Raw genomic sequence first — 57671 nt, forward strand, 5'->3', positions numbered from 1 at the left:
AAACGTTCCTATGGAACGTAAAATAATAATAACATAATTTTTCTACCGACGAGATGTTCCTCTGGAACATAGAAATATTATACAAAAAACAAAGGCTGTCTCAACTTTTGAAACAGCCTTCCTTCTATTTTTTTTGGATTTTTACCAGCTGTATTTTAATATCAATCTGGCATTAAATGGTGTTCCTGCTGTAAAATGAATTTCTTCTACAGGATCCGTTTCATTTGCCAAACGGGATTCTGTTAAAAATTGCGTTTCTTTCCATTTTGTATTAAAAATATTGTCGATGTTTACCCCTATCGAAACTTTTTTAATTTGATAATTTACAGAGAAATCCGTTATGCAATATCCTTTTGCCACAACCGAATTATCTTCATTTGCCGGACGATCTCCCAAAAATCTTGTTCTTAAACTTCCCGAAAATCCTTTTAAATCTTTTACCGAAAATCCGTTCATTAAAGTATGAACCGGAGCAAGCGGTAAATAATCATTTCCTTTGGGTTCGTCGATTGCTCTTGCGTGTGTATACGTATAATCTGTATTCCAAAATAACCAGTTCGTTAATTGATATCTAAAACCAAAATCAAAGCCTTTACGTTCTGTTTTTCCGCTTGGTTCAACAACCGCTTCGTCGCCCACATACACAAATTCCTGCGCCAGATACAAATACCAAATTGCCGAGTTTACGATCATTCTTGGAAACGGTTTCCAGTTAATTCCTAAATCGGCGCCGTAAGTTTCAGGCAGAATTTTTTCTCCTTTTTGCGCTACCACTACGCGTGTATCATTGCTGTGAAATCCTTTTCCTAATTTTAAGAAATATTGTAATTTGTCATTTTGAGTATAAAGGAAATTCAGTTTTGGGCTTACAATCGCTTTTGTCTGTGTTTGATTTGTATAAGTTGAAGCTAATTGATCTTCATATCCAAACTTAAAATAATCCAAACGCAAACCTCCATTTATTAACCATTTTCCAGATGTAAAATCTAAACTACTATAAGAAAACAAATTCGTTTGGTTGACGCTTCCTAAACTCAAATATTCTAAAACCGTTTTTCGGTTTAAAGTATGCGATAATTCAACATCTTTATTGTTGTCATTTCGTAATCCTGCACCTAATTTAAAAAGCCATTTTTCACTTAACTTCTCATTATATTCCGACTGAAAACCTACAATAGTTCTGTTTTCTTTTTGTTTAATTTGGTCGCCGTTTACAGGATCGTTCAGGAAAAAAGTAAAATTCGAATACAACTCAAAATCATATTTACTTAAATATGCTGTGTTTTTAATATGCGTGTTTTCGTCAATTTTGGCATCATATTGCAGGTTGAAATTGGTTCTACTCGTATTTCCGCCTTCATTTGGATCAATTGCTCCATAATGCGAAATCGTTCCGTTATTTACGGCACGATCCGGAATTTGTCCGCTGGCATCCCATTGACTTTTAAAATGCGAAATCGAAATCGCCAGTTTGTCTCCGTTATTCATTTTAGCCGAATATTTTCCAAATAAATTAATTCGGTTAAAGTTTTGTGGCGCATCAAAATAACCATCGGTCATCATATATTCTCCCGCAAAATAGGCCGACTGATTTTCTTTATTCAGTAAATTGAACAAAGCCACCGTACGAAAAGTATCAAACTGTCCGCCTTCAAAAGAAAGTGAACTGTTTTGTAAAGCATTTTTAGTATTAAAACCAACATATCCCCCCGTTGTAAAATCGCCTTTATCAACAAAATAAGATCCTTTATCAAAATCGATATTATCTACCGTTTCCGGAATAACAAAATGAAGATCGGCGTATCCTTGTCCGTGCGCGTGCGAAACCATATTTACAGGCATTCCGTCAACCGAAACATTAATATCCGTTCCGTGATCGCAGTCAAAACCACGCAGGAAAATCTGTTCTGCTTTTCCTCCGCCCGCATGCTGGCCAATAAAAAGTCCCGGAACTTTTCGCAATAAATCCTGCGAATTGGATACAGGCTGAATTTCTAAATCTATTTTTGAAATTGTATTAAGATATTTCAGATTGTTGGTAATCGTAACTTCTTCCAGTAAAAAAGGTTTTTCTTCTAATTGAATCGATAGATTTTCATTTGATAAAAGCTTTATTTTCTGCGTAATAAATCCTTGTTTCGAAATTTGAAGACTGTCGTCGATTTTAGTTTCTTCTAATGTAAATTTTCCGTTTATATCTGTGTGTGCGTGTGTTTTAGAAATTAAATTCCGAATCAAAACATCAGATAATGGTTTTCCGTTTGCACCATTTACAGTTCCCGAAACTGTTTGTGATTTTGCCGAAAAAGAAAGGATAAAAACAGAGAAGAAAAATAAAAATCGCATCTAGTAAGTTTTGGTATTGGATCGCAAAAATAGTATTCTAGCTTTTGGAATGCAATTAATTTTTTAACACATAGTTACATAGCTTTTCTTTGTGTGTAAAGGCGTTTTACTTGTTTTTAATGCACATAGCTATGTGTGAAAAAACGAGTTTTTTTTAAATATCCTCTTTTCAAGAATTAAAAAAATCTATGTTTCTATGTGTTTAAATAAAAACTACTATAAACACAAAAATCCCATTACAAAATGGGATTTCTATAATTTCTAAAAATTACTCTTAATATTTAATAGCAATTTTACCAATAGTTTTTCCGGATTCTAAAAGCTGATGCGCTTTTTTAAGATTCTCTACAGAAAGTCCTTTATAAGTTTCTTTTAAAGTTGTTTTTAAAACGCCTTCGTCTAATAAATCGGCGATTTTATTTAAAATATGATGCTGTTCGATCATGTCTTCGGTTTGAAACATCGAACGTGTGTACATCAATTCCCAAGAAAAAGAAACACTTTTGCTTTTCAATTTATTTAAAACAACAGGTTCTGCACTTCCGGTAATCGAAGCAATATGTCCTTGTGGTTTAATTAATTCCGCCATAATATCCCAATAGGCATTGGTATCAACAAACTCTAAAATAAAATCTACGTGCTGAAAACCGGCTTCTCTAACCGAAGCAACTAAATCTTTATGATCAACCACAAAATCAGCGCCTTGCTGTTTGCACCATTTTATTGTTTCCGGACGTGAAGCTGTCGCAATAACGGTTAATCCTGCAATTTTCTTTGATAGCTGAATGGCGATAGAGCCAACGCCGCCGGCACCTCCAATAATTAAGATTGATTTTCCTTTGTCTTTCTCCGGATTGATTCTGATTCTGTCAAAAAGAATTTCCCAGGCTGTTAAACCCGTTAACGGAATAACGGCTGCTTCTGCATTGGTTAATGATGTTGGTTTATTGCCTACAATTCTTTCGTCAATAATTTGAAATTCGGCGTTACTTCCTTGTTTTGTCAAATCTCCGGCGTAATAAACGGGATCTCCAACTTCAAATAAGGTTACTTTTTCACCAACTGCCTGCACAATTCCTACGGCATCCCAGCCAATAATTTTCGGGTTTTCGAGAACGGTATCTTTTGCAGCGCTCTGGCGAATTTTAAAATCAACCGGATTTACAGAGATGGCATCAATTTTTACTAATAAATCGTGCGCGCCGGGTATTGGTTTTGCAGTTTCAAATTCGATAAAACTGTCTTTTTCTTCTATGGGTAATGATGATTTGAATCCTATTGCTTTCATCGTTTTTTTTATTTTGATTAAATTATACTAACAAAGATACGAGCAGTTTGAATCTTATAACTTGTATATTTTTATTTTATATTGGTACAAATTTGTTTAAACACATAGAAACATAGATTTTTTTATTTCTTGAAAAAGGGATATTAAAAAAACTCGTTTTTTCACGCATAGCTTTGTGTATTTCGATGGGAAGCTTTGTCAAAGTTTTAAACTTTGACAAAGCTCTACGCGCAAAGCTATGTGCATTGAAACAAGTGAAACGCCTTTACACACAAAGAAAAACTATGTTTCTATGTGTTTAAAAAACTTTAAATTTGCTAAATCAAACTTCTCAAAATGATTATTAGAAAAGCCAATATATCCGATTCAAAATACATTGCTCCTATTTTATTACTGGCAATGGAGGACATCATTTACAAATATATGGGCAAGAAGGATCATGACAGCGCACTCGAATTGGTTTCTTATTTTACTGCAAGAGAAGGCAATCAATATTCGTATGAAAATTGTTTTGTAGCCGAATCTGATAACGAAATTATTGGTGCCTTCAGCGTTTATAATGGTGCCGATTTACGTGAATTGCGCGCTCCTATTATTGAGTATGTTCATCTCAATTTTAATCCTGATTTTTATCTTGAAGAAGAAACACAGGCTGGTGAATATTATATTGATTCGGTGGGAATAAACCCGAAACATCAGGGAAAAGGAATTGGTTCTAAAATGCTTCAGTTTCTAATTGATGAATATGTACATAAAAATAAACTGACTTTGGGATTATTGGTTGATGAAGATAATCCGATGGCGAAAAGTCTTTATTTAAAACTTGGATTTAAGGTTGTGGACAAAAAAACTTTGGTTGGAAAAAAGCTCGATCATCTTCAAATAAGTCCGAATTAAATTTCGACTCTGCCAAAGAAAATTAGTATTTTTAAACCAAAACAAGCCGAAATGAACCACCAAATATTTGAATCTAATTATAAAAAACTGGGATTTTTAATTCTGAATCCCGAAACTGTTGAGGAAATTAATGGTGATGATTACAAAGCATATATTAAGGTATTGTATTTACCCGAAGGTTATGAAATCACAATTGACTTTAAACAATACAAAACTTCAAGTCCTTCCCTATTTTTTATAAACAGCAATCAATATTTACAGATTAATAAGGAAGGAAAAAAGCAAGGTTATTTTATGTATTATAACCGTGACTTTTATTGCGTACAGATTCATGATGCCGAAGTTGCCTGCGACGGTTTGTTGTTCAATAATATTTTTGAAATGCCTATGACGACTTTACCTGAAAAAGAGGTTTTGTTTGTGGAAGGTATTTACAATCAGATTCAGCAGGAATTTGACGCTCCCGATTCTTCGCAGGAAGAAATGATACGCACTTATTTAAAGCAGCTTATTATTAAAGCAACCCGAATCTGGAAAATACAGCAATTGGGTGTTTTGAACGATGAACCTTCAAAGGAAATGGATTTTTTTAGAGATTTCAGCCGATTGGTCGAAATTCATTTCAGAACCAAACATACCGTTGCCGATTATGCTGATATTTTGGGTCTTGCGCCCAAAACACTTTCGAATAAATTCAATCGCTTAGAACTTTCTCAGCCTAACGATATTATTAAAGACCGCATTATTCTGGAAGCTAAAAGGCTTTTAGGCTATTCTTCCTTAAGTGTAAAAGAGATTGCTTACCAGCTCGGATATGAAGATCCGGCTTATTTTAACCGCCTTTTTACCAATAAAGTTGGCGACACTCCATCTAATTTCAAGAAAAAATACCTTCAAGGGAAAAATGTACAATTAGAATAGACTTTTGTCTATTTTTAGAGCCTTATTACCGCCATATCTTTGTCCTATCAAATTATAAATAATTAAAAAGACAAATGATATGAAAACTATTAAAGTATTACAACAGGGTTTATTTATTGCAGCATTGTTAATCGTAAATACAATTGCTTCAGCACAGGAAAGACAATTTAAAGGGCAAAATGACCCTGAAATTTTTACAGAAGTTAGAGGCTTTTTAAATGCCTTAAATTCTGGTGACGGAAAACCTTTGGAACAATTATCTGTCACAGACGCTCGTAACGTATTAGTTGGTGCACAAAAATCCGTTGAAGTTGATTATTCTGGTATTGAAGAATCTGAGAGAGTAATTTCTCAAAACGGTTTGAAAGTAAAAATCCACATTACAAAACCTAAAGGCGCTAAAGCAAATGCTCCGGTATTTATCTTTATTCACGGCGGCGGATGGGTTTTAGGAGATTATCCAACTCATAGAAGACTGGTAAGAGATTTGGTTGTAGAAAGTGGTGCAGTTGCGGTTTTCCCAGATTATACTCCTTCTCCTGAAGCTCAATATCCGGTAGCGATTAATGAAATTTACGCTGCAACTCAATGGGTAGCCGAAAACGGAAAAGAAATTGGTGTAAACGGTAAAAATCTGGCTGTTGTGGGAAATAGCGTGGGTGGAAATATGACTGCTGCAATTACTTTAATGGCAAAAGATAAAAAAGGTCCTCATATTAAATTACAAGTTTTATTATGGCCTGTAACCGATGCTAATTTTGAAACTGAGTCTTATAATTTATATGCTAACGGACGTTTCTTAACTAAAAATATGATGAAATGGTTTTGGGATAATTATTTGCCAGACGCTTCAAAAAGAACAGAAAAATATGCTTCTCCATTGCAGGCAAGTTTAGCAGAATTGAAAGACTTACCTCCTGCTCTGGTTCAAACTGCTGAAAATGATGTTTTAAGAGATGAAGGTGAAGCTTATGCCAGAAAATTAAACGAGGCCGGAGTTCCTGTAACTTTAACAAGATACAATGGATTGATTCACGATTACGGACTTTTAAATCCTATTGCAAATGTTCCGGCGATTCAAACTGCAATTCAACAAGCTGCGGTTGTAATTAAAACTACATTGAAATAAGAATTCAGATATTTGAAAACAAAAAGGGATAGAATTAATTTTCTATCCCTTTTTTACTTTACTAATACTTAAAATAGAAGTCTATTTTAAAAAGAAGTTACTGATGATTACGTTCCAAGTTAATTTACAGAACTTCTAAAAATAAAAACAAAAAATCCTGAGGCAAATGTAGAATTTCATTCAGCAGTAAAAATCATTAGAAATGATGATTTCTCACTAAAAAGCCTTGAAAAAAAGCAATATCAATTGTGAATTCTACTTTTTAAACAATTTGAAGCTTAGAATATCGTTATAAAAATGATTTGCCAGCTTTTTTTAGTTGGAAAAGAATTCGTTTAATCCCCCAATTTGACAAATAAATAATACATAGAATGAAAAACATAACAATATTAGAAGCAGGTTTAGTTTTAAGGATAGTTTTAGGAATCACAATGTTATCAGCAGTTGCTGACCGATTTGGACTTTGGGGCGCGCCCGGTTCTAATGGTGTTGCGTGGGGAAACTGGGAAAATTTTGTTCTTTATACGCAGACTCTTAATTCTTTTGCGAGTAAATCTACTGCCGAAGTTTTGGGAGCAATTGCAACAGGCTTCGAAATTCTGTTTTCTATTTTATTAATTTTTGGTTTCAAAACCAGAATTGCTGCTTTGGGAACTGCTTTTTTAATGTTGGTTTTTGCCATTGCAATGGCGATTTCTGTTTCGGTAAAAGCGCCTTTTGATTATTCTGTTTTGACAAGTGCGGCGGCGGCTTTATTGCTTTCTACAATTGGTAAAACTGCTTTTGCGGCTGATAATAAAATATAATATTCAGTTGTTTTTTAAACACATAGAAACATAGATTTTTTATTGTTGGAAAAAGGAGATTAAAAAAAAATCGTTTTTTCACACATAGCTTTTCCTATTTTCGATGAGTAACTTTATCAAAGTTTAAAACTTTGACAAAGTTCTATGCGCGCAGCTATGTGTATTAATACAAGTGAAACGCCTTTTACACACAAAGAAAAACTATGTTCCTATGTGTTTAAAAACATAAAAAAACGAAAACGAGATAGAATAATCTACCTCGTTTTGCCCCACAAAATATTTAAAAACACCAATACCTACAAAAGTGTTTCTACATAGCTTGCAATTTGAGAATCGGTTTGAGAATTAAAAGAAGACTGCACTAATTGGACGGTTAAAAACAAGGTGTCATCTTTTAATTCCATTTTAACGTCATCATTATTTTCAGAATTTGTTAAATGAATGGTGCTCAGTTTTTCCTGCAGCGCTTCTTTGCCCATATCATCAGAACAGATTTTTTTTACGAAAGATTCTACGTCGTCAAAAACAATATCCAGTCTTGATAAAGGATATTGGTCGTAAGCGGTGAAAGTATTCCAGTCAATATCTACTTTAATATCATAACCCGCTCTTTCTTTTAGTTTTGCTTCAAAAGCCGGAAGTTTTTCTACTTTAATCGATTCTGCTAAACGTTTTTCTGCTAATCCCATATTTAATTTAATTGATTAATTACAGGTGCAAATTTATCTTCCGTATTTTTATCTGGCATCACTATTTATAGTGATTTTCATTTCTATTTTAGTACTGATTTATCCGAATCAATTTTGCCTTTATTGGTTATAATTTCAGTTAACATAGCCGATTCATATCCCATCATTTTAGCTCTTCTGGCTTCTTTTAAGGCTTTTTCGGGCTGTTTTAGTTTATAATACATTTCACCCAGATTACAGACAAAAATGGGTTCTTTCGGGTTTATTTCGATTGCTTTTTCAAAGTACGGCAGTGATTCTTCATAGCGCAGTTCTATATCTAAAATACATCCGTAATTATTGTAGATAAGAGCATTTACTGGAGGCTCGTGCTGTGTTTTTGTGAAATAATATTTTCTTTTCTTAAAGCTGGCTTCAAAACCTTTTGTATACCATAATATTCTGGTTTCAAGAAAATAAGCCGAAGAATATTGAGGATCTATAAGTAATATAGCATTGCATACTTTTTGTGCTTCCTCATAATTTTTGGCAAAAACAAAATCCCAGCCTTCTTTTAAAAGTGCTCTTTTGGTTTCGTCTTCTTTTTTCTCGAGATGTTCGTCGTCTATTTCTTTTTTTCGGTATTCATCAATTTCAATTTCCCAGCCTGTAAAAACTAATTTTTTATTATTTCCAATTACTGTAAAAACTAAATCTTTTGCGGCAGCATCTTTAAAATCAAGAGCAAACAAAACCTGATTTTGGGATCCGGCTGCCAGAACTTCTTCAATTTTCTGATTCAATTTCTGAATATCAATATGTACTCTCATCCAGGTTCGTAAATAAGAACCTCTGTGTACAAAAATGAGTTTTCTGGGTAAATGTCTTAAAGCGGGTTCTGCAATAGCTCCTTTTTCTATTTTATAATATTTAAAATAATTATCGTTTATTTCCAGATAATTTCGTTTGTCTAAACCTTCAAATTCTAAATTCCAGACTACAAGTTTATCTTTTAATTCAAAACGTTCCTGAATGTCATTGGAGTTTTTTATTCTTTCAATTAATTGAGAAAAATGTTCTTCGTTATCATAAAATCTATGACAACGTCGGTTTGCTATAATTTTTTCTTGTTTTTGTTCTTCGCTTATTTCAGTTTCGTTATTGGCTTCGAAGTCCAGTAAAACCGTGTCGTCATTGTATAATTTAAAGCCTCCGTTTTGGTAAATATGAAGATAGATTCGCTTAGATTTTTTACCTCGAATGTTTTTAGGTTCATCTAACGGATATTTCTCCTCTTCAAGTTCTAATTTATCCATAGGAAACGGAACATCTATTTTATAATACCGATCTTCAACAATAGAAAGCCATGACATTTGAAAACGATCTGCATCAAATGGAATATGAATTAAGCTTGAGAAAGCTGATTGGTTTAAATGATAATATTTTGATTGCGTTTCCATTTCTGAAAGTTCTTCTTCAGAATAAAAACAAATATTATTCTCCAGTTTTACATCTGAAATTACATGTTGTGAAGAATTGACAAATGCAACCGAATCGATATACATTAAAAGTTCGCGATCGTGATAAACGCTAAAAGTGGCTTTAAAATAAGTACTAGCCAGATTAACTTGTGCGTAATGATGTGAACCAAAATAATGTGTATAATAAACCAACGGCACACCCAGCAAAACTGCAAGCCATATTGAAAAATACAAGCCATTAAAAGTTCCTGTTTTTTGATACGTAACCAAAGCATAAACACCATAATCTACAAAAAGCAGCAATGCAGTTATCATAATTACGCCAAACACAAATTCTAAACTGATACTGGCGCTGGATTTTCCGTAATAAAAAAAGTAAAAATAACCGCACCAGGCGATGGCAGCATTAAAAAACACCGCAAATCCAAGTCCGAGGAAGTACAATAGAAAATAACTTATAAGCGCGGCAACAAACAATAATCCGACAGGAAAGAAAATTTCTCCGCTAAAATAAACGGGATCAACTCTTTTATACGAACGGTAATTTTTCATGATTTATTCTTCAATTTTAAAACCGCAAATGTAGAAGTTCGTTATAGTGGAGAAGTCATTATAAATGATGATTTTTTAGTTTACGGTTTCAGGTTTCAGGTTTCAGGTTTCAGGTTTCAGGTTTCAGGTTTCAGGTTTCAGGTTTCAGGTTTCAGGTTGGGAACTTTGTCAAAGTTTTAAACTTTGACAAAGTTTTTGAGCACCAGACTGAAAACTCATAACTCATAACTCAAAATTCATAACTAATAACTCAAAACATTTTTAAGGTATATTTAAGTTCCCGAACAAATATGTATTCGTAAATTAGCATCAAACAAAATTTATCTTAATGACAGTACTTACATTTACCCTGATAATGCTGCTTGGTGCTTTTTTAGCAGGTTTTATTGGTTCATTATCAGGCTTGGGCGGTGGCATAATTATTATTCCGCTTCTAACAATTATTCTTGGTGTTGATATTCATTATGCAATTGGAGCTGCTTTAGTTTCGGTAATTGCAACTTCTTCGGGTTCTGCGGCGGCTTATGTTAAGGAAGGAATTACCAATATGCGCCTCGGCATTTTTCTGGAAATTGCTACAACAATCGGAGCTGTTTGCGGTGCTTTACTTTCAACCATTGCTCCTACTTCATTTATTGCCGTTTTATTCGGACTTACCTTGATTTTTTCGGCTATAAATTCGCTTCGTAAAAAAGAAGAACACATTGTTTTAGAATCAAGTCCGCTGGCTAAAAGCTTAAAACTTCAGGGAACTTATCCCACGCACGACGGACAAGTGGTAAGCTACGGAACTAAAAATGTTATTGGCGGTTTCAGCATGATGGGAATTGCCGGAATGATGTCTGGTTTACTAGGGATTGGTTCTGGTGCTTTTAAAGTTATTGCGATGGATAATATTATGCGAATTCCGTTTAAGGTTTCTACCACAACCAGTAATTTTATGATGGGCGTTACGGCAATGGCGAGTTCTGTAATTTACATTCAAAAAGGATATATCGAACCCGGAATTTGTATGCCGGTTGTTATTGGTGTTTTGTTTGGCGCAATGGCCGGAGCAAAAATTTTGGTTAGAACAAATCCTAAAAAGCTTAGAATATTTTTTGCATGCTTGATTTTTGTATTGGCAGTTAATATGATTTATAATGGACTTAATGGAAAAATCTAAAGTTATGACGCACGAAAAATTTGGAGAAAAAGATTTTCAAACCATTATTGGAAACTTATTGCGCTACGGTGTTTGGATTTCACTTTCAGTAGCTTTTATTGGCGGAATCGTTTATTTAATGCACCACGGAAATGACATTGAAGATTATTCTGTTTTTAAAGAAAATGACCGAAATATATTTGAAGTAATTTCGTCGGTTGTAAATGGTGTAATTTCGGGAAGCGGTGAATTTTTGATCTTCTTCGGAATCATATTATTGTTTTTAACGCCTGTTTTCAGGGTTTTACTTTCTCTCTTCTCTTTTTTAATCGAGAAAGATTATTTATATGTAGTGATCACGCTGATTGTTATTCTGATTATTATAACCAGTATTTCATTTGGGTTCTCGCATTAGAATTTTAGATTGTAGATTTTAGAGTTCAGATTTTGGAATTTGGAATTTAAATATTGGAATTTGATATTGATATTGACATTGAAATTTAGAAAAATTTATGGAAATAGGAATCGATAGTTTTGCTTCGGCAATGTACGGCGACAACAATACTTTGAGCAGTGTTGACGCAATGGAACAACTGCTGCAGAGAATTGAATTTGCAGATCAGGTTGGATTGGATGTTTTTGGAATTGGAGAACATCATAAAAAAGAATTTCTGGATTCGGCAACAGCGGTAATTTTAAGTGCGGCTGCGGCTCGAACAAAAAATATTCGTTTGGCAAGTGCGGTAACAGTTTTAAGTGCTGCAGATCCTGTAAGGGTTTACCAAAGTTTTGCGACATTGGATTTAATTTCAAAAGGAAGAGCCGAAATAGTTGTGGGACGCGGATCTGCTATTGAAGCTTATCCTCTTTTTGGATATGATCTTAAAGATTATGATGCACTTTTTAAGGAAAAACTCGAATTACTTTTGCAGGTTAGAGATAATGAATTTATAACGTGGTATGGAAAATTTCGTCCGGAACTGAATAATCTTCCGGTTTACCCGAGGGCTTTACAGGAAAAAATGCCGATTTGGCTTGGCGTTGGCGGAACTCCGGAATCTTTTGTAAGAGCCGGAAGTTTGGGCTTACCTTTAATGGTTGCTGTTATTGGCGGACAAACGCATCGTTTTAAACCTTTAATTGATTTGTATCGTGAAGCCGGAAAAGCGGCAGGTTTTAAACCACACGAATTAAAAGTTGGATTGCATTCGCCAGGATATGTTTCGAATACAACTGAAAAAGCAATTGAAGAATATTATCCGGGTTATGCTGAATTGTGGACGAAATTAGGATATGAGAGAGGCTGGCCTCCGGTAACAAAAGGTAAATTTGATGGATTAATTGATGATTTAGGCGTTCTAATTGTGGGAAGTCCTGAAAGAGCTGCTGAGAAAATTTTACGTCACAGCGAAGCGCTTGGCGGTGTTGAAAGATTTACTTTCCAAATGGATAACGCGGGTTTAACGCATTCACAATTAATGAACGCCATAGAACTCATCGGAACAAAACTAATTCCTTTGATTAAGAAGGGATAGATTTTGGGCCACAGATGACACAGATTAAACGGATTTACGCTGGTATTTTTTAATCGAACGTATAAATAAAACTGTGAAAATCCGTTTAAGCCGTTCAATCCGTGGGCTTTTTTTTGCCACAGATTACACAGATTAAACGGATTTTTATTTTCTTGGAAGATTCAAAATCTTTGTCTCTTTGTCTCTTTGAACCTTTGAACCTTTGTAACTAAAAAATTTAAAACAATTTATAAGTAACTCCAATTCTGAAGTTAATTGGCTGTTCTGTCTGCCAGTAGTATGCATTTAGCCACTCGTAGTAAGAACCGCTGTAAAGATATTTATCTAAGATATTAAATACGTTTCCGGTAACTTTAAATTTACCTGTTTCATATGATAAACCTCCATCAAGTCTGAAATAGTTTGGAAGTTTTTCTAAACCTTCACTCCACGTATCTGTTTGACGTCCTGCAAGGAAAGAACCTCCAATAGAAGCACCAAAACCTTTAAGTGCGCCGCCTTGAACGGTATAATTTAACCATGCATTTGCAGTATGTTTTGCATAACCCGGAACAATAGAACCTGCTCTAATACTTGGCACATTAGAATCAAGAACAATAGATTCTGTAAAAGCATAGTTGGCAATAAGATTAAGACCGTCAAATAATTTTCCTCTTACATCAAATTCAACACCTTCTGCTCTCTTTTTTCCTAAAATAACCTTGAATACATCATTTGGTCCGTTAGTTGGGTCAGCAGTAAGTTCATTTTCTTTTATAATTCTGTATGCTGAAAGAGAGGTATTCCATGAACCGTCAAACCAATCTCTTTTAATACCAAACTCAATATTATTACCTGTAAGAGGTTTTATTGGATCTCCATTTTGCGTAATACCAGATTGAGGTGTAAAAGCCTGATCATACAATCCATAAACCGCTGTATTTGGATCTATAGAAAAACTAAGTCCTGCACGAGGTGTAATGTGGCTGTCTTCCTGAACTTCTCCCCAAGCTGACTGGCTAATCCAGGTGTATCTTGCTGCAAGAGTTAATCTTAGTTTATTTTCAAAAAAACCAACTTCATCCTGAACATAACCCGCAGCATATTCTGAACTCATAAGTCCGCCCGCTCTTTGGCTAAGAGGCGTTTCGTGATCAAAAGCTGGCAGTCCGTTTGCCGGCGTACCATAATTTGGATTATAAACATTAAATGGTTTATCAAGCGTATCAAGATCATGAGATTGTCCCCAATCTGCCATATAATCCTTACTTCCTAAATCTACTCCACCTAATACTTTATGAGTAATTGGTCCTGTATTAAATTTTCCGTTAACAAAAATCTGTCCTAAATACATATTGCTTTCTGCGTCCCAGATACCAACATTTCTAATGATATCTCCAGTTCCAATAGAAACATCCGGAATCTTATCTCCATCAGTATCAATATCAGCCGGACCCACTAAACTTGGCCAAGAACTGTAACCTTGCTGAATGTATTTAAAATAAGAAGTCTGAGCAGTAAGTTTCCAGTTATCATCAAATTTGTGTTCAAATGTCAGGTAACCGCTGTGATCCTGAATATTGGTATCAGGCAATCCCGGCTGCGTCATTGTAAATCCTACCGGAAGCGTTCCGTATCCGCCAGATGCAGGACCAAATACATAATAAGAACCCACTTCCGTCATATTTGCATATTGGAAATTATATTCTGCCGAGATTTTTGTTTTATCGTCAATTTGGTATGAAATAACCGGAGCAATTGCATAACGGTTGTTGTGTTCAAAAGCTCGGTGAGAACCTTTGTTCTGCGCAGCTCCGTTAAATCTATAAAGTAATTTTCCTTTTTTATCTAATTTTCCGTCAAGATCAAGACTTACTCTGTAAAAATCATAGCTTCCGCTAATGGCAGTAACTTCACCTTTGGTAATTCCCGTTGGTTTTTTAGTAACCACATTATAAAGTCCGCTTGGATCTCCGCTGGAAAGCATAAATCCCGCAGGGCCTTTTACAAATTCGATATGGTCAACAAAACTCATATCTTCAGTTAACGGTCCCCAGAAAGAAGAAACCACATTAAATCCGTTACGGAAAGCCTGAATCTGCGAGCCGCGCATTGTAATATTCGTATATAAATCTCCCCAATGCTCTAAACGTACCGCACCACTCACGTTACGAATAACACCGTCACTCATACTTGTAATTTGCTGATCTTTTAATGTTTGAGCACTTACAATTTGTACGTTTTGCGGAATTTCTAATACCGGAGTCTGAAGACGTAATGACAATGAAGGTTTGTCTTGTTTGTATTTATTTTTTGTAATAACAACTTCATCAAGATCTTCCTGACTTTCAGAAAGTGTAAAGTTTTTGGTAGTAGTCTGTTTTGCAGTTACTACAATTGTATTTTCAACGGCGTGAATTCCAACTGCACGAACACTAATAGTGTAAGAACCCGGCTTAACATTTTTAATTTCATATTGACCGTTGTCATTTGTAACAGCCGAATATCTTGTTCCTTTAAGAACTATTGAAACACCCGGCACTGGTTCGTTACCGCTTAAAGAAATTTTTCCGTTTACTTTTCCTAATTCCTGACTCATTGCATTTAGCGATGTCAAAAGAACCATCAAAAAACAAACTTTCTTAATGATATTTATACTCATTTTAGTACTATTTTAAGTTTTGTTTGGCAAAAGTAAACGGTAATGCTGGGGTTTCCAAATTATTTTTAATTATTCTAAATAAATATAAAATAATAAGACTGTTTAGTGATATTTTTACACTTATAACTTTATAAACTTTAGGAGAAAGCAAATAATTGAGGAAGTATACTTATCTTTAATCCGCAAAATAAATTTCCAGAACAACAAAAAACACAAATCAATGAATACCACAAAAACAGTTAGAAAAGTTGCTATTGTAGGTTACAATCGAATTCCGTTTGCAAGAGCCAATACCGCTTATGCAAATGTTGGAAATCAGGAAATGATGACCGCAGCCTTAAACGGGCTTATTGATAAATATAATTTAAAGGGACAATTGTTAGGCGAAGTTGTGGGAGGTGCCGTAATAAAGCATTCTTATGACATGAATATGATAAGAGAATGTGTTATGAAAACCGCTCTCGATCCCGCTACCCCAGCCTGCGATTTGCAGCAAGCCTGCGATACGGGAATTGAAAGTGCTGTTTATATTGCCAATAAAATTGCGCTTGGTCAAATAGAATCCGGAATTGCCGGTGGTGTAGACTCTATTAGTGATATGCCAATTGCGGTAAGTGAAAATTTGAGAAAAACATTGCTTAAAGCCAGACAGGCAAAATCATTGGGAGAAAAAATTAAGGCGTTTTTAAAATTACGTCCAAAAGATTTTTCTCCATTAGTTCCAAGAAATGAAGAAACACAAACCGGACTTTCGATGGGCGGACATACAGAGATTACGGCAAAATATTATAAAATTTCAAGAGAAGATCAGGACAACCTCGCGCTTAAAAGTCATTTGAATATGGCAAAAGCGTATGACGAAGGTTTTTTTGCTGATATGATTACGCCATTTAACGGACTTGACAGAGATAATAACCTGAGAAAAGACAGCACTATAGAAAAACTGGCCAAACTAAATCCTGCTTTTGATAAAGCAAACGGAACTTTAACCGCCGGAAATTCGACTCCTTTAACTGACGGTGCGTCCTGCATACTGTTAGCCAGCGAAGAATGGGCAAACGAACGCGGATTGCCAATCCTGGCGTATATTACTTTTGCAGAAATTGCGGCGATTGAATATGTCAAAAATCAGCAGAATCTTTTATTGGCGCCTTTATTTGCTGCCAGCAGAATGCTTGAAAAAGCCGAATTAAATTTACAGGATTTTGATTATTATGAAATTCATGAAGCTTTTGCAGCCCAGGTTTTAGCGACTTTAAAAATTTGGGAAAGCCCGGAATTGAGTGCCGAATTAGGTTTGAAGAAAACTCTTGGAGCAATCGACAGGGAAAAACTAAATGTAAAAGGAAGCAGTCTTGCAGCCGCGCATCCTTTTGCCGCAACAGGAGGAAGAATAATTGGCGTTATGGCAAAATTATTAAATGAAAAAGGTTCCGGTAGAGGGTTTATTTCTATCTGCGCTGCCGGAGGACAAGGCGTTACGATGATTATTGAAAAGTAAAAATATCTTCAAAAGGTATCTTTGTCAAAGTTTAAAACTTTGACAAAGATTTTAGAATCTAAACTTTACGACAAACCCGACAGGTTTTTAAAACCTGTCGGGTTTACTTGTAATTATAGAAAATAGTTTTTCAATTAAAAAGCAAATTCTTCAACAGAAGATAAAGCTTTTGGCAAAGCATTTTCTGCAAAGTCAGGAATTGCGGTTCCTTCCACACGGAAAGTCGTAACATCTGTCATTCCCAAAAAGCCTAATACAGTTCGAAGATATGATTCAGAGAAATCGTAGCTTTTGTATGGACCTTCAGAAAATATAGCTCCGGAAGCAATTGACAAGTATACTTTTTTATCGGTAACTAATCCTTTTGCCCCTTCTGGACTATAGCTGAAAGTTTTTCCTGCTCTGGCAACCTGATCGATCCATCCTTTTAAAACTGCCGGAATTCCGAAGTTATATAAAGGCACTCCAATCACAATTACATCAGATTCTAATAATGTTTTTATTGCGGCATCAGAATATTTCAATGCTTCTGTTTGTTCTGGCGTATGTGCTTCTGCAGGCGTATAAACGGCATTAATATGTGAACCTGTCAAATAAGGTAAAGGTGTCTGGGTAAGATCAAGTGTTTGTACTTCCGTTTCTGTTTGTGCTGACAATTTTTCAATAACAGCATTTGATAATTGATTACTAAACGAAGTATCTCCGTTTGTACTAGTAATTATGCGTAGAATTTTTTGGCTCATGATTTAAATTATTTGTTTTACGATACAAACTTATCTACATTTGCTATCTCTTTTATAGTACTATCCTCAAGGATAGCGCTATCCTTGAGGATAGTAATGTGATAAATATGGAAACAGAAGTAAAAGCAGTAGCAAAAACAAAAAGAAAAGACGATCAGGATTGCAGACCACAAGAATGTATGGCGGCTTTACTGCCTGTGAGAGATGCTTTAGAAGTTTTAAGTGGAAGATGGAAATTACCTATTTTAATTGCTTTGTCTAACAGACCAAAACGTTTCAAAGAAATCTCTAAAGACATCAACGGAATTACGGACAAAATGCTTTCTAAAGAATTAAAAGATCTTGAAATAAATAAACTTGTTACCAGAACAGTTTACGATACTTTTCCGCCAACGGTTGAATATTCACGCACCCAACACAGTCAATCTTTAGGAGATGTTATCATGGCTCTAAAAGATTGGGGAACTTTACACAGAAAAGAAATCATCGGCAAATAAGAAGATTTAGCCTAAAGTATTTTTGCCACAGATTAAAAAGATTATAATGATTAAAAAAAATACAAAATCTGCTTAATCTGCAACCCGAGCGACAGCGAACAGGCGAAGCAAATCTGCGTAAAAAAAACTTAGCGACTTAGTGCCTTTGTGGCATTACCACTAAATCGATATCGTAAAGAAATTTTAGTAAACTAAATAATTATACAGAAAAAGTTTAAATTTGGTTACCCAAACCACTAAAAATTCTGAATAATTATGAGAAAAAATCTACAATTTAACATTAAAAACAAATTGCTTAGTCATCTAATAATAGCTTTTGCTTTATTGATTTCTTCGCAATCCTATTCACAATACATCACGCAAAATGTTGCTCCTACTGCAGTTATCAAAGAAGGACTTTCGCTTGAACAATCTTCTGACGGAAGAATTTTTATAGCAGAACGCGGCGGTATTGTAAAAGTGTTTCAAAACAACACCGTTACAAATGTATTTACCGTTCCTACCGTAACCGATAACGAACAAGGGTTACTTGGATTAACGCTGCATCCTAACTTTGCAACAAACGGTTACATTTATGTTTTTTATTCTATACAACCAGCAGGAGAAACTGTGAGACATAGAATTGAAAGAATTAAAATTGACAATGCGAATCAGGTAGTTAGCAGACAGGAAATCTTACTTTTAGAACCAATTGGCGCCGGATTTCATAATGGAGGAGATTTAAAATTCTTCAACGGATTTCTGTATGTAACCGTTGGAGACAGCCAGCAAAATACCAATTCTCAGGATTTAGACACTTATAAAGGAAAAATTCTTCGTATTACAGAAGACGGACTACCAGCTCCGGGAAATCCATTTTATGGAAGCGGTTCTGTACAAAGACAAAGCATCTGGGTTTACGGATTTAGAAACCCGTGGAGACTGGTTGCAAATCCTACTGCCAATAAATTATTTGTTTTGGATGTTGGAACTTCATGGGAAGAAATTAATGAAATTAGCAATCCAACTATTCGCAATTATGCTTGGGGACATCCGCAGGGAGGTGATGGAATGCAAACTGAAACCGATTTATTTACAAATCCAATATTTACCTACGCAACCGGAAGTATTGGAAATGCTTTAACTAATGGGGTTTTGTATAATCCAACAATCTCACGTTATCCTAATTTACAGGGGAAATTCATTATTAAAGATTTTGTTCGAAATGCAATTCGCTGGTTTGATCCCAATGTTGCCAATCCCGTTTCAACTGAATTTTATTCGGCACCAGAACGTCAAGCACTTGGGATGATGTTAGGTAATGATGGATTCATTTATTACTGTGAATACGGAAATAACGGTTCTTTAATTAAATTAGACTATATAGCAACTGCTGCACCAACAATTGTAAATCATCCGGTTTCTCAAACTATAATGGAAACAGATCCGGTAACTTTTTCAGTTTCGGCAAGCGGAATAGGTTTAACCTATCAATGGCAGTTTAACAATGCTGATATTAACGGAGCAACCGGAGCAACTTATACAATTCCGAATGTAACAAATGCTAATGCAGGCGATTATAAAGTTATTGTAACCAATACAGCCGGAAATGTAACCAGTAATCCGGCAACATTAACTGTAAAACCATTCAGTAATAAACCAACGGTAACGATTGTTTCTCCGCTTCCATCGTTAAAATGGAATGCTGAAGATGTTGTTCATTTTGAAGCTACAGCAACAGATGTTGAAGATGGAACTTTACCTGCAAGTGCATTTTCGTGGAGTATTGATCTTTTTCACGAAGATATCCCTGGAGCCGGGCACTCGCATCCTGGTGCAAGTCCGCAAGGTGTAAAATCAGGAGACTTTACAGCTTCTAATCAAGGAGAAAAAACACCAAATGTGTGGTACAGATTTACTGTAAAAGTAACCGACAGCAATGGTTTAACCGCTACCACTTTTGTTGATATCAGACCTAATTTAGTTGATGTTACTGTGACAAGTTCGCCAGTTCCGCTTAACTTAGAATTCAATCAAAAACCAGTTACGGCGCCTTCTACAAAACAAGTTGTGGCAAATGCAGCGGCACAAACTTTAAATGCACCAACGCCTCAGTATATTGAAAATATTCGTTACGATTTTGACCATTGGAGTCAGGGCGGAGCGGCAAACCAAACTTTTAAAGCGCCGGCAACAGGAACGATTACTTATACGGCATTTTATACAGCAACTACGCTTCAAAATGCTCCATATCAGGGATTATTTGCTCAGATTCCGGGAATTATTGAAGCCGAAAATTATGATGTTGGTCCAGGTGCTTTTCTGGATAAAAACGGCGGCGGAGATAATGTATACAGAGCTGGTGACGGCGTAGGAACTGAAGCTTGTAACGAAGGCGGATTTAATCTTGCGTATGTAGCAAAAGATGAATGGCTGAAATATTCTGCAAGAGTAAGTACCAGCGGAAATTATACCATCAATTTAAGAGTATCTACACCTTATGCTAACCGAAAATTACATATTGAAGTAGACGGTGTAAATGTTACCGGAATTCTTAATATCCCAAATACAGGAGGTTTTCAGGCATGGCAGACAGTTGCTGTTCCTAATATTTCTTTAACGCAGGGTAATCATGTTATTACTTTATATTTTGATGAAAATGACACTAACGTAAACAAAATGGAATTTGTATTGTCTGGAATTACCAGCCCAGTAGCCGATTTTGAGTTTACACCACAAATGGGATGTGAAAATGAACCTGTTACTTTCACTTCTGTTTCTATTGGTACAATTGATAATTATTTATGGAATTTTGGAGCTGGCGCACAGCCTGCAACAGCAACCGGAGTTGGACCGCACACTGTAACTTATTCTACAGAAGGCGATAGTGAAGTTTCACTTACTGTAAGCAATTCTGAAGGAAGCAACACAAAAACAGTTACCTATATGGTTCACGACTGCCATCTTGGAGTTGAAAACCCAAATGCTGAACCAAATGCAATTGTAGTTTATCCAAATCCGTCAAAAGGAATATTTCATTTGTCAAAAGAACTGGAATGGACTGTGTTTTCTGCTGCGGGAAGTAAAATTAAACAAGGAAAAGGAAATGTAATTTCAATATCTGAACAAGCAACGGGAATTTATTTTATAAAAACTAATGCTTCGAGTAAAGCAATTCCAGTAAGTAAACAATAATTTATTTTATAAGTTTAGAAAATAAGCTAAAATAATAAACCCCAATAGATTTTATCATCTATTGGGGTTTTCAATTTATTGGGGTAAAAACTTTGCCGTTTTAAAAGATTAAACTTTATCTTTTTTATAAACTCTCTCTTGTCCGCTATGATAAATTCTTTTTATCGCTGTCAAAGATTTTTTCTCGAAAACAATTTTTATACGATATTCATCTGTTCCATCAACCAGAAATAAATCTTTTTCAATTGGAGTCAGTAAAAGCGTAACGATATTATTCCATCTGTAATATAAATTATCCCCTTCATATACTAGTTCCGATTTTCCATATTTGCCTTGATATGATTTTAAAATAGCACTGTCAACATGCAATGGCTTTTGTCTGTTTTTAATAACCGGAATAAACCAATCAAGATTGTTTAATGAATCTTTATTTTTTAATGACAGATTTTTCAAGGCTAATAAATGAGACGTACTTATTGCTTCTTCACTCTTACATGGAACATCAGGAATCACACCTTTTCCTTCAAAATCCAGATTGGTAACGGGATCTTTCACTTCGCCAAAAGGTATATTTACAGAAAAACCATTTGATATTCCTACACGGTTTATTGGATGTGCACCTCCAGCTGTTTTTTCGCCCACAATGGTTACACGTTTTAAATTTTGAAGCGAATAACTCATCCACTCAGCAGCCGAAAACGTAACAGAACTTGTTAGAATATAGATGTCTATATCGGCCAAACGTTTACCTGGAACAGACGGAAGCAGCCACATTTCTCTTTCTATTTTTTTTCTGTTTTTCTCGTAATAATAATATTTATAAAGCGGTAATTCTTTATTCGAATAGAAATAACTGCTAATAAACTGCCCCATTTCCATTGCTCCGCCATTATTTTTACGCAAGTCAATAATCAGCGCATCTGTATTATTTAAAAACTGCATAACAGAAGCTGCTGTTTCACTGCCAATTGCAGGATCTTCAAAATAATCAAATGCCAAATAACCAATATTTCCTTCTAAAATACGTGCTTGCTGAAATCCGAAATTCTTGTTTTTTGCCTCAATTAATTCGGCAGCTTTGATTTTTTCCTGTGCTTTTTTATCTTCATTTTTTTGCAGAGGATCTGACCATTCCGGATCATACATTACTCTAAAATGTAAATCTTTGCTAACCTCTAAAAGATCCATAGTCAATTTTAAAGCAAATTCATTTGGCGTTATACTGTTTTTATAAACTCCTGCATTATAATTCTCTTTCAATTTTTTCTGAATACTTTCAATCGCATTCGGTCTAATGTAAAATTCTTCGAGTTCTTTACCCAGCGAATCGATAACTTGTTTTTTATTTAACTCCGTAAAATCAGGTTCTTTTTGTGCATATACACCAATTGATAACAGCAGTAATATCAGATTTATAAGTTGTTTCATCTTTATTATTTTTTACAATTTGAAATTATTTTATGCAGTAATTTATCCAGTAATTCAATTTCGTCGAGTGATAATCCGTTCAGGGCAGTTTTTCGGTTTAGGTTAAAAACAGGCGTTAGCAAAACAATAGTTTCCCTGCCTTTTTCAGTAATTACAAGCTTTGATTTTCTTTTATCAATTTCATTTGCTTCTCTTATCAAATAATCTTTTTTGACCATTAATTCGATAATTCTGGTAACGGAAGCATTATCCTTAAAAATTAATCTGGCTATTTCTATTTGAGAAATTTTTTCATTTTCATTTAAGATAATTAATACCAAACATTGATCAACCGTAATGTCACTTACTACTTTCTCTATGTTTTTTTGGCAAACTTTCCTGTATTCTTTTATAGCCTGTTCTATGGTATAAAGAACTGTTCCTGTTGGATTTTTCTGCTTCATTTTAAGCCATTTACATTTAAATTTATTTGATATATCAAATATATACAATTATTTGATATATCAAATAAAATATTTTATACAACAAGCAGTCAGATTTTGATTCTCAGGAAATAACAATTTTCTATTTATTTGAATCAAAAGAGTTTTCTCAAGAAGAATACTTTCCATTTTTGCGGGTTATATTTGTAGTTAACTATACCAATACAATACCACGCAATTATGAGAAAAAGTCTAATGCTGCTTTTAGTAGTAATTCCATTCATTAGCAGTAAAATAACCGCCCAAAGCAAAAGCCAAAAACCCAATATTGTTATTATCAATATGGATGATATGGGTTACGGAGATACGGAACCTTACGGAATGACGGGAATCCCAACTCCGCACTTTAATCAGGTAGCGAAAGAAGGAATGCGTTTGACTAATTTTAACTCGGCTCAAGCTATTTGTACGGCATCGAGAGCGGCATTATTGACAGGATGTTACCCAAACCGAATTGGAATGTCGGGAGTATTGCTTCCGGGAGCAAAACATGCCCTTAATCCAAAAGAAGAAACGATTGCTTCACTTTTGAAAAAATCAGGCTATAAAACGGCTAATTACGGCAAATGGCATTTAGGAAATAATTTGCCATACTGGCCAACAAATTATGGATTTGATGAGTTTTTCGGGATTCCGTATTCTCATGATGTATGGCCAATTGATTACGATGGCTATTCATTAGTAACCGATCCTAAAGATCTGCGTTCTACCTTTCCTCCTCTTCCATTAATCAGCAATACGACTATTGTAGATACTATTAAAAACATTAAAGAAGCTTCTAAATTAACCACACTTTTTACAGAGAAAGCAGTTGGTTTTATCAAAAAAAACAAAAAACAGCCGTTCTTTTTATATCTCACACATCCTTTGCCGCACGCACCTTTAGCAGTTTCAGACAAATTTAAAGGCAAAAGTGATTTAGGTTTATTTGGAGATGTTATTATGGAAATTGACTGGTCTATAGGCGAAATATTAAAAACTTTAGACCAAGAAGGACTGACTAAAAATACGGTGGTAATTATAACCAGCGATAACGGCCCGTGGCTCTTTTTTGGTGACAACGCAGGATCATCAGGAGGTTTTAAAGAAGGAAAATCAACTACTTGGGAAGGAGGAACCAGAGTTCCGTTTTTGATTCGCTGGCCCGGAAAAATAGAAGCCGGAACTGTAAACGGATCTCTTATGACGAATATGGATCTTTTACCAACAATTGCCGACATAACCAAATCTGCTTTACCCGAAAATAAAATCGATGGTCTGGATTTTCTTTCGTTACTGACCGGAAAAACGAATAAAGGCCCTAGAGATACTTTCTATTATTATTTTGGTGTAGGAAGCAATAATCTTGAAGCCATTCGATACAAACACTGGAAACTGGTTTTTCCGCACAAAAGCACATCATACAATAAAAATCTTCCCGGAAAAGGTGGTTTGAGAGGCAAAGGCGCAGTAGTTGAAGTTCCGCTTGCTTTGTATGATCTGGCGCATGATCCGGGTGAAGTTCGCGATGTTCAGGAATTATATCCTGAAGTTGTAGCACAAATTCAAAAAATAGCCGAAACGGCAAGAGAAGATCTTGGTGATGATTTGAATAATAAAGTCGGAAAGAATGTTAGGAAACCTGCAATTGTTGAATGAGTTTTTTGTGAAATGTAAAAATATGCCACAAAGTCTCTAAGTCGCAAAGGTTTTTTTCTCATTTTTATGTCATTTCGACGAAGGAGAAATCGCACTAGAAGCTCGACAAAGATTGGCGATTCCCTTTGTAGATTCACGAGTGCGATTTCTCCTTCTTCGAAATGACAAACAATACGCTTTAGAATATAAAATCAATTGCCTCCAGCTTTAGCTGGAGGTCTATATTTAGATAACAAAAAGGCTTTAGCCAAACTTTACTAGTTCGGCTAAAGCTTTTTTCTTTGCTTATATTTCTCCATCCAGCTAAAGCTGGACGCTATTGAATATTTTTTTTTAAACTAAAAATTTTGTTTACACCTAACTAAAGCTGGACGCAATTGAATATTATCTTAAACAAAAATCTTTTTAATCCTTTTAATCTGTGGCTAAAAAAATAAAAAAAATTAGTGCCTTCGAGCCTTAACGGCATAACCCTAAACAACAAAATAAGGCGATAAAATATCCTCAAAATTATATAATCCCTTTTTCTTATCTTTTAAATTCTCGACAACAAAAACAACACCATTTCCAAAAGCTTCCCTTGAAATCGATTCGTGAATTAAACGAACTGTTTGATACGGAAATCCAAAGATAACTTCATGTTTTCCTACGATTCCCCCTGCCCTAACCGAATTAATATTTTCTGTTTCAACATCAAGTGCTTCGGCAATTTTTATCGCAGTTCCAGATGTTCCTTGTTTCTTCTTAAAATGCTCTTCGTTTACTTCGATATCAACCCACGGCGCAATTTTCTTTAAAAACTTAGCAGCAAACAATAAATAATTGACGCCCAAAGTAATATTTGGAGACCAAAAAACAGTTGTTTTATCAGCCAGTTTTTTAAGCAGTTTCAACTCTTTATCCTTGTAATGTGATATGGCAGAAATAATTTTTACATTTTTCTTTGCTGCAGACTCTCCGTAAATATAAATTCCTTCATTCGAAGAAAAATCAATGATCGCATCTACAGGATGTTTCTCCAGTAAATCGTCAATACTGGTAGTTGAACTTGAATAAATTAAACCAGGTTCTTTAGACTCAATTCCAAAAAACTCCGGAACAGATCTGTGTTCTAAAACCTTACTTTGTCTTAAAACCCATTCCAGCGAGAATTTTTTATTTTCCAGTAATATTGATGCTACTGATTTTCCAGTCTTTCCGAATCCGATTAATCCTATTTTCATATTTTATTTTTTAATTTGAGTATGAAACTCGTTAGCAGAAATTGGGTATTGTTAAGATAAAATACAATTGGAGAAATTGCTTAAAAAATATCCTGACAAATAACCTTATTTCATAAAAATAGGAAAATTATAACAAGCCATCTAGCAAAAAATGCTATTTATAACATTTAATATACTTGTTAACAGGAAATATTTTGTTATTTGATTTTTTATCCGAATAAAATTGGAATGAACTTTTAGACTGGCACTTTATCTTTTTGCAGCTAAATTTTTACGGTATTTTTTTCAACAATTTTTGTTCGTAATATTCAAAAAAAATACCAGTAAAAAAAGGGTTTTGTGATGTACAACTAAACATATTTTCTGTAGTTTTATGACCTGATACCCCCAAATCAATTAAGTAAAGAATGGCTTACAACAACAACGAATTACTTCGGTTTTTAGATGCACAAAATAAATTGTATCTAACTGCTCTTGATGAAATTAAGAAAGGTAAAAAGGAATCTCCGTGGATGTGGTGCATTTTTCCGCAGATAAAAGGAATGGGTTCCAGCGATACATCAAAATTCTACGAAATTAAAAATGCCGACGAAGCAATTGCTTTCCTTGAGCATCCAATTTTAGGAAAACACCTTATTGAAATAACAGAAGAATTGGTCAAAAAAGACGAACTGGAAGCTGTAGATATATTTGGTACACCCGATGTTGAAAATTTGCAATCGTGTATGACGCTTTTTGCAAGCATTCAAAATTCAGAGCCGGTTTTTCAGGAAGTATTGCATAAATATTTCGATGGATCTTCTGATTTTCATACGCTGCAACTATTGTACAGTAATTTGTAAAATCAATAAATTCAGGCGGTTTACTGGTATTTCATTAAAAATATAATGTTGTATTAGTGTATTTCTAAATTAAGATATTTATATTTGCAACACTGTTGCGTTTATTTGTTTCATAATGAAACGGTTAAATAACGCAGCAGAAATACCACCGAATGAAAAAGAAAATCGTAGTTGTAAATTTACTGATGTCTTTTGCAGTATTGTTCGCCATGCTGTTTCAGACGGTTCACTCCTACGAGCATATTTTAAGGCAGGCTTCAGAGAAACACTGTGAGCATAAAACTATCGCTGGACAAAAGCAAATAACGCACAGCCATTCGGTTGATGCTAATTGTCATATTTGCCATTTTGCCTTTAGTACCTTTATTCCGAATTCTTTTCCGGCATTATCATTTCAAAAAATAACGGTCGAAACCTCTTATAAATTCTTTTATTCGAAGGTTTATTCGACATTTTTTAAAGGCAGTCTCTTTGCACTGCGCGCGCCTCCCGCATTCATTTAATTTACTACATTTTACTTCTTTAAATAAAAACAGCTTTTTACCTATTCAATAAAATGGGTAAAAGGAAATACTGTTTTATAGCTGTTTTAGTTTCTTTATTGGAACTCAAATCAGCCTTTTTATCTCTGTAGTAAATTACCACTTCTCAAAATTATAAATTCATAATCAAGCCTTTACCAATCAGGTAAAAGCCTGAGATTTCTATATCTGTTTTAAAATCAATTTACCCAAATACATAAAAACTATGCTTACAGCAAAAAATCTCACCAAGAAATATGGTGATCATACGGCTTTGAATTCTTTAAACTTAACCATAAACGAAGGCGAAATTTTTGCGCTTTTAGGACAAAACGGCGCCGGAAAAACAACTACAATTAATCTTTTTTTAGGCTTTATTGAACCAACTTCTGGAGAATTAGAAATCAATAACATTTCGGTTACTCAAAACAATCAGGAAACCAAAAAACACGTTGCTTACATTCCCGAAACTGTAATGCTTTATCCCAATTTAACGGGTTTAGAAAACCTAAAATTCTTTTCGTCTTTAGCAGGATTCAAATATTCTGCGGGCGAATTAACTTATTTCCTTAATAAAGCAGGTTTACAGGCCGCAGCTCACGATCAAAACTTAGGCGGATATTCTAAAGGAATGCGCCAGAAAGTGGGAATTGCCATTGCGATTGCCAAAAAAGCAAAAGTCCTTTTACTAGACGAACCTACTAGCGGTTTAGATCCTAAAGCTTCAAATGAATTTTCGCAGATTTTAAAAGAACTTTCTGCCGACGGAACAGCAATTTTAATGGCAACGCATGACATTTTCAGAGCCAGAGAAGTCGCTTCTCACATTGGCATCATGAAACAGGGAAATTTAGTCACGGTAATCGAAGCCGATAAAATCTCAGCAAATGAACTCGAAGACTTGTATTTACAAACCGTTTAAAGGAAAAGGTATTTCCAACCAAAATATAAAATGAAACATATAATTCTCTTTTTATTTTTAATAATCACTGCGCATTCCATACAATCACAAACTAACAAAAGAAATACAGACAGTATTGTTCAGGATTCTGTTAAAATGGCCCGAAACGAATTACAAACTGTTGAAATCGTGGGACGTTCGACAAAAAAATACACCAGCGATTATTCGTTTGCCGCCACAAAAACAGCCGCTTTAAACAAAGATATTCCGCAGTCTATCTCAACTATAACCAAAGAACTTATTACAGATAAAGGTGCTTTTTATCTCGCCGATGCCGTAAAAATGGCAAGCGGTGTAATTCCCGCAAGTTATTACAATCAATACACGATTCGAGGCATTAGCCAGAATGAAGAAGGACAGATTATCAACGGAATGCGAACACGTCAGTATTATTTTTTACAGCCTTTAACGAGCAATATCGAACGTGTTGAAGTGATTAAAGGCCCGTCGAGTGCGACATTTTCATCTGTAGATCCGGGCGGAAGCATTAATATGGTGACCAAAAAACCTTTGGCAGTTGACCGAAAAGAAATCAGTATGAGCGTTGGGAGTTTCAGCACTTTACGCGGAACACTTGATTTTACAGGCCCTTTAAACGAATCAAAAACACTTTTATATCGTGTAAACGGTGCGTATCAGCAGGCAAAATCGTTTCGTGATTTAGTCAATAATAAATCGTTTTTGATTTCGCCTTCCTTCAGTTATATCCCAAATGAAAAAACAGCCATTAATACGGAGTTGATTTTGAGCGATATGAACGGAAATCTTGACAGAGGCCAGCCTATTTTGGGTGCCGTTGCCGGAAAAACAAGTTTAAATAAAACCCCAATCAGTTTAAATCTGGGAGCTCCGAGTGATTTTTTTAAGTCGAAAGAAATGATTTTGATGACCAATTTTGCTCATAAATTCAGTTCTAAAATTGGTTTTAATGCATCATACATGAAACAAACCTGGACAGAAGATCTTCAGGAACACAGAACTACAAATGCATTTGCGGTCGATATTAACAATCAGCCTGTTATAAGTATGGCGATGATGCAGTTTGTGCAGCGTCAGCAAAATTGGGATATCGACAATTTGAATGCTTTTTTAAACTTCGATTTCAAAACCGGAAAACTTAAACATAAATTACTAACGGGTTACGATTTAAGCAGTTGGAATAAAAATAAAGGCGGCGGACAAAATGCAGCCAGAGGTTATTTATTAAAAGACGGTACGGTTGCGAGTTCTTTTGTTTTGGCGAATGCCTCAAATTATCAAACTATTACAGTTGACGGCGTTGTGTTGCCAAAACCAAATGTGGAGTATTTCAACTTGAATAATCCAACTTATAAAATTACAAGCCCGGAAGATTATACGCTGAATGTTCGAACTGCGCTTCCATCGGCATTAACGACTACAAATGCGGTTTACATTCAGGATCAGATTCAATGGGAAAAATTTACTTTTTTATTGGGTTTACGAAACGAATGGTTTGAAGATATTACGAACTATGAAACCAGCAACGAACTGAAAGTCAAAAAAACAGCTTTACTGCCAAGGGTTGGAATTACTTATGCGGTAAATAATGCGATAAATGTGTACACGACTTATCTCGAAGGATATCAGCCGCAATCAAATACCGTTACTTTAATGCCTCAAACGGGTTCATTGCCAGCAGGAAGTTTGTTTGATCCACTTAAAAGTGATTTGAAAGAAGTGGGAATAAAAACGACTTTTTTAGACAACTCAATGAGTTTTAATGCGGCGATTTATGAAATCAGACAACGCAATATTTTAATGAATGCCAATGCCCCTGTAAATCCTGATTTATTGGTTACAAGAGGCGCAGAACGAAGCCGTGGTTTTGAATGCGATTTAGCAGGTTATATTACGCACGACTGGCAGATAAATGCTTCCTACAGTTATATCGATGCAGAAATTATCAAAGACAATAACCCTGCTTTAATTGGTGCCAGAAAACAAAACACACCAAAAAACAGCGCGAATTTATGGACTCGCTACAACTTTGCTTCGGATTCTGCTTTGCAGGATTTAGGAATTGGTCTTGGAATGCAGTATCAAAGCTCGAAAGTGCCTTGGTTTACAAGAGATTTTACACTTCCTGATTTTACCATTTTTGACGCGGCTTTGTTTTATAAACCAAGTAAAAGTAATGTGCAGATTGCTGTAAATGCAGGCAATTTATTGAACAAAACGTATTGGCTTGGCGCGCAGAATTACTTGCGTTTGTTTCCCGGAAGTCCAAGAAACGTAAGCCTTACCGTAACTTATAAATTTTAATTCGTTGAGATGAAAAATATTTAAACACATAGAAACATAGAATTTAAGCCTCAAAAGAAGTATTTCACTTGCATAATCTTGTCATTCCGAGGAACGAGGAATCTTCGCAAGAAACTCTACAAAGATTGGCAACTCACTATGCGGAGCTACTTACGAAGATTCCTCGTTCCTCGGAATGACAAGATTGTGGTAACTATGTGTTAGAAACTAGTTTCTTTTTATAGTCTTTTTTAAGATTCCAAAAAGCTATGTTTCTATGTGTTTAAACAAATTACACTCAACAGATAAATTTTAATTAATATGAAATTATTACATAAAGAAATACTCATAGCCAGACATTTTAAAAACTCAGTTTTTAAAAATTCGGCGATTTATATTATTACACTTTTTATTGGTGCGCTGCTTTTATTCGCCGCTTTTTCAGGCTGGGATAATTACAAAAGCCAAAACGAAACCAGCGAAAAATACCAGCATGAATCCCGCGAAGACTGGCTGAAAAATCCAGACAAAAATCCGCATAGAATGGCGCATTACGGAAATTTTGCTTTTAGAAAAAGTACCTCTTTAAGCGTTTTCGAATTTGGGATGGAACCGTTTTTCGGAAATGCTATTTTTCTGGAAGCGCACAAACAAAATACAGCCAATTTCTCTGAAGCCGGATTCTCAAACAGTATGCTCCGTTTTGGAGAAATCAGTATTGCCATGGTTTTGCAGGTTTTACTGCCTTTACTGATCTTTTTTGTGGGCTTTAATTCAGTCGCTTATGAAAGAGAAAACGGAACTTTAAAAATTCTTTTAAGTCAGGGAATTAATTGGAAACAGCTTTTGTTGGGTAAAATCCTTGGAATTGCAAGCGTTGTTATGCTGCTTTTTGTTCCAACCATTATTGTATTGGTTTTGATTTGGTTACTGCTTCAGGACTTTTCCATTTCGGCAGATGAAGCAATTAAAATGGTATTGTTTATTGGGTTTCATTTTATTTATCTGATGTTCTTTTGTGTTGTTGCTGTTTTGGTTTCAGCGTCAAGCAAAACCTCAAAAAAAGCGTTGGTTTCTTTAATTGGAATCTGGTTGATTTTAACCATAATTCTGCCAAGAACAACGCAGGCAATTGGAGCTTATTTATATCAAGCGCCTTCGAAAATTCAGTTTAACAGCGATATCGAAAAAGACATCCTGAAACAAGGCGACAGTCATAACCCAAATGACGTGCATTATAAAGCGATAAAAGATTCTTTATTACGCGTTTACAAAGTCGATTCGGTACAAAAACTTCCTTTTAATTATTCCGGCTTTATTATGACCGAAGGCGAAAGAATCAGTTCGGATATTTATAATAAACATTTAGAAGATCTTCTAAAAATTTACGAAAAACAAAATAGTTTTTCTAAAGCTGTTTCATTCGTAAATCCATACATCGCCATGAAAAACTTATCGATGGGATTATCCAATACAGACTATGATTCGTATATCGATTTTCAAAAGCAAGCCGAGCAATACCGTTACGATATGGCGCAGAAAATGAATGGGCTGCAGATCAAATACATCAGTAATAAAAAACCCGGGCCAAACGATAAACCGCTCACAATTGGCAAAAAACACTGGGCCATTATTGGAGAATTTCATTATGAACCCAAAACAGTTTGGGAAGTCTTAAAGACCGAAATCACTGCTATCATCTCCATATTGCTATGGATAATTCTGCTGTTTGTTTTGATCAAAATTGCTGCTAAAAACCTAAAAGCCATTTAATATGTTAGTTCTCTTATTTAAAAATTTCATCCGCTCAAAAGGTACCAAAATTGGCTTACTTTTTTTATTAATCATTGGCTTTATAAGTCTTTTAATTGGCCGTCAGTTTCAGGAAAAACAGCAAAATAATATTACCGAAGCGGCCGTTTACCAAAAAGAACATATTGCCAGAAACGCCGCTTTTCATAAAGACGAAATTGGACTCCTGCTCTATTACATCAAGTTTTCATTGGTCAATACTACTTTACCAATCAGCAGTTTAGCAATCGGACAGCGTGATGTGAATCCATCGATTCAAAGTGTTACGATTCGGGGTCTGGAAGCGCAGAAATACGATTCGGAACTCAATAATCCGAGTAATCTTTTATCCGGAAATATCGATTTTAGTTTTGTGCTTTTGTATTTGTTTCCGCTTTTGATTATTGCTTTTTCATATAATATTATTTCCGAAGAAAAAGAATCAGGAACCTGGAAAATCGTGGCAACGCAAAGCCCGAATACCTTTTTATATATTTTAAAACTGTTTTATGTTCGTATTTTAAGTTTAATTGCACTTTTGTCTTTTCTACTTTTTATTGCTGCTTTTCTTTTGGAAATCCCTATTGACAAAGCGTTTATACTATTTTACGGAATCGCCGTTTTGTACATTTTATTTTGGTATGCAGTTTGTTTTTTCATTGTTTCACTTCAAAAAAATTCGAACTTCAATGCTGTTATTTTATTAACGATCTGGCTGTTTCTAATTATTATTCTTCCAGCTGGAATCAATACCTATATAATTAACAAATATAAAGTTCCCGAAGCTTTAGAATTAACGCTTACGCAGAGAAATGCCTACCACGAAAAATGGGATATGGATAAACAGCAAACGCTGGATAAATTCTACAAACATTATCCGCAGTTTAAACATTATACTTTACCGGAAAGTGAATTCAGCTGGCTTTGGTATTATGCCATGCAGCAAATGGGCGATGATGAATCTGCTGTACAATCCAAAGAATTAGAGTCGAAATTAGAACAGCGAAATAATGCCAGCGAATTAATTGCGCAGTTTATTCCAACATTGCATACTCAGATTCAATTGAATGAAATTGCAAAATCAGACTTGAGAAACCAGCTTTTATTTTTAAAAGAAACGAATCAATTTCATGAAAAACTAAGACTGCATTTTTATCCCAAGATATTTGATAATGCAGCAGTTAATCAGCAAAAATGGGAGAACTTTAAAGTGGAAACGTTTCATGATAAATCAGAAACTAGTTATGTAAAGGCGTTTTTGCCATTACTGCTTTTTAATTTACTGTTAATTGGTTTTGGGTGGAGGAATTTTAAACGTTGAGTTTTTTTTCCGCAAAGGCGCAAAGGTTTACGCAAAGCTCGCAAAGCTATATGTTTAACTGTTTTTTTAACGCAGAGAGCGCAAAGGTTTTACGCAAAGTTCGCTAAGGTTAGTAAAAGAAAAAGTCTTTTTGCAAAGTTCACAAAGCTATATTTATACACATAGCTTTGTGAACTTTGAGTTTATAAAACTCCCTTGTACAAAATCTTTGCATCCTTTGCGAAAAACCTTTGCGTTACTTTGAGCTAAAAACTACATTTCAATAAAAAAGCTTTGCGAACTTTGCGAAAAACCTTAGCGTGCTTTGCGGTAAAATTCACAAACCTAACAGTAAAAAAATAACAGAAAATTATTTTCATTTTTTAAAGAAAGATATTAGTATTTTATTACTTTTAGCGAAAATTTAGAAATAAAACTGTTAAATATAAGCCCCAAATTATAATTAATGAAAAAACTACTTTTAATAAGTATATTAGTTCTTGCTGTTTTTTATGCCTTTAGAGAGATCGTTTATAAACCCTATATGTGGAAAAAAGCGATGAACACCCCAGAACATCGATTGCAAATGGGAAGTTTTCTTTTTAGCAAACAAACCGGTTCAAATGGAAGCCAGAGTTCACAATTCAATTATCTTATTTTTAAAGTAGTCGAAATAAACGGCGATTATGTTCGCCTTTCTCCTATTCGGCAATTATCTGAAAAAGGAAAACTTAAATCCTCAGATTTTTCTTTTACAAGAGAAACGTATCGCAGTTTAAAACTAAACATTAAAAAGCTAACGATAACGCCAATTCTCCGCAAAGATTTGTATAAAGAAGGTGCAGATTATACAGTAAACGATTATCTGTTAAACAAATATCCTTCCTTAAAAAAATCCCGTTATTATTACGAAGAACTTTCAGAATCTGAAAAAAATATCCATTCACCTGCGGAGTATTTTACACTGGTTTATTCTAAAGAAAAAATTATAGAAAAGAAAAAACTAATTCCGTGGATTATCAATAACAGCGATAAACCGGAATTAGCGAAAAGCTTATCTCAAAAAGTAAGTTTGATTCTTAATTAGCTGCTAATATTTAACCGCAAAGAACGCTAAGGTATACGCAAAGTTCGCAAAGTTTTTAGACAAAGCTTTGCGAACTTTGCGTTATTATAAAACCCAGCATATAACAAAAACTAGCGTTCTTTGCGGTTAAAAAAACATACTGGTTAAAACCAAACTAAACCTATTCCTAATAATTTTTACAGAATCATTCGTTATTTGAATTTTATTTAGAATTAATATAAATAAACTTTTATATTTGCCGCTTTCTTAGCAAATCGAAGTACTTTTTAAAATTTACTTATCTTGCTTTCCAAAGTAAATTTCGCTTAATGAACAACAATACCAGTTTTGAATTATCTCTGTTTAAATCCTTTAAGGAAGGAGACGAAACTGCGTTTAAGTATTTCTACGACAAGTATTTTAGAAGAATCCAATCTTTCAGTGTTCAGTTTATTTACGATGCTGACGAGGCCGAAAATCTTGCTCAGGAAGCTTTACTGCATTTATGGCAAAGCAGGGAAAGTGTCGATTCTATAAACGGAATTCAGGCTTTTTTATTTACTTACGCCAAATCAAAATGTTTGAATTTAATTCGCCACAATAAGGTGAAAGATAAATTTAAAAACGACTTACTAAACCACAAAGAAAGAGAGCTGAATATTGAAGTTTTAAATTCGGTACAATTTGACACTTTAGAATTAACCGAATTAGAACGCATCATTCAGGAATCTATCAGCGATCTGCCTCCAAAAACCAGAGAAGTTTTTATAAAAAAACGCTTCGAGAATAAAAAAAATTCAGAAATAGCCGAAGAAATGGGAGTTTCTTTAAAAGCCGTTGAAGCCCACATGACAAAGGCTTTGAAGATTTTAAAAACTAAATTATCCGACTATTTATTCCTAATTTTTATCCTTATTTATAATAATTAAGAATAAAACATAGGGTTTTTTATTTCTGAAGTGTACTAACTATAGTGAGAAGTTTTAAAACTCAAATATGACATCAGAAATAATCTATAAATACCTTTCTAACGAAGCTTCAGAACAAGAAGTTCAGGCACTTTTTGAATGGATTGAAGCATCAGAAGAAAACAAAAAACAATTTATTGCCGTAAAGAAAGCGTGGGTTCTTATCGGCTTATCTGAAAATATTTCGAGTCAGTCTGTTTCGGTAATTCCAATTAAACCAAAAAATAAAATTAGACAGTATTTAAGTTATGCTGCGGTATTTTTATTACTTATTGGTTTAGGAAAAACTATTTTATTATTTACCGATCAATCAAAAGCATCAAAAGAAATTGTTCTGGAACTTGGCGACGGCCGTTTAGAATATTTTTCTGTAAAAAATCAAACTACTTTAGTAAATGATAAAGGAGATTTAGTGGCCAAAAAATTTCCTGATGAAATCATTTATTTTGGTAAAACTTCAAATGACAAAATTGTTTACAATATGCTTAAAGTTCCGTACGGAAAACGTTTCAAACTTAAACTTTCAGATGGAACAGTTGTGAGTTTAAATGCCGGAAGTTCATTACGTTATCCCGAACAATTTGGCCTTAACGGAAACAGAAATGTGTATTTAACCGGTGAAGCATTTTTTGAAGTTGCCAAAGACAAACAACATCCGTTTATTGTAAGCGCCAATCAGGTTGATATTAAGGTTCTTGGGACAAAGTTTAATGTGAGTGCTTATCCTGAAAATCCTACTGTTAACAGTACTTTAATTGAAGGAAGTATTCAAATGTCTGAAACGGCAAATCCATCGAATGTTATTTTGCTGGAGCCAAACCAAATGGCGACATGGCAGAATAATGCTAAAAAAATTACGATTAAAAATGTTGATCCTTCTTTTTATTCTGCCTGGACAAAAGGAGAATTAGCGTTTAAAGACACCCCGTTTTCTACCATCGCTAAAATTATTCAGCGTACCTACGACGTTGAAATTATCAATGAAAATTCTGATTTGGCCAAACAGAATTTTACAGGTACTATTAAAATCAGCGATTCAAGTGTCGAGAATATTTTAGATCTTCTAAAACGCGACACGCCTTTTAATTATTCAATTGAGCACAAAACCATTACGATCACCAATCCTCGATAAAAAAATAAACATGACATTTACGATACCCCCCGTTTTAAGAAAAATTCTGTTTTTCTTAGTCCTACTCATATCTGGATTTAAAGGATTTTCTCAAAATAAACTCATAACATTACATGCAAAAAATAAACCTATCAGCCTAATTATCAAATCAATTGAAGAACAAACTGATTTTAGGATAATTTATAATGCCAGAAAAATTGATGCCGATCAACTGGCCGATTTAGATGTAAATAATGCCACTCTTGAAACGGCTTTAACGCAATTATTAAAAGATAAAAACATTTCGTTTTACATTCAGAAAAAGCAGGTTTTATTAACGAACTCCGCTCCTGCTCCAACTGGCGCTATAAATCAGAATGAAACGGAAAGAATTATAAAAGGAACTGTTTTAAGTGCCAAAGATAAAACACCGCTTCCAGGCGCAACAATTTTGGTGAAAGGAACCGGAATGGGCGCTGTAACGGATTCAAACGGAAAATTCATTTACAAATTAAACGGAAAAAATATCCCTAATACAGTACTTGAAGTGCAGTATTTAGGAATGGAACCGCAAACGCAAAGAGCTGATAATAAAACAGAATTTACCTTTTATCTGGAAGAATTTACAGATGAATTGAGTCAGGTTGTGATTACTTCCTCTTACGGAACTAAAAAATTAAAGGAAGAAATTGTTGGGAGTATTTCAACTATAACCGCTAAAGATATTCCGGTGCAGCAGGCATCTGAAAGTGTTGACAAAATGCTCGAAGGCCAAATTGCCGGAGTTTTAATCGAAAATACCTCTGGCGTTGGCGGGCCAGTTAAAATCAATGTTCGCGGACAAGGAACTTTAAAATCATTAAGTAATTCTATTTTAGGAACTTCAACTCAGCCTTTAATTATTGTTGATGGTGTGATTTTGAGTGAACAAGGCGGAATTGACAGTGAATATTTTGACGGCGGAAGACTTGCCGAAGGATTATCGAATCCGCTTGCGATGATTGGTACTGATAATATCGAAGATTTTACGGTTCTTAAAGATGCCGCAGCTGTTGGTATTTATGGTGCTGACGGTGCAAATGGTGTAATTTTAATTACTACCAAAAAAGGAAAACCGGGAAAAACTAAATTTAGTTTCTCGAACCAGCTTGGGGTTTCTTCGGCCATTAATCAAATCAAATATTTAAGCGGAGAACAATATACAGAACTACGAAACGATTATTTAAAAAATACTTCGCCCGGAAGTGCACTTCTTCCGTACAATGGCGTCAATACGAATTGGTTTGATCTGCTTAACAAAACCGGAATTTATAATAAATATAACTTTAGTCTTTCGGGTGCTGATTCTAAGTTTTCATACCGAACAAGTTTAACGTATTTAAATATTGATGAACCGCAATTAGGCAACACAACTAAACAACTTAATGGAGGAATTAATTTAGGATACAGACATTCTAAATGGAATATAAACTTGTCTTTAAACCCGAGTTTTATTAAAAAAGATGCTCCAAATATTTATTATGATTTTGCTTATCTGCCTACGATAGCACCGAGAAATGCCGATGGTTCTTACACAAATACTGGCGTTTCGGGCGGAAATACAGGAGGAAATCCGTTAGCGGCAATTGAGCAAAACCGAAATATTACAGAGACTTTTGGAATTTTGGGAAGTTTAAATTTAGGATATGATCTCAACGAAAACATAAAATTTGCCACTCTATTTGGTATTGATTATGTGGATAAAGAACAGGATCGCTATTTTTCTGGAGAAAATGAAAGCGGACAAAACAACGGAACTTTTGTATTAGGCGGAAACACCTATCCTAACTGGGGAAGAAGGCTTTTTAACAACCGAAATTCTACCAAATGGAACTGGCAGGGACAAATGTTATTTGACAAGGAAATCAATAAAAACAATAAAATTGATGGGGTTTTAGGTTTTGAACTTTCGGAAGAAAAAGCCAATTTTGATTATGCATCCGCATCAGGTTTTGTGAATCCGAATGTACTTAACAGAATCGAAGATGCCATACAGGATGACAATACATCAACGCCAAATGTCGATGAATCAAAAGCAAGGCAGGTACGCGGGGCCGAAATAAGTTACAACTCCAGAGTTTCGGCATTTGCCCAGATCAACTACAATTACAAAAAGAAATATTATGCTTTGGCTAATATTCGTCGTGACGAAAGTTCTGTTTTTGGCGATGATACAAACGTTGCCTTCAACAGCGGTGCGGGTTTGGCATGGATTATCAGCAATGAAAATTTCCTTAAATCAAGTTCGTGGGTCGATTTCTTAAAACTTAAAATCAGTTATGGTTCAACCGGAAATTCCAGAATTGGTTCTTACCGATCAAAAGGACTTTATACGGTTGTTGATAACGGATATAATGGCGATTTAAGTGCTTCATCTTCAATATCTCCAAATGGAAATTTGAGCTGGGAGAAAAACCTAAAGTTTAATACCGGATTTGATTTTAATGTATTCAATTTCGCAGAACTTTCTTTAGAATATTATTACGACAGCTTATCTGATTTAATTACGGCACGTGATATTCCAACAGAAACCGGATACAGTACCGTTCAGCTAAATGCGTCTGATATGTACAATAAAGGTTTTGAATTTACTACAAGATTAAAATGGTTTCAAAAAGGGAATTTTAAATGGAGCACTTCCTTTAATATCTCAACTGTAGACAATAAAGTAACCAATTTGGTAGGTTTAGGCAGTGATTATTCATTGGCTAATATTGCTTTGGCACAAAAAATTGGCTACAGTACTACAACAATTTGGGGCGTAAACTGGATAGGCGTTGATCCTGCAACAGGACGTGATCTTATCAAAAAAAATGGACAGGTTTATGATGCTGTAACTTATAACCGTTTGTTTACCAATGCTGACTGGGAACCTATTGGAGATTCGCAGCCCAAAGCGTTTGGAGGTTTTAGCAACATAATTACGTATAAGGACCTTACTTTATCTGTAAATGGTTCTTTTCAGCTTGGCGGAGACAAACTTGTTTCTGATGAAATTATTTCTAAGTACAGCATAACTTCAAACAGAAACATGTCTGTAAATGCATACGATTACTGGAGAAATCAGGGAGATATTGCTACACAGCCCGCTCCAAGCAACAATACGCTGCTTTCAAATATGAGTAAATATGTTTATGATGCGACATATATCAAAATCAACAATATTAATTTAAGTTATAATGTTCCGGTAAAAAACACTTTTCTGGACACGCTGACCATTTTTGCCGATGTTTCGAATGCATTTTACTGGTACAAAGAAAAAAGCCCGTCGGGCATGAACGGTATCAGAGAGTTTAGCTACACTTATCCACAAGCCAGAACTATTTCATGTGGAATTAATACAAAATTTTAAAAAGATGAAATACTTTAAAAATATAACCTTATTTAAAATGCCAGCTATTTTTGCAATTCTGTTTTTATTGCAAAGCTGCAGCGATTTTTTAGAACAGGAACCAGGAAGACAAATTTCGATTACAGAACAATTAAAAACAAAAGAAGGTGTTTTACAGTCGGTTAACGGTATGTACAGAGCGCTTGAATCGAATTTACGCGGCAATAGCTTTACTGTTTATGCAGATCTTCAGGGCGGGAATTTAAAATTTACACCTTCGCGAACAGAAAGCACAAAAGGACAAATCAGTGTTCCTGCTTCTGTATTAAACATTTATTCGTTTGATGATATTTCGAATACTTCAAATATGGCTTCTTTTTACAGTAATAGTTACACCGTAATTAATCAAAGTAATTTGATATTGGAATTTACAGATGCCTTAACAGATGCTACAGAAGCCGAAAAAAATCAAATAAAAGCCGAAGCTTTAACCGTGAGAGCTTACATGCACTTTTTATTAAGCGAAGTGTACAGTCAAAATTATGGTTTTACAGATAATGCTTCTCATCCCGGAATTGTTTATAGTTTAGAATCTTTAAATGAAGGATTAAAATATCCTGCAAGAGAATCTCTATCAAATACTTATAATTTAATTATTGATGATATTACAGCAGCTTTAAATCTTTATTCTGATACTACATTGTTAAGCGGTCCAGTTTATTCCTATTTTACCAAAACAAGCGCAAAAGCTTTATTGGCGAGAGTATATTTATCTAAAAAAGACTGGAAAAATGCCTACGATACGGCAAATGATATTATTACAAATTCAGGTAAAATTTTAGTAACTACTGCTGATTATATTGCGCAATGGGATCAGCCCGATCTTCCGATTTCAGAAATTCTGTTTGAATTATCAATTCCAAGATCAGATGACGGAACTGCGAGCAGTTCATTATCTGCTTTTTATGGTTATACTTCTTTAACTTCTTACGGAAATTTTGCGGCTTCTCAGGATTTAATTGATCTGTATGAAACATCAGACATTCGCAAACAGCTGTTTTTGGTTCAGCCCATCTCTACAATAGTTGATTTACAGCCTCAAATCCTAAATTATTATTTCACTAAAAAATTTCAAGGAAATCCCGGATATGCTGCTTTTCGTTTAAGTGAACAATACTTAATTCGTGCCGAAGCCGCCCTTGAATTGAACAACACAGATCAGGCAAAACAAGATATCAATACGATTAGAACCCGTGCAAATGCAAGTGTTTTACAAAATACCGAAAACCTAAAAGAAGCTATCTTTTTAGAAAGACGTAAAGAGCTTTGTTTTGAAGGACATTTACTTTTTGATATTAGCAGATACAAAAAAGACATTTCAAGAAACGACGGCTGTATTTCGCTGAACTGTAGTCTTACCTACCCTTCGCCTAAATATATTTTACCAATACCGCGCAGCAACATTAATCTTAACCCAAACCTGAAACAAAATGAATCGTATTAAAATTATATTTCTATTTAGTATTGTTACGGCACTTGTATCTTGTTCTAAGGACGATTACAGATTTGAATCTCAAAACATAGATCCGTTTGTAAGGTTTAATTTTCTGGCAAGCAATGCGGGCGTTCCGTTAGAATATCCGGCGGTAAGCACCACAATTCAGCCTTCTGCTAGTTATGATAACGAATCGGTTAAGACTTTAAAAGTTCCGGTTACTTTAACTTCTACAGCTTTAAAATCGTCTGTTTTGGTTAATTTCAGTGCTGCGACTTCTGGAGATATTACCAGTTTCAGTCTTGAACCAAAAACCGAATTGACATTTGAAGGAACTAAACTTACGGATACCATTTTTGTTTCTTTTGATAAAAGATGGGCCGATAAACAGTCTATTACTTTAAAATTAGAAAATGCATCAGATCCTGATATCCATATCGGAAACTTGAATACGTATGCTCCAAATAATGTTTTTACCATCAATTTAGGAGAAATAAGCACGGTTTATACTTTTCCGGTAAAAGACTTAATTGTAAAAGGAGAAGTTGGCGAAAAGATTGATTTTAAAGTAAATTTTCCCAACGGATTTATTCCGTCGGAAATTGAAAATGCTTCGATATTCAAGTTTCAAAATGGTTTTGAATATTCTTTAACGCATGATGATTTTGGCGATAACAGAAGCTCTATTACGTATCATTTAACGCTTTTAGAAGATATCCAAAATGATGATGCCCGTTACGAAACAAAAATTAATCTTATCAATATTCCCAATTATGTTGCCACAGGAAATACGAGTTTGACAGTTGTAAAACCAATAAAATCGCCAAGAGATATTCAGGCAAATCCGGCTTCAAAATTTACAGATCCAACAAATGCCTTTTATTTAACCTACGGCGAGCACTGGTTTGATAAAGACGGGACTTGCGCCTGGCAGACTTTCAATGCGTTAACTTTTCCGGTTGTTGTGACAAAAGACAATGAAAATGCTATACTTTACAGCGACAAAGGCACAGCAAACCCAAATGACGATGTATATCACGATGCTTTCAAAATAGGTTTTAATGTTGCGAGCGGAACGAATACGGTCAATTCTTTTGGTTTAAAAAGATGGTTTTCTAACGAAAGCGGTTCTGCAGCAGTTTCTCCCGGATTTAATATTACATCGGCTTTAGAATTTTTTCCTGAAAACGGAAACAGCAAAACACAGGGAACTGTTCTGGTTATTCCGCAGGATTTAACAATTGGATCGAATAAAGACAATACGTATATCATTGCCATTTCTGGTGAAGGAACTTACAAAGAAATCAGCAACGGCTTGTATGAGATTTCTTTTGAATTAAAACTGACAAACGATAAACTTTTTGGAGGAACCGTTTCAACGCAATACCGAATGTTTAATAACAGAGTGTATCCTAAACCTGCGGCTTTAAGTATTAACTGCCCGAAAGAGGTAACTTTATAATTGTTTCAGGTTTCAGGTTTCAAGTTTCAAGTTGCCTCAGAACCTGAAACTTGAAACCTGAAACAAATCAAAAAAAAATGAAAAAACTAATCCTCCCTCTCCTATTCCTGCTGAGTTTAACGGCTTATAAAAGCATTGATCAGCCGGATTATATTGATATTCAGGAATTAAGAAAAATCTATTCCGGCGGTGATGTTTCAAAATGGCCCGCTGCGGAATTACACGAAAGTGTCGATAAATCTAAATTTCAGGATATTGGAGTGCTTCCTGCTGTTCCTTATCCCGATTATAATCCGTATTCGAAGGAAAAAGAAAGTTTGGGAAAGATTCTGTTTTTTGATCCGAGGTTATCGCTCAGCGGGCAAATTGCGTGTGCTTCGTGCCATAATCCGGAATTGGGATGGACAGATAATTTAACGCGTTCTTTTGGTCACGACCGCCAAACCGGAAAACGCAATTCGATGACGATTTTAAACTCGGCCTATGCCAATTCTTTATTTTGGGACGGACGCGCGAAAAGTTTAGAAGATCAAGCACAATTTCCTATTAGTGATCCGCTGGAAATGAATGAAAAACTGACAATTGCTGTCGATAAAATTGCTAAGGTAAAAGGTTATAATTCCTTATTTACAGCTGCTTTTGGAGATAAAAAAGTTTCTTTAGAAAGAATTCAATATGCGATTGCCACTTTTGAAAGATCAATCAATAGTCCGAAAAGTAAGTTTGACCAATTTGTTAGCGGAAAATCAGATGCTTATACAGACCAACAGGTAAAAGGAATGCATTTATTTAGAACCAAAGCACAATGCATCAATTGTCACAATACACCTTATTTCAGCGATAATCAGTTTCATAATGACGGACAGACTTTATTTGGAACAAAAAATGAAGATTTCGGACGTTTTAATGTTACCAAAGATGCAAAGGATATTGGCAAATTCAGAACGCCAACGCTTCGTGAAGTCTCTAACACAAAGCCGTGGATGCATCACGGGCATTTTCCGTCTTTACTGGATGTTGTTGAATTATACAATTTAGGAAATCCTTCTCCTATTCAGAAAAAATATCTCGGAACGGCTCGTGATTCTTTAATCCCAAAAGTCGATCCCGTACTTAAAAAATTAGATTTAAGCAAAGAAGAAATCAGTGATTTGTTAGCGTTTATAGAAACCTTAAGCACGCCGACACGCAGAATCATAATTCCCGAAATGCCGAAATAATCCAGTTAAAATGATTTGTCTTTTTGCCCCAATAAAAACTCACAAATCGCCGAAGCCCTTTTCGTTTTGAAAAGGGCTTTTTTTGTGAATTGGTTATTTCGTTTTTCTATATTTGTTTGAAGAAGAAAAATACGATAAAATTATCTCAAACTAAAATCTGGCTTTAACATGAATCAACGATTTATAAAAATATTTTTATTTTTTATTTTATTGTCAAATTTTGCAAAAGGGCAAACTCAAAATACCAGCTTACAAAAACTATTGGATAATAAACTTCTTGAACAAAATCAAGTTGCAGATTTTAAAAAAAACTTCGATAAATTCAAAACACAAGACAATGTTGCCTATTTATATTCTCTTTTTCAATGTGAGTTTAAAAAAATTGCTGGATTTTTCTATTCTGATTTTTCTTCAAGCAATACTACATTTGATACTATAGAATTAAGTGTAGAGCAACAAAAAAAGGTAAATCAAGAACTTAATGAATATCTTGTCGATCTTAAAAAATGCGAACTTATTCCTGAAAAAAAGTTTGAGTATTTTCAGCAAAAAATAAAAGAGAATAATTTTAGTTATAAGCTTCTATTTATAAAAGAAATTGCTTTTGAAGCAATAACAGATGACTATATGTCTGTTAAAAATCTGAAAGAATTTGCTGAAAAATTAAAAAATATCGGAGTTGTCAATACAAAATACAAAGATCTAATTACGGCTATAGATAACGAAAAGATCAAAAAACCAATTGATTTTCTTTTGTACTGCGAAAAATCTATAATTATTGACACTAAGAATTATCCAAATGAACCAAGTAAATATTTAGAGCCAATTCATAAAGAAACAGCACAAATAATTCCGGAATTAAGTTTTACCAATTTCGATTTTAAAATTGCTCTTGATAACGAAGCATCTGATAATGACATCAAATTTTACAACTTTATTGTTTCGCTGACATCAGGTGGAAAGATTTACAAACAAAAAAGTTCTTATCGATTATATACTCCATCAGAAGATAAATATTCTACAGGGGGAATTGATTCTCAGAATTATTATAAAATTTTCAATAAGATTTTGACTGATTTAGGTTCTCCATACTGCCTTCACGAAATCGAAGTTAATGATCGAAATGGAAAAATTGAAAATGTTTTTGGAATAATGGCTTTAACCAAAGAACAGACAAAAACACTGCAGGAAATAGATACTTATTTTATACCAAGCTTTGGCGATTTTGACAGCAAAATTACCAGTGATAAAATCGAAAAAATAATTGCAGAATTTTCTAAAATTGGTTTATTTGATAATTTATCAACTGAACAAATTAACGAGGGAAAAGAAAATGTTGCTGAGAATAAAATCATTAATTACAACGAAATCCTGAGTGCATTTCCAAATCAAATTTATTGGTATGATACTGAATTAGGAAACCTTGATGATCCTTATGCCGAATTAATAAAGGAATTTTCGAAAATTTCTCACAATGAGTTTAATCCAACAAACATTTCAAATAGTTTTAATATTGAAAAAAGTAAAAAAACGACTTTGAAATTTAAAATAGGAAATAAATCTTACTCTAAAATTTTTAAAATAAGCAATGATTGGATCGATGAAAGCTTTTTTGGTTTTATAAAATCTGTTGCGGTTGAAAACAAACTTAAAGGGCAATTTTACGATTTATATACAGGCGGACAAGACGCTCAGGTTATCTATCTTACAAAGAAACAATATGATTACATCAGGGCAAATAAGCTTCTTACTTTTTCTGATGAAGAACCTGAAGAGGATGAATAAATTTCATTAAAATGATTTGTTTTTGCCCCAATAAAAACAAAATTAGTTTTATGCATTTAATCAGAAAATTAGTTTATTTGTATGTAAAGGAACAATCCTTTAATTCCCCTAAAAATCATTAATTAAAACTAAGATTTTATGACAACCTTTAAAACCTGGAAAGAAAAACCAACAGAGCTTGAAGCTCAAAATGCCATTGAAGATTTTTTTGCTTATTTGAAAAAAGGAGAACTGGAAAATGCCAAAAATAGTGTAGACCATTTGTATGATGACTGGGAAGAATCCATTCATGTAATTTGGCGTGATCATTACTTAATTCATGAAATTGCGGAAGATGAATCTTTTGAAGGAAAAGAATGGCTGAACAATTTAGAATGGCTTGGAAATTTAGATATATTGGATGATTATATGTGGGCAGATGAAAATGGCAATTCAAGATATTTTGATGTGAGCTTAACTTATTTAGGAGAACCTTCAGGATTTGCTGCTCAATTTTATGTGGTAAAAAATGATGATCATTATGTGATAAAAAGAGGATTGATCGATATGGCTTAAAAACAGCTTTAGGAATTATTATACAAGTTCATTTCATTAGTTTGAAGTGAACTTTTTTATTTAAAAAACATACCCCTTTTACCAAAACTACAATACTCATTTTCTATATTTCCATTGAAGCATAAAATAGTCTGACAATAAAACTAGGATTCTGATTTTTTAAATTTGTTTGAAACAGAAAAGAAGCTTTTTCTTTTTATAAAAATACCATTATGAAGTTAGAACACATCCAGATCCAAACCAGCAATATAAAACAGACTGCCGCATTTTACCAAGATATTCTTGGTCTTTCAATTATAGAAAATGATTCAGAATATATTACTATTAAAGCCGGAAATTCCATTTTAAAATTTATTGAAAATCCGCAATTTCAATCCATTTATCATCTTGCTTTTAATATCCCAACAAACAAACTTGACAAAGCAATTGAATGGTGTAAAAACAAAGTAAATTTAATTATTATTGAAGATCAAAATGTGATTACTCATTTTGAAAACTGGAATGCTCATGCGGTTTATTTCTACGATAATAATGGCAATTTATTAGAATTTATTGCCCGTAATGATCTCAACAATGCCCAAACGGAAGAATTTAGTTCTAAATCTATTTTGAATATAAGCGAGATTGGAATTGTCAATGAAAACCCGCTGGAACTGGGAAATCAATTAATCGCAAAACATGGATTAAGCTTTTTCTCTAAAAACAATAACAGCGAAGTTTTTGCTGCAATTGGCGATGATGAAGGTTTATTGATTTTGGTAAGACCAAATCGAAATTGGTATCCGACACAAACACCTTCTGAAAGTAATAAAACGGATATTCGATTAGAAAATAACGGAAATGTTACGGTATTAAATTTTTAAAGAAACTAAAAAAGCCCAATTCATTATTTATTTGCATTGGGCTTTTTATGAACTTCAAACAGAATTTAAAATGCTGATACCTAAATATTTTAAAAAACACTTGCTTTTAAAAAATCTATATCGTAATATTGCTATATTAAAATTTAAATAAAATGGGAGCTACTAAAACAGAACATTTTACAGATAAACAAAATCAGATTGCTACAATTGCAAAAGCTTTGGGGCATCCGGCAAGAATTGCTATTATCGAATATCTTTTGAAAGTAAATGAATGTATTTGCGGCGATATTGTAAATGAGCTTCCGCTTGCTCAGCCTACTGTTTCGCAGCATTTAAAAGAATTAAAAAACGCTGGACTTATAAAAGGTAATATCGAAGGAAATGCTATTTGTTACTGTATTGACGAAAGTACTTTTGATATTTTAAAAGCTTATTTCTCCAATATTATTGCCGTTACAAAAGAGCAGAAATGTTGTTAAACCTTTTTTTGAAAATCTATATCGCAATATTGCATTATAACTATAAAACAAAAAACAATGAAACTATCAGACATTAAAAACATTCTTCCAAATTTGGAAAATGTTGTATTTCAATTAGAAAACGGAGCTTTTGTTCCTGAACATTTTCATGTAACCGAAATTGGAACTACCAATAAAAAATTTATTGACTGCGGCGGCGTGATTCGCGATGAAAGTGCCGTTAATTTTCAATTGTGGAATGCTAATGATTTTGAACACCGATTGAAACCAGGTAAACTTTTGAATATCATCAAACTTTCTGAAGAAAAATTAAATATTGAAGATTTTGAAATTGAAGTTGAATATCAAAATGAAACAATTGGAAGATATGATTTAAAATTTAACGGAACTCATTTTATTCTAAAAAACAAAACTACTGCCTGTCTGGCACAAGAAGCATGCGGCGTTCCTGCATCAAAAGAAAAAATTGCTTTAACTGAACTTTACAAAAGTGAAAGTAATAGCTGTTCGCCAAATTCGGGTTGCTGCTAATCATGAAACAGAAAATAATTAAATACAAGAAACCTATTATCATCACAACATCTGTAATTGTGTTGCAGCTTATTTTTGGTTTTGAACCGAAATTCTGCATTATCAATATCATTTGGTTATTAGTTTAAATTATGACAAAAAACATTTTAGTACTCTGCACAGGAAACAGCTGCAGAAGTCAAATTGCCGATGGCTATTTAAAACACATTTTAGGCGATAAAGCCAGCGTTTACAGTGCAGGAATAGAAACGCACGGAGTGAATCCAAAAGCCATTATAACGATGAAAGAAGATGCAATTGATATTTCAAACCATACTTCAAATCATGTTGATGAATACCAAAATATAGATTTTGATTTTGTAATTACGGTTTGTGATAATGCAAAAGAACGCTGCCCGTTCTTTCCGTCGAAAGCTCACAAAATACACCAAAACTTTAGTGATCCCGCTAAAGCAGCAGGAACTGAAGATGAGATTTTACAAGAGTTTAGAACAGTTAGGCAAACGATAAAAGAGTTTTGCGAACAGTTTGCAAAAGATAATTTTTAATTACAATTCAAAAAAAGCAGTGAATAAATCTTCACTGCTTTTTTTAATATTTAAAATTTCATTCTCTGAATTCTGACTGCGTTTAAAATTGCTAGTAAAGCTACACCAACATCGGCAAAAACAGCTTCCCACATTGTGGCAAGTCCGCCCGCGCCGAGAATAAGTACAAAAGCTTTTACTACGAAAGCTAAACCAATATTCTGCCAGACAATTTTTTTGGTTTGTTTTCCAATGTTTATTGCCATTGCAATTTTACTCGGTTTATCATCCTGAATTACAACGTCGGCGGTTTCGATTGCGGCGTCGCTTCCTAAGCCTCCCATTGCAATCCCTACTGTACTTAAGGCGATTACCGGAGCATCGTTTACGCCATCGCCCACAAAAGCTACGGTTTCGTTTTTGGCTTTAATTTCGTTTACTTTATTGACTTTATCTTCCGGAAGTAAATCTCCAAAAGCCTTTGTAATTCCAAGTTTATCGGCCACAAACTGAACCACATTTGTTTTATCTCCGCTCAGCATGGTTACTTTTACGCCTAATGTTTTTAGTTTAGAAACGGTTTCCTGGGCATCTGCTTTAATTTCATCAGCAATCGTTAAATAACCCGCAAATTTATTATCGTAAGCAATGGCAATTGTGGTATAAACTACTGAACTTGGATCAATATCATAAGAAATATTAAACTTATCCAGTAATTTGAAATTACCAACGAAGAGTTCTTTTCCGTTAACTTCAGCTTTTAAACCGTGTCCTGAAATTTCTTCAACATTTTTTAATTCTATAGAAGAATCAATTGGACCAGCATAATTATGAATCGCCGTTGCCACCGGATGTGTACTTTTACCTTCTAAAGCGTTAACCAATTTCAGGATTTCCTCTTTATCAAAATCCGGATTTATAATGACTTCCTGAACTTTAAAAACGCCTTCGGTCATAGTTCCCGTTTTGTCCATAACCACATTCTGAATCTTCGAAATACTATCGAGATAATTACTTCCTTTAAAAAGAATTCCGTTTTTACTCGCAGCGCCAATTCCGCCAAAATAACCAAGCGGAATACTGATAACCAAAGCACATGGACAAGAAATAACCAAAAAAACCAAAGCTCTGTACAACCAGTCGCTAAACACATAATTATCGACAAAAAGCATTGGCAGTAAACAAATTGCAATTGCTAAATACACTACAATTGGTGTATAAATTTTGGCAAATTTGCGGATAAACAATTCCGCTGGTGCTTTTTTAGTTGTCGCATTTTGAACCAGTTCCAGAATTTTCGAAAGCTTACTATCGTTGTAAGCCGTTGTCACTTTTACTTGTGCGATTGTATTTCCGTTTATCATTCCGGCTAAAACCGTATCGCCTTTCTTTTTGGTATCAGGTTTACTTTCTCCCGTTAAAGCTGCGGTATTAAACGAAGCCGAATCTGATACTAATTCGCCGTCTAACCCTAGTTTTTCTCCCGCTTTCAGCTGAATAATATCGCCTATTTTAGCATCTTTAGCTTTTATTTTTACTGCAATATTGTTTTCTAAAACACTAACCTCATCGGGACGTTGATCCAGTAAACTTTTAATATTAGATTTTGCTTTTGTAACTGCCATTCCCTGAAAGGTTTCTCCAATGGTATAAAATAGCATAACGGCAACACCTTCTGGATATTCGCCAATTGCAAAAGCCCCAATTGTGGCAATACACATTAGGAAAAACTCGGAGAAAACATCGCCTTTTACAATGCTTTCATAAGCTTCTCGCAAAACCGGAAGTCCAACAGGAAGATATGCAATAGCATACCAAGCGATTCGAACATATCCTGAAAACCAATTTTGCGGAATATAGTTGTCAAAACCAATTCCTATTAGTAATAAAATAAGCGATATAATGGATGGCATGAATAATTTAAACAAACTGCCTTCGGCTCCATGTTCATGATCATGACCGTGGTCATGTCCGTCATTTTCAGAATGTACAGGTTCGTCGTGTGAACAACAGCAGGATGGTTTGGTTTTATTTTTAGTATTTTTTACTTCTAAATCTTGATGTATCATGGAGGAAAAGTTTCAAGTTTTATTTGTTTCAAGTTACAAGTTCAAACTTTGTCTAAATAATGCTCTAAATTTACAGCTTTGTGGTAAATGTTCCTAAGCAAAGTTTGTTTTTTAATCTTGCTTTTTTTGCCACGAAGACACTAAGGCGCTAAGCTCTTTTTAAGCTGGGGTGAAATAATCTCGCAAAGGCGCAGAGTCGCAAAGTTTTTTAAGTCTTTGGCTTGATTTAATTGCCTCCAGCTTTAGCTGGAGGTCATAAAAAGGTCAATTTCAAGGGCTTTAGCCAAACTTGTGCATTTTTGGCTAAAGCCTTTTCTTACTCCTGCTTAGAACCTCCAGCTAAAGCTGGAGGCAATTTATTTTTTTTAGTTTTTTTGTTTCAAGTTTCAAGTTATAAAAACTTGCGAACTTTGCGTAACCCTTTGCGAACCTTGCGGTTAAACAACTTGAAACATGAAACAAAGAAAACCTGAAACTTTTTTAATGTTCATGCTCTCCCCCGCCCTTCATTGCAGACAGCAGATAAAAAGCCCCTTCTGTAACAATTTTAGCATCAGGCTCAATTTTATCAACAAATTTAACTTCTGTAAAACCTAAATCTGTAGTTCCCGGAATTACTTCTATCGCTCTAAAATGGATTTCTTTTTCTTTTGTTTTTTCGTTTTTATGATCGTCTTCCTGCACAAAAATAAAATACTTATCAGCATTTCGAACGACAGCATCTTTTGGTAAAGCCGGAACCGTGGCATTTACAATATTGATATTTGCCGAAACATACATTCCCGAAATCAAATCTTTAGCATCGGCGGGATCAATTTTGGCGTGAACTGCAACGGTTTTACTTTCGTTAGAAAATGATTTATTGATTCCAAAAATCTTTCCTTTAATGGATTTATTAGATTGATTAGTCAATACAAAATCGATCACCTGACCTATTGAAATCGAACCCAAATCTTTCTCATAAACATTCAAATCTAAATGCATCTGACTATTGTCTACAACCTCAAACAAAGAAACTCCCGTTTGTGCAAAAGCGCCTTTAGCAATGCTGATTTTTCCAACATAACCGCTTATAGGAGCAACAATTGGCACTAAAGACGAACTGCCTTTTGTACCGACATGCAAGGCTTCTAACTTATTTTTTGCTGCCTGCGCACGGGCTCTTTCTGCTGCTAATTTGGCTTTTACTTCCTGAAATGTTTTCCTCGGATTCACGTTTTCATCGCTCAAGGTTTTCTGGCGGTTGTATTCTAATTGCAAATATTCCACATTGGCTGTTGCTGAATGGTAATCTTCCTGCATTTCAATTACTTCCAGATTTTGAATCGTTGCCAAAACCTTTCCTTTGTTGACAAACGTTCCTTCTAAAACATAAATATCTTTTACTGTTCCGCCAATTAAAGTCGAAACCTCAGCTGAGTTTTGCGGCGGAACTGTGGTATAACCATTTGCTTTAATGATTTTATTCAGGTTTCTTTCTTCAACAAATCCTGTTTCAATGCCAACGGTTTTATATTGAGATTCTGTTAATGTGGCTTCTTTCTGCGATTTTTCTTCTTCATGCGTTTCTTCTGCTTTCTTTTCATTACAGCTTGTTAAGATAACCGCAAAGAGCGCAAGGGAAAAGCGCAAGGTACGCAAGGAAATTAAACTTTGCGTTCCTTGCGAAACCTTAGCGTTCTTTGCGGTTAAATAATTATATATATGTATCATTTTTAATTGTTTTTGATGGTTGGAAATTGGAGTTCGATGGCACTTTGATTAAAACTGTGTGTTGCTTCTGCAAATTGTTTTTTAATATCAATGGCTTGATTTAAGAAACTGATATACGACCAATAACTCATATCGCCGTTGGCATAACTTTTTTGTGCGGTATCAATAATCTGGTTGGCGTATTGCAAGCCTTCATTTTGATAATAATCTAAATTTTTCTGCTGTTTTTGAAAGTTATTCTGCAATTCTTCTTTTTGCAGGTTCAGGATAATTTTATTTTTATCGAATGCCAATTGCGACTGCGAAATACTAATTTCTGCTGCTTTGGCTTTTGCTGTATTTACACCGCCAAAAATCGGAATCTGTAATCCGGCTGTGAAACCCTGAAACAAGGATTCTGTATTAATAGTTTGTGCAAAATATCCTAAACCTAATTTAGGTGTTCGGTTGGCTTTAAACGTTCCCGCTTCTTTTTGGTAAACTGAAATCTGCTGTTGGTAAAAATCCGTTAGTAACGTTTCTGCTTTAGAATCTTTGTTTTCTATAAAGGAATACTTTAATAAAGTCGTTTCATCTGGAACGATATTTTCATTCGTCTGCACAAAAAACTGAAGCTGTTTTTGGTAAATAGCCAAATCGTAATTTAATTGTTCTTTTTGGGTTTCGATTTCTTTTACTTTGGCTTTGGCACTGATTACTTCAATGTTTCCGCTTTCTCCAGTTTTAAATCGGAGTTCGGCGTTCTTTAGGAATTTGGTGTAAATCTCGTTTAATTCTGAGTTTAATTTTTGAATTGAAATTCCGTATAAATATTGATAATAGGCCAAAGTCACGGCTTTTTCGAGTTCGTATGATGATAACGCTTTTCGTTTTTCTGCCAATTTTGCCAATTCTTCCTGCAATTGTCGGTTTGCTTTTGTGACATTTCCTAACGGAAAGAATTGCTGTACCGAAACATTATGGTCGAAATCTACGCTGTTGAATTGTCCGCCTTGATATTGAACCTGCAACGGATCAGGCTGAAAAGCGGTTTTCTTTAAAAGGGTTTGTTTTTCTATTTCTTTATCGGCAATTTTTAAATCGATGTTGTTTGATTTGGCAAGTTCTATTGCTTTTTCTAAAGATATTTTGCTTTGTGCTGATATCGCTGTGCTTGCTAATAGGAATGCACTTAACCGCAAAGTTCGCAAGGGAAGCGCGAAGTTCGCAAAGTTTATTTTTCTTAAATTATATAGTAGCTTTTTCATTTTTTAAAATTTTTCTTTGTGTCCTTTGCGTAAACCTTAGCGCTCTTTGCGGTTAAACTTCTCTAACAATAAATACAAAATCGGTAAAACGATTAAGGTTAATAACGTTGCAGAGATTAAGCCGCCAATAACTACGGTTGCTAAAGGTTTTTGTACTTCTGCCCCGCCGCTTGTGGATAATGCCATTGGTAAAAATCCTAAAGAAGCTACGGCTGCGGTCATTAAAACGGGACGTAATCTGGTTTTGGTTCCAATTATAACTCTTTGCAGCGGATCTAAAATTCCTTCTGATTTTAGTTGATTGAAATACGAAATCAGAACAATTCCATTTAAAACTGCAATTCCGAATAAGGCGATGAAACCAATTCCGGCCGAAATACTAAACGGCATTCCTCTTAGCGAAAGCGCAAATACACCGCCAATGGCTGATAACGGAATGGCTGTAAAGATTAAAAGTGCTTGTTTATAGCTCTTAAACGTAAAATACAGTAAAATCAAAATCAAACCTAAAGCGATAGGCAATGCAACCGAAAGTCGTTTTGTGGCTTCTATTAAATTTTCAAATTGTCCGCCATACGTTACATAATAGCCCGCAGGAAGTTTGAAATCTTTGTCGAGTTTCTGCTGAATTTCTTCTACAACGGTTTTAATATCTCTGCCTCGAACATTTAAACCCACGGTAATTCTTCGTTTTCCGTCTTCGCGCGTAACCTGCACCGGGCCTTGTTCGTAATCTACACTCGCCACTTGCGAAAGCGGTACTTGCTGTCCGTTTGGTAACGGAATAAACAAATTACTCACATCGGTAATATCGGCGCGATTGTCCTGATCCATTCTTACCACGACATCAAAACGTTTGCTTTCTTCGTAGATTTTTCCGGCACTTTCTCCGGCAAACGACGAACGAATAATTTGATTGATATCCGAAATATTCAATCCGTATAAAGCGATTTTATTGTAATCGTATTTGATTGTAATTTGAGGTAAACCGGTTACTTTATCGGCTTTTAAGTCGCCAATTCCGTCGATGCTTTTAATTTTTGAAATCAATTCTGATGCTTTTGAATCTAGGATTTCCAAATCATCACCAAAAATTTTGATGGCAATATCGCTTCGACTTCCCGTCATTAATTCGTTAAAACGCATTTGAATAGGCTGTGAAATTTCGATGTTTGCGCCCGGAATTACTTCCATTTCTTCTTTCATCGCATTTGCCAGTTCTTCCCAATTATGGTATTTGCCTTTCCATTCTTTTTTGTCTTTTAAAACAATAATCAAATCGCCGCTTTCAATAGGCATTGGATCAGTTGGGATTTCACCGCTTCCTATTTTGGTTACGATGGTTTTGATTTCGGGAAACTTCGCTTTTAAAATTTGTTCGTATTTAGTTGTGGTTTCCACCATCTGCGTAAGCGAACTTCCGGTCATAATTGAAGCATTAATCGCTAAATCACCTTCTTCAATTGTTGGGATAAATTCGCCACCCATATTATTAAAGACAATTAATCCTAAAGCAAATAGTCCAAGAGAAATTCCTAAAACTACTTTTTTGAATTCTAAAGCTTTGTTTAAAAATGGTGTGTATAAATTTTCAAACCAAAGCATCATTCTATCGCTGAAGTTTTCTTTGTGTTCGGTTTTCTTCGAAAGAAATAATGCACTCATCATAGGCACATATGTCAGTGAGAGTATAAACGCGCCAATTACGGCAAAACCAACTGTCATAGCCATTGGTTTAAACATTTTTCCTTCAGTTCCTATTAAAGCAAGAATTGGTAAATACACGATTAGAATAATGATTTCTCCAAAAGCGGCACTATTCCTGATTTTTGATGCCGAATTGTAAATTTCAACATCCATTTCCTCCTGCGAAAGTTCTTTTTTTCGTTTGAGTTTTTGCAGATGATGCATGGAAGCTTCTACAATAATAACAGCTCCATCAACGATAATTCCGAAATCTATCGCGCCTAAACTCATAAGGTTTCCGCTTACGCCAAAGGCATTCATTAAAATAATAGCAAACAACATCGCCAACGGAATTACCGACGCAACGATTAATCCGGCACGAAGATTTCCTAAAAACAATATCAGAACAAAAATGACGATTAATGCGCCTTCGAGTAAGTTTTTGGTAACGGTTCCTATTGCGTTATCTACGAGTTTCCCTCTGTCAATAAAAGCTTCTGCAACAACGCCTTCGGGAAGACTTTTATTAATCTGGGTCATTCTTTCATGAATTCGGTTTACGACTGCGCTGGAGTTTTCGCCTTTTAGCATTAAAACTAAACCCGAAACAATTTCTCCTTTTCCGTCTTTTGTTGAGGCACCGTAACGCAATGCAACGCCCTCACGAACCTGCGCTACATCACGTACAAGAACGGGAGATCCGTTTCTATTTTTAACTACAACATTTCCGAGGTCTTTTACACCTTTAGCCATTCCGACACCGCGAATGAAATACGCATATTGATCTTTTTCTATATACGCGCCTCCGGTGTTTTGATTGTTTTTTTCTAAGGCGTCAAAAATTTCGGTAATCGTTACACCCAGACTGTTTAAGGTATTTGGGTTTACGGCGATTTCGTATTGTTTTAGTTTTCCGCCCCAGGTACTTACATCGGCAACGCCTTTAATTCCCTGCAATTGCGGAATAATAATCCAATCCTGAATGGTTCTTAGTTTTACGGCGTCGTATTTGTTTTCGTAGCCTTTTTTGGCATAAACATCATATTGGTAAATTTCACCTAAACCTGTTGTAATTGGCGCTAATTCCGGAGAACCTGCATAAGCGGGAATGTTTTCTTCGGCTTGTTTTAAGCGTTGAAATATTTGTTCGCGTGCCCAGTAAATATCGACATTGTCTTCAAAAACAACGGTTACGACAGATAATCCAAAACGAGAAATACTGCGGAGTTCTATAATATCCGGAACAGTTTTTACGGCTTGTTCCAGTGGATATGTTATTAACTGCTCGACTTCCTGACTTGCCAAAGTGGGCGCTGTGGTAATAATCTGAACTTGATTATTGGTAACGTCCGGCAAGGCATCGAGCGGCAATTGTTTAAGCGAATAGCTTCCCCACGCTATTAAAACGAGGGTAAATAATAGTATAACGAATTTGTTTCGTATACTAAACTGAATGATTTTATCTAGCATTTGAAATATATAATGACATGAGAAATGAGACAAAAGTTTGTCTGATACGTTTGTGGAAAGTCCACGGTTCTCAATCCCGATTTATCGGGATATCATTATGCTATTTGAGGGGGCTGCCAAATACTTCCGTAGAAATTAGAAGTAAATACAGAGTTGTAATTGGGTAAAGGAATTGAAATTTTTGTGTAAGCTGAAGGAAATTCGAAGTTTACAGCTATCTGGTAACTTAAAACCTGTGCGCCGCAGCAGTTACAGGCACAAAATGGAGAACATAAATCATTGT

At 34.7% G+C, this 57671-nt stretch carries 45 protein-coding genes (1 of these 45 running past the window's edge); 31 read left to right on the forward strand and 14 right to left on the reverse strand.

The annotated features are described in order from the left end of the window. Nucleotides 1–141: 141 nt before the first annotated feature. Nucleotides 142–2346, reverse strand: a complete 2205-nt coding sequence (locus B3C18_RS06520) for a TonB-dependent receptor (RefSeq protein WP_291144213.1) — start codon at nucleotides 2344–2346, stop codon at nucleotides 142–144. Between the two features lie 274 nt (nucleotides 2347–2620). Then, nucleotides 2621–3634: a zinc-binding alcohol dehydrogenase family protein gene (locus B3C18_RS06525; protein WP_291144216.1), complete on the reverse strand. Its 1014-nt coding sequence runs from the start codon at nucleotides 3632–3634 to the stop codon at nucleotides 2621–2623. Nucleotides 3635–3970: 336 nt separating this feature from the next. On the opposite strand from B3C18_RS06525, the gene B3C18_RS06530 reads away from it, so the two are divergent. The 4 genes from B3C18_RS06530 to B3C18_RS06545 all read left to right on the forward strand — a co-directional run bounded on the left by B3C18_RS06530 (nucleotide 3971) and on the right by B3C18_RS06545 (nucleotide 7387). After that, nucleotides 3971–4531, forward strand: a complete 561-nt coding sequence (locus B3C18_RS06530) for a GNAT family N-acetyltransferase (RefSeq protein WP_291144219.1) — start codon at nucleotides 3971–3973, stop codon at nucleotides 4529–4531. A gap of 51 nt (nucleotides 4532–4582) precedes the next feature. Then, a complete protein-coding gene (locus B3C18_RS06535; RefSeq protein ID WP_291144221.1) occupies nucleotides 4583–5452 on the forward strand; it encodes a helix-turn-helix domain-containing protein in 870 nt (289 codons plus the stop codon). Between the two features lie 79 nt (nucleotides 5453–5531). Further along, complete coding sequence (locus B3C18_RS06540) at nucleotides 5532–6581, forward strand: alpha/beta hydrolase (RefSeq protein ID WP_291144224.1); 1050 nt, start codon at nucleotides 5532–5534, stop codon at nucleotides 6579–6581. A 371-nt stretch (nucleotides 6582–6952) separates the two neighbouring features. Beyond that, complete coding sequence (locus B3C18_RS06545) at nucleotides 6953–7387, forward strand: DoxX family protein (RefSeq protein WP_291144227.1); 435 nt, start codon at nucleotides 6953–6955, stop codon at nucleotides 7385–7387. A 296-nt stretch (nucleotides 7388–7683) separates the two neighbouring features. On the opposite strand, the gene B3C18_RS06550 is transcribed toward B3C18_RS06545, so the two are convergent. Beyond that, nucleotides 7684–8076: a hypothetical protein gene (locus B3C18_RS06550; protein WP_291144230.1), complete on the reverse strand. Its 393-nt coding sequence runs from the start codon at nucleotides 8074–8076 to the stop codon at nucleotides 7684–7686. An 83-nt stretch (nucleotides 8077–8159) separates the two neighbouring features. Continuing rightward, complete coding sequence (locus tag B3C18_RS06555; RefSeq protein WP_291144233.1) at nucleotides 8160–10088, reverse strand: tetratricopeptide repeat protein; 1929 nt, start codon at nucleotides 10086–10088, stop codon at nucleotides 8160–8162. Nucleotides 10089–10416: 328 nt separating this feature from the next. Here B3C18_RS06555 and B3C18_RS06560 point away from each other — a divergent pair, with 328 nt between their 5' ends. From B3C18_RS06560 to B3C18_RS06570, 3 genes are all read left to right on the forward strand, one after another. Further along, entirely contained in the window at nucleotides 10417–11253 is an 837-nt protein-coding gene (locus tag B3C18_RS06560) for a sulfite exporter TauE/SafE family protein (protein WP_073481851.1), read from the forward strand. Next, entirely contained in the window at nucleotides 11240–11647 is a 408-nt protein-coding gene (locus tag B3C18_RS06565) for a DUF1634 domain-containing protein (protein ID WP_180857895.1), read from the forward strand. Before B3C18_RS06560 ends, B3C18_RS06565 begins: the two co-directional genes overlap by 14 nt. A gap of 97 nt (nucleotides 11648–11744) precedes the next feature. After that, nucleotides 11745–12767 (forward strand): LLM class flavin-dependent oxidoreductase, encoded by a 1023-nt coding sequence (locus tag B3C18_RS06570; protein WP_291144240.1) that lies wholly within the window; start codon nucleotides 11745–11747, stop codon nucleotides 12765–12767. A gap of 217 nt (nucleotides 12768–12984) precedes the next feature. On the opposite strand, the gene B3C18_RS06575 is transcribed toward B3C18_RS06570, so the two are convergent. Next, entirely contained in the window at nucleotides 12985–15408 is a 2424-nt protein-coding gene (locus tag B3C18_RS06575) for a TonB-dependent receptor (protein WP_291144243.1), read from the reverse strand. 220 nt (nucleotides 15409–15628) lie between these two features. On the opposite strand from B3C18_RS06575, the gene B3C18_RS06580 reads away from it, so the two are divergent. Next, the gene (locus B3C18_RS06580; RefSeq protein WP_291144246.1) at nucleotides 15629–16909 is read left to right on the forward strand and encodes an acetyl-CoA C-acetyltransferase; all 1281 of its coding nucleotides are present in this window, start codon (nucleotides 15629–15631) and stop codon (nucleotides 16907–16909) included. Between the two features lie 134 nt (nucleotides 16910–17043). Here the strand turns inward: B3C18_RS06580 and B3C18_RS06585 are convergent, their stop codons facing one another. Further along, nucleotides 17044–17652, reverse strand: a complete 609-nt coding sequence (locus tag B3C18_RS06585; RefSeq protein WP_291144248.1) for an FMN-dependent NADH-azoreductase — start codon at nucleotides 17650–17652, stop codon at nucleotides 17044–17046. A 107-nt stretch (nucleotides 17653–17759) separates the two neighbouring features. Here B3C18_RS06585 and B3C18_RS06590 point away from each other — a divergent pair, with 107 nt between their 5' ends. Both B3C18_RS06590 and B3C18_RS06595 read left to right on the forward strand, forming a co-directional pair. Further along, the gene (locus B3C18_RS06590) at nucleotides 17760–18149 is read left to right on the forward strand and encodes a winged helix-turn-helix transcriptional regulator (protein WP_291144251.1); all 390 of its coding nucleotides are present in this window, start codon (nucleotides 17760–17762) and stop codon (nucleotides 18147–18149) included. Between the two features lie 255 nt (nucleotides 18150–18404). Next, nucleotides 18405–21323, forward strand: a complete 2919-nt coding sequence (locus B3C18_RS06595; protein ID WP_291144255.1) for a PQQ-dependent sugar dehydrogenase — start codon at nucleotides 18405–18407, stop codon at nucleotides 21321–21323. A gap of 108 nt (nucleotides 21324–21431) precedes the next feature. On the opposite strand, the gene B3C18_RS06600 is transcribed toward B3C18_RS06595, so the two are convergent. Further along, a complete protein-coding gene (locus B3C18_RS06600; protein WP_291144257.1) occupies nucleotides 21432–22751 on the reverse strand; it encodes a S41 family peptidase in 1320 nt (439 codons plus the stop codon). Between the two features lie 5 nt (nucleotides 22752–22756). After that, on the reverse strand, nucleotides 22757–23194 hold the full coding sequence (locus B3C18_RS06605; RefSeq protein ID WP_291144260.1) for a MarR family winged helix-turn-helix transcriptional regulator: 438 nt from the start codon (nucleotides 23192–23194) through the stop codon (nucleotides 22757–22759). A 219-nt stretch (nucleotides 23195–23413) separates the two neighbouring features. On the opposite strand from B3C18_RS06605, the gene B3C18_RS06610 reads away from it, so the two are divergent. Then, nucleotides 23414–24871, forward strand: coding sequence for a sulfatase family protein (locus tag B3C18_RS06610; RefSeq protein ID WP_291144263.1), 1458 nt, complete (start codon nucleotides 23414–23416; stop codon nucleotides 24869–24871). 473 nt (nucleotides 24872–25344) lie between these two features. Here B3C18_RS06610 and B3C18_RS06615 read toward each other — a convergent pair whose 3' ends face one another. Beyond that, nucleotides 25345–26094, reverse strand: coding sequence for a dihydrodipicolinate reductase C-terminal domain-containing protein (locus B3C18_RS06615; protein ID WP_291144266.1), 750 nt, complete (start codon nucleotides 26092–26094; stop codon nucleotides 25345–25347). A gap of 407 nt (nucleotides 26095–26501) precedes the next feature. Between B3C18_RS06615 and B3C18_RS06620 the strand changes: the two genes are divergently transcribed. From B3C18_RS06620 to B3C18_RS06715, 20 genes are all read left to right on the forward strand, one after another. Continuing rightward, nucleotides 26502–26936 carry a DUF1810 domain-containing protein gene (locus B3C18_RS06620; RefSeq protein ID WP_291144269.1) on the forward strand — a complete coding sequence of 145 codons (435 nt, stop codon included), beginning with the start codon at nucleotides 26502–26504 and terminating at the stop codon, nucleotides 26934–26936. A gap of 152 nt (nucleotides 26937–27088) precedes the next feature. Next, entirely contained in the window at nucleotides 27089–27439 is a 351-nt protein-coding gene (locus B3C18_RS06625; protein WP_291144271.1) for a hypothetical protein, read from the forward strand. Nucleotides 27440–27683: 244 nt separating this feature from the next. Continuing rightward, nucleotides 27684–28379: an ABC transporter ATP-binding protein gene (locus B3C18_RS06630; RefSeq protein WP_180857903.1), complete on the forward strand. Its 696-nt coding sequence runs from the start codon at nucleotides 27684–27686 to the stop codon at nucleotides 28377–28379. 30 nt (nucleotides 28380–28409) lie between these two features. After that, entirely contained in the window at nucleotides 28410–30701 is a 2292-nt protein-coding gene (locus B3C18_RS06635) for a TonB-dependent siderophore receptor (RefSeq protein WP_291144277.1), read from the forward strand. A gap of 300 nt (nucleotides 30702–31001) precedes the next feature. Continuing rightward, the gene (locus B3C18_RS06640; protein WP_291144279.1) at nucleotides 31002–32453 is read left to right on the forward strand and encodes an ABC transporter permease; all 1452 of its coding nucleotides are present in this window, start codon (nucleotides 31002–31004) and stop codon (nucleotides 32451–32453) included. Nucleotide 32454: 1 nt separating this feature from the next. Then, nucleotides 32455–33792 carry a DUF3526 domain-containing protein gene (locus B3C18_RS06645; protein ID WP_291144280.1) on the forward strand — a complete coding sequence of 446 codons (1338 nt, stop codon included), beginning with the start codon at nucleotides 32455–32457 and terminating at the stop codon, nucleotides 33790–33792. 445 nt (nucleotides 33793–34237) lie between these two features. Further along, a complete protein-coding gene (locus B3C18_RS06650; protein ID WP_291144282.1) occupies nucleotides 34238–34858 on the forward strand; it encodes a hypothetical protein in 621 nt (206 codons plus the stop codon). 308 nt (nucleotides 34859–35166) lie between these two features. Beyond that, nucleotides 35167–35766: an RNA polymerase sigma-70 factor gene (locus B3C18_RS06655; RefSeq protein WP_291144284.1), complete on the forward strand. Its 600-nt coding sequence runs from the start codon at nucleotides 35167–35169 to the stop codon at nucleotides 35764–35766. Between the two features lie 67 nt (nucleotides 35767–35833). Next, nucleotides 35834–36937, forward strand: coding sequence for a FecR family protein (locus tag B3C18_RS06660; RefSeq protein WP_291144285.1), 1104 nt, complete (start codon nucleotides 35834–35836; stop codon nucleotides 36935–36937). A 10-nt stretch (nucleotides 36938–36947) separates the two neighbouring features. Continuing rightward, on the forward strand, nucleotides 36948–40307 hold the full coding sequence (locus tag B3C18_RS06665; RefSeq protein WP_291144288.1) for a SusC/RagA family TonB-linked outer membrane protein: 3360 nt from the start codon (nucleotides 36948–36950) through the stop codon (nucleotides 40305–40307). 4 nt (nucleotides 40308–40311) lie between these two features. Further along, nucleotides 40312–41790 (forward strand): RagB/SusD family nutrient uptake outer membrane protein, encoded by a 1479-nt coding sequence (locus B3C18_RS06670; protein WP_291144291.1) that lies wholly within the window; start codon nucleotides 40312–40314, stop codon nucleotides 41788–41790. After that, entirely contained in the window at nucleotides 41777–43243 is a 1467-nt protein-coding gene (locus B3C18_RS06675; protein WP_291144293.1) for a hypothetical protein, read from the forward strand. Before B3C18_RS06670 ends, B3C18_RS06675 begins: the two co-directional genes overlap by 14 nt. Before the next feature lie 77 nt (nucleotides 43244–43320). Further along, nucleotides 43321–44463: a cytochrome-c peroxidase gene (locus tag B3C18_RS06680; protein ID WP_291144295.1), complete on the forward strand. Its 1143-nt coding sequence runs from the start codon at nucleotides 43321–43323 to the stop codon at nucleotides 44461–44463. 261 nt (nucleotides 44464–44724) lie between these two features. Then, nucleotides 44725–46248: a hypothetical protein gene (locus B3C18_RS06685; RefSeq protein WP_291144298.1), complete on the forward strand. Its 1524-nt coding sequence runs from the start codon at nucleotides 44725–44727 to the stop codon at nucleotides 46246–46248. A 138-nt stretch (nucleotides 46249–46386) separates the two neighbouring features. Continuing rightward, a complete protein-coding gene (locus B3C18_RS06690; RefSeq protein ID WP_291144299.1) occupies nucleotides 46387–46803 on the forward strand; it encodes a hypothetical protein in 417 nt (138 codons plus the stop codon). A 212-nt stretch (nucleotides 46804–47015) separates the two neighbouring features. After that, nucleotides 47016–47666 (forward strand): VOC family protein, encoded by a 651-nt coding sequence (locus tag B3C18_RS06695; RefSeq protein ID WP_291144302.1) that lies wholly within the window; start codon nucleotides 47016–47018, stop codon nucleotides 47664–47666. Nucleotides 47667–47818: 152 nt separating this feature from the next. Continuing rightward, the gene (locus tag B3C18_RS06700; protein ID WP_291144305.1) at nucleotides 47819–48145 is read left to right on the forward strand and encodes an ArsR/SmtB family transcription factor; all 327 of its coding nucleotides are present in this window, start codon (nucleotides 47819–47821) and stop codon (nucleotides 48143–48145) included. A 57-nt stretch (nucleotides 48146–48202) separates the two neighbouring features. Next, nucleotides 48203–48676, forward strand: a complete 474-nt coding sequence (locus B3C18_RS06705) for a DUF6428 family protein (RefSeq protein ID WP_291144308.1) — start codon at nucleotides 48203–48205, stop codon at nucleotides 48674–48676. 2 nt (nucleotides 48677–48678) lie between these two features. Next, nucleotides 48679–48804 carry a hypothetical protein gene (locus B3C18_RS06710; RefSeq protein WP_256379778.1) on the forward strand — a complete coding sequence of 42 codons (126 nt, stop codon included), beginning with the start codon at nucleotides 48679–48681 and terminating at the stop codon, nucleotides 48802–48804. Nucleotides 48805–48807: 3 nt separating this feature from the next. Beyond that, nucleotides 48808–49224: an arsenate reductase ArsC gene (locus tag B3C18_RS06715; protein ID WP_291144313.1), complete on the forward strand. Its 417-nt coding sequence runs from the start codon at nucleotides 48808–48810 to the stop codon at nucleotides 49222–49224. Between the two features lie 50 nt (nucleotides 49225–49274). Here the strand turns inward: B3C18_RS06715 and B3C18_RS06720 are convergent, their stop codons facing one another. The 5 genes from B3C18_RS06720 to B3C18_RS06735 all read right to left on the reverse strand — a co-directional run. After that, nucleotides 49275–51272: a heavy metal translocating P-type ATPase gene (locus B3C18_RS06720; RefSeq protein WP_291144316.1), complete on the reverse strand. Its 1998-nt coding sequence runs from the start codon at nucleotides 51270–51272 to the stop codon at nucleotides 49275–49277. A gap of 480 nt (nucleotides 51273–51752) precedes the next feature. Continuing rightward, on the reverse strand, nucleotides 51753–52985 hold the full coding sequence (locus B3C18_RS06725) for an efflux RND transporter periplasmic adaptor subunit (RefSeq protein ID WP_291144320.1): 1233 nt from the start codon (nucleotides 52983–52985) through the stop codon (nucleotides 51753–51755). 2 nt (nucleotides 52986–52987) lie between these two features. Continuing rightward, nucleotides 52988–54232, reverse strand: a complete 1245-nt coding sequence (locus B3C18_RS26010) for a TolC family protein (protein WP_414655341.1) — start codon at nucleotides 54230–54232, stop codon at nucleotides 52988–52990. Between the two features lie 36 nt (nucleotides 54233–54268). Continuing rightward, nucleotides 54269–57388, reverse strand: coding sequence for an efflux RND transporter permease subunit (locus B3C18_RS06730; protein ID WP_414655342.1), 3120 nt, complete (start codon nucleotides 57386–57388; stop codon nucleotides 54269–54271). Nucleotides 57389–57483: 95 nt separating this feature from the next. Continuing rightward, a protein-coding gene (locus B3C18_RS06735; RefSeq protein ID WP_291144322.1) for a DUF6660 family protein crosses the window boundary here: on the reverse strand, nucleotides 57484–57671 show its 3' portion. The gene runs 136 nt beyond the window's last position; 188 of the gene's 324 nt are visible here — the last part of the coding sequence; the start codon falls outside the window, past its right edge; its stop codon occupies nucleotides 57484–57486.

Origin of the sequence: Flavobacterium sp. UBA7680 (genome assembly GCF_002482975.1) — a bacterium.
Lineage (GTDB): Bacteria > Bacteroidota > Bacteroidia > Flavobacteriales > Flavobacteriaceae > Flavobacterium.

What these genes read in the sequence shown, in the direction of transcription:
- B3C18_RS06520 (WP_291144213.1), bottom strand. Translation starts at nt 2,346, where the DNA reads ATGCGATTTTTATTTTTCTTCTCTGTTTTTATCCTTTCTTTTTCGGCA.
- B3C18_RS06525 (WP_291144216.1), bottom strand. Translation starts at nt 3,634, where the DNA reads ATGAAAGCAATAGGATTCAAATCATCATTACCCATAGAAGAAAAAGAC.
- B3C18_RS06530 (WP_291144219.1), top strand. Translation starts at nt 3,971, where the DNA reads ATGATTATTAGAAAAGCCAATATATCCGATTCAAAATACATTGCTCCT.
- B3C18_RS06535 (WP_291144221.1), top strand. Translation starts at nt 4,583, where the DNA reads ATGAACCACCAAATATTTGAATCTAATTATAAAAAACTGGGATTTTTA.
- B3C18_RS06540 (WP_291144224.1), top strand. Translation starts at nt 5,532, where the DNA reads ATGAAAACTATTAAAGTATTACAACAGGGTTTATTTATTGCAGCATTG.
- B3C18_RS06545 (WP_291144227.1), top strand. Translation starts at nt 6,953, where the DNA reads ATGAAAAACATAACAATATTAGAAGCAGGTTTAGTTTTAAGGATAGTT.
- B3C18_RS06550 (WP_291144230.1), bottom strand. Translation starts at nt 8,076, where the DNA reads ATGGGATTAGCAGAAAAACGTTTAGCAGAATCGATTAAAGTAGAAAAA.
- B3C18_RS06555 (WP_291144233.1), bottom strand. Translation starts at nt 10,088, where the DNA reads ATGAAAAATTACCGTTCGTATAAAAGAGTTGATCCCGTTTATTTTAGC.
- B3C18_RS06560 (WP_073481851.1), top strand. Translation starts at nt 10,417, where the DNA reads ATGACAGTACTTACATTTACCCTGATAATGCTGCTTGGTGCTTTTTTA.
- B3C18_RS06565 (WP_180857895.1), top strand. Translation starts at nt 11,240, where the DNA reads ATGGAAAAATCTAAAGTTATGACGCACGAAAAATTTGGAGAAAAAGAT.
- B3C18_RS06570 (WP_291144240.1), top strand. Translation starts at nt 11,745, where the DNA reads ATGGAAATAGGAATCGATAGTTTTGCTTCGGCAATGTACGGCGACAAC.
- B3C18_RS06575 (WP_291144243.1), bottom strand. Translation starts at nt 15,408, where the DNA reads ATGAGTATAAATATCATTAAGAAAGTTTGTTTTTTGATGGTTCTTTTG.
- B3C18_RS06580 (WP_291144246.1), top strand. Translation starts at nt 15,629, where the DNA reads ATGAATACCACAAAAACAGTTAGAAAAGTTGCTATTGTAGGTTACAAT.
- B3C18_RS06585 (WP_291144248.1), bottom strand. Translation starts at nt 17,652, where the DNA reads ATGAGCCAAAAAATTCTACGCATAATTACTAGTACAAACGGAGATACT.
- B3C18_RS06590 (WP_291144251.1), top strand. Translation starts at nt 17,760, where the DNA reads ATGGAAACAGAAGTAAAAGCAGTAGCAAAAACAAAAAGAAAAGACGAT.
- B3C18_RS06595 (WP_291144255.1), top strand. Translation starts at nt 18,405, where the DNA reads ATGAGAAAAAATCTACAATTTAACATTAAAAACAAATTGCTTAGTCAT.
- B3C18_RS06600 (WP_291144257.1), bottom strand. Translation starts at nt 22,751, where the DNA reads ATGAAACAACTTATAAATCTGATATTACTGCTGTTATCAATTGGTGTA.
- B3C18_RS06605 (WP_291144260.1), bottom strand. Translation starts at nt 23,194, where the DNA reads ATGAAGCAGAAAAATCCAACAGGAACAGTTCTTTATACCATAGAACAG.
- B3C18_RS06610 (WP_291144263.1), top strand. Translation starts at nt 23,414, where the DNA reads ATGAGAAAAAGTCTAATGCTGCTTTTAGTAGTAATTCCATTCATTAGC.
- B3C18_RS06615 (WP_291144266.1), bottom strand. Translation starts at nt 26,094, where the DNA reads ATGAAAATAGGATTAATCGGATTCGGAAAGACTGGAAAATCAGTAGCA.
- B3C18_RS06620 (WP_291144269.1), top strand. Translation starts at nt 26,502, where the DNA reads ATGGCTTACAACAACAACGAATTACTTCGGTTTTTAGATGCACAAAAT.
- B3C18_RS06625 (WP_291144271.1), top strand. Translation starts at nt 27,089, where the DNA reads ATGAAAAAGAAAATCGTAGTTGTAAATTTACTGATGTCTTTTGCAGTA.
- B3C18_RS06630 (WP_180857903.1), top strand. Translation starts at nt 27,684, where the DNA reads ATGCTTACAGCAAAAAATCTCACCAAGAAATATGGTGATCATACGGCT.
- B3C18_RS06635 (WP_291144277.1), top strand. Translation starts at nt 28,410, where the DNA reads ATGAAACATATAATTCTCTTTTTATTTTTAATAATCACTGCGCATTCC.
- B3C18_RS06640 (WP_291144279.1), top strand. Translation starts at nt 31,002, where the DNA reads ATGAAATTATTACATAAAGAAATACTCATAGCCAGACATTTTAAAAAC.
- B3C18_RS06645 (WP_291144280.1), top strand. Translation starts at nt 32,455, where the DNA reads ATGTTAGTTCTCTTATTTAAAAATTTCATCCGCTCAAAAGGTACCAAA.
- B3C18_RS06650 (WP_291144282.1), top strand. Translation starts at nt 34,238, where the DNA reads ATGAAAAAACTACTTTTAATAAGTATATTAGTTCTTGCTGTTTTTTAT.
- B3C18_RS06655 (WP_291144284.1), top strand. Translation starts at nt 35,167, where the DNA reads ATGAACAACAATACCAGTTTTGAATTATCTCTGTTTAAATCCTTTAAG.
- B3C18_RS06660 (WP_291144285.1), top strand. Translation starts at nt 35,834, where the DNA reads ATGACATCAGAAATAATCTATAAATACCTTTCTAACGAAGCTTCAGAA.
- B3C18_RS06665 (WP_291144288.1), top strand. Translation starts at nt 36,948, where the DNA reads ATGACATTTACGATACCCCCCGTTTTAAGAAAAATTCTGTTTTTCTTA.
- B3C18_RS06670 (WP_291144291.1), top strand. Translation starts at nt 40,312, where the DNA reads ATGAAATACTTTAAAAATATAACCTTATTTAAAATGCCAGCTATTTTT.
- B3C18_RS06675 (WP_291144293.1), top strand. Translation starts at nt 41,777, where the DNA reads ATGAATCGTATTAAAATTATATTTCTATTTAGTATTGTTACGGCACTT.
- B3C18_RS06680 (WP_291144295.1), top strand. Translation starts at nt 43,321, where the DNA reads ATGAAAAAACTAATCCTCCCTCTCCTATTCCTGCTGAGTTTAACGGCT.
- B3C18_RS06690 (WP_291144299.1), top strand. Translation starts at nt 46,387, where the DNA reads ATGACAACCTTTAAAACCTGGAAAGAAAAACCAACAGAGCTTGAAGCT.
- B3C18_RS06695 (WP_291144302.1), top strand. Translation starts at nt 47,016, where the DNA reads ATGAAGTTAGAACACATCCAGATCCAAACCAGCAATATAAAACAGACT.
- B3C18_RS06700 (WP_291144305.1), top strand. Translation starts at nt 47,819, where the DNA reads ATGGGAGCTACTAAAACAGAACATTTTACAGATAAACAAAATCAGATT.
- B3C18_RS06705 (WP_291144308.1), top strand. Translation starts at nt 48,203, where the DNA reads ATGAAACTATCAGACATTAAAAACATTCTTCCAAATTTGGAAAATGTT.
- B3C18_RS06710 (WP_256379778.1), top strand. Translation starts at nt 48,679, where the DNA reads ATGAAACAGAAAATAATTAAATACAAGAAACCTATTATCATCACAACA.
- B3C18_RS06715 (WP_291144313.1), top strand. Translation starts at nt 48,808, where the DNA reads ATGACAAAAAACATTTTAGTACTCTGCACAGGAAACAGCTGCAGAAGT.
- B3C18_RS06720 (WP_291144316.1), bottom strand. Translation starts at nt 51,272, where the DNA reads ATGATACATCAAGATTTAGAAGTAAAAAATACTAAAAATAAAACCAAA.
- B3C18_RS06725 (WP_291144320.1), bottom strand. Translation starts at nt 52,985, where the DNA reads ATGATACATATATATAATTATTTAACCGCAAAGAACGCTAAGGTTTCG.
- B3C18_RS26010 (WP_414655341.1), bottom strand. Translation starts at nt 54,232, where the DNA reads ATGAAAAAGCTACTATATAATTTAAGAAAAATAAACTTTGCGAACTTC.
- B3C18_RS06730 (WP_414655342.1), bottom strand. Translation starts at nt 57,388, where the DNA reads ATGCTAGATAAAATCATTCAGTTTAGTATACGAAACAAATTCGTTATA.